We start from the raw sequence: 57,462 nt of genomic DNA on the forward strand, positions 1-57,462 counted from the left end.
GGAGAGTAATACCATGGCAATCCCTGTTTATCTTTGGCTGAAAGACGACGGCGGCGCAGACATCAAAGGGTCTGTGGATGTTCAGGATCGTGAAGGCAGCATCGAAGTGGTCGCTCAGGAGCACAACCTGTACATCCCAACCGACAACAACACCGGCAAATTGACCGGCACCCGTATTCACACCCCGTTCTTTTTTACTAAGGAGATCGACTCATCCAGCCCGTACTTGTACAAGGCGGTGACGACCGGCCAGACCCTGAAGTCGGCGGAATTCAAGTGGTACAAAATCAACGACGCGGGCCAGGAGGTGGAGTACTTCAACACCACGCTGGAAAACGTGAAAGTGGTGAAAGTGAATCCGCTGATGCACGACATCAAGGATCCTGCTTACGAGAAGCACAACCATCTTGAGCGGATCGAACTGCGTTACGAAAAAATCACCTGGACCTACAAAGACGGCAACATCATTCATTCCGATTCGTGGAACGAACGCGCCACGGCATAAGACTGATGCGGGCAGGGTTGCCTGTCCGCTATTTGTATCAGGCCGCTTTGTGGTGGCGGCCGGATGTTGATACGCAACTGCGCGTAATCATCGAAATAACAGACAGGTATGTCTGCTGAAGGTGGCTTATTACATGGAATCACTATGAAAACGCAAAATATTCCCGTCTCACCCGCATTTATTGTGATCTCCTGGCTGGCGATGTTGGGGGGTGCACTGGTTTACCTGGTTGGTCTCTGGCGTGCGGATATGGAGCTCAATGAAAAAGGTTACTACGTGGCAGTGCTGGCTTTGGGGCTATTCGCTGCAGTCTCTTTGCAAAAAACGGTACGCGATCGACTGGAAAGCATCCCCACCACTCAGTTGTATCACATGGTATGTCTGCTGGCTTTCGCTATAGCGGTAATCCTGCTGGTAAGTGGTCTGTGGAATGCCAGCCTGATGCCAAGCGAAAAAGGGTTTTATGGCGTCTCATTTTTTATGGCGTTGTTTGGGGCGGTAGCTGTGCAGAAAAATACACGCGACAGCGCTCATAGCGTTTTGCAAGCGGTCCCGGTTGTTGAGGAACAGGAACCTTAGCCCAAAATCCTATGCGGGCAGGGCTTCCTGTCCGCAGTTTCTTTTCTGAGTACCTGCCTGGCGGGTACTCAAAAAAGAACATATCCCGGAAATCTGACCTGATGCGCTTTGGTTACAGCGATGGGCGGTAGCGTGCCCGAAGGTCTCTGATAGCGAGTTAAATAACATGGAAAACCCGGCAATCCTCCTGCGTCGTCTTAATCCCTACTGTGCCCGTGCGCTGGAAGGTGCGGCTTCCCTGTGCCAGACCCGCGCACACGCGGAAATCGCACCAGAACACTGGTTGTTGAAACTGTTGGAGCAGGGCGAAGGCGATCTGACGGTGCTGGCGCGCCGTTACGAATGGGATATGGATGCGATCTGGCAGGATTTGCTCGGCTGGCTGGACAAACAGCCGCGTGCGTTACGCAGCCGCCCACAGCTCTCTGATTTTATCCAAACGTTGTTGCAGCAAGCCTGGTTGCTGGCTTCGCTTGCTGATGAAACGCAAATCCGAAGCCAGCATCTGCTGATGGCGTTGATTGATAAACCGAAGCTGGTTCGCTGCGACGGTTTGTGGCCGCTGTTGACCCTGGGGCGGAGCCAACTGGAGCGCCTGCGTCCGCTGCTGGATGCACAGTCGGACGAGCGCCCGGACGTTCAGCAGGAAGCTGAACTGGCGCAAGAGCACGGTGGCGACGTGGCGTTTGTTGGCCGTCCGATTGGGGCGGAAGTGAAACCGGGGGAACTCGATCCGGCGTTACAAAATGCATTGGACAAATTTACCCTTGATGTCACCGCCAAAGCCCGCGAGGGTAAAATCGATCCGGTATTTGGCCGCGATAGCGAAATTCGCCAGATGGTGGACATTCTCTCTCGCCGCCGGAAGAACAACCCGATTCTGGTGGGGGAACCCGGCGTGGGCAAAACCGCGCTAGTGGAAGGGCTGGCGCTGCGCATTGCCGAGGGCAACGTACCGGAAAGCCTGAAACCCGTGAGTTTGCGGACTCTGGATCTCGGCCTGCTGCAAGCGGGAGCCGGTGTGAAAGGTGAATTTGAACAGCGCCTGAAAAATGTCATTGAAGCTGTACAGCAGTCGCCGGCCCCGGTTCTGTTGTTTATCGACGAAGCGCACACCATTATCGGCGCGGGCAACCAGGCGGGGGGCGCTGATGCCGCCAACCTGTTGAAGCCCGCGCTGGCGCGTGGCGAACTGCGCACTATCGCCGCGACCACCTGGAGCGAATACAAACAGTATTTTGAACGCGACGCTGCGCTGGAGCGCCGCTTTCAGATGGTGAAGGTGGATGAACCGGATGACAACACCGCCTGCCTGATGTTGCGCGGCCTGAAATCCCGCTATGCCGAACATCATAATGTGCATATCACCGATGACGCGGTCCGTGCCGCGGTCACGCTTTCCCGCCGCTACCTGACCGGTCGTCAGTTGCCGGACAAGGCCGTTGACCTGCTGGACACCGCTGCTGCGCGCGTGCGCATGAGCCTCGATACCGTTCCGGAAGCCATTGTGCGTCTGAAAGCGCAGTTGACTGCGCTGGCGCTGGAAGAGCAGGCGCTGTTGGAAGATATCGCCGCCGGCAGTAACCGTCATGGTGACCGCCTGGGTGTCATTGAGCAGCAGCGCATCCAACTGGCAACGACTCTGCAACGGCAGGAAGCGCATTTTGCAGCGGAAAAAACGCTGGCGATGCAGTTGATGGCCTGCCGCCAGGGCATTCAGCCTGGGGATGAGCATCAGGCGGATATCCATGATTTACAGAAGAAGCTCGAAGCGCTGCAACAAGATACGGCCCTGATTCAGATTGATGTGGATGCCCGCACCGTCGCCAACGTGATTGCCGATTGGACCGGCGTGCCGCTCTCCTCGCTGATGAAAGATCAACAGACCGAACTGCTGACGCTGGAACAGGAAATCGGTAAACGGGTAGTCGGCCAGGAAGTGGCCCTGGCCGCTGTTGCCCAGCGCCTGCGCGCCGCTAAAACCGGCCTGACCGCCGAGAACGGCCCGCAGGGCGTATTCCTGCTGGTGGGCCCAAGTGGGGTGGGCAAAACAGAGAGCGCGCTGGCGCTGGCGGATGCGTTGTACGGCGGTGAAAAGTCGCTGATTACCATTAACCTGTCTGAATACCAGGAACCGCACACTGTTTCCCAACTGAAAGGCTCGCCCCCAGGCTACGTGGGTTACGGCCAGGGCGGCATTCTTACCGAAGCGGTGCGCAAGCGGCCATACAGTGTGGTGCTGCTGGATGAAGTGGAAAAAGCGCATCGTGATGTGATGAACCTGTTCTATCAGGTGTTCGATCGCGGTTTTATGCGCGACGGCGAAGGCCGTGAAATCGACTTCCGTAACACCGTTATCCTGATGACCTCCAACCTCGGCAGCGATCATCTGATGCAGTTACTGGACGAACGGCCGGAAACCACCGAGGGGGATTTGCACGAACTACTACGCCCAATTCTGCGCGACCACTTCCAGCCAGCGCTGCTGGCTCGCTTTCAGACCGTGATTTATCGCCCGTTGAGTGAGCCGGCGATGCGTACCATCGTCGAAATGAAGCTTGACCAGGTGAGCAAACGCCTGCACCGCCACTACGGCCTGACCACGCAGATTGATGAGAGCCTGTATGACGCGCTGACGGCTGCCTGCCTGCTGCCGGACACCGGTGCACGCAACGTCGACAGCCTGCTCAACCAACAAATTCTGCCGGTACTGAGCCAGCAGTTGCTAAGCCATATGGCCGCAAAGCAAAAGCCACAATCTTTGACGCTTGGCTGGAGTGAGGAAGAGGGGATAGTGATGGCGTTTGACGAGGCGCACGGAGGTTGAGATGCAGATTTGCATGATGGATTACGGCAACCTGTCGGCGGATGGCAAAACAGCGTACCTGAAATGCTACGGCATCGGCACGTTTGAAGTGCTGTCCGGTATTGAGCGCTATATCAACAATCCCGACTGCGCTGACCATGAAAAAGTCGCTATACCGGTCGGGGCTTACTGGGTCACCGACCGCCCTGCCGGCAGCCTGTATAACCGGGTACGGGCGGAGGCGATAGATACCTGGAGCCATTACCGAAACCACCATTCCGACTGGTTTGCGCTGTTCAGCGATAAAACCCAAAAAGACAGACTGAACGTCAATGGATTAAACCGAACGGGTTTTCGTCTTCATCCACTTAACAGTGATGGCACTGGTGAATCCTGGGGCTGCATCACCCTGCGCCGTTACAGCGATTTTCAGCATCTGCGCCGTTTGCTGCTTCAACGCGGTACGTTTCCGGTTCCGGGCGGCAATGGCCTGATGGCCTACGCCCGTATCGATGTGCGTGGCACGCCTGATTTCAGCCAGTGCGAGGAAGAAGTTAAGAAAACTAAGGAAGAGGCTGAGAAGCGGCGGGCACAGCAGGCTCTGAAACGGAAGAAGGCGAGCGCGGAATGAAAATCCTGCTGGTGCTTGTCATCGCGCTACTCGGGTCGTTCTTCCTTCGCGATGGCAACCTTACCGATTTTGTCATCAACCACCTTCCGGTGCCGGGAGACGGTGAGGAGGGGATGGATAACCTTGCCATGACGGTGATCCTGATAAAGGCCCTGTTGAGCGGTGTCGGGGCATACCTCCTGCTGATGCTGACTGGCTGCGACAACGCCCGAAAAAATAACCCCTTTTCCACTTCTGTGACCGATGCTGGCCCGGGCCAGCCCTGACGGAAAAACCGATTACATAATGGAGTCAACGCCATGAGCCTGACGGATACCCTGAACACGATGGCGGCCACCGTCGCCGGAAAAACCCTGAACCGCTACCGCCTCGATATTCCTTCCTGTACGGCAGATATCGACGTGGAGGATTTCAGCGGCTCGGAGGCGATGAGTGCGCTGTACAGCTACACCATCAACTTCACCAGTGCGGACAAAACCATTGATGCCCGCCAGATGCTGAGCAAGCCGGCGACCCTGACCATGGGCTCGGGTAACCTGCTCTCCCTGACGGAGCGTAAGGTGGTTCACGGGGTGGTTACCCACTTCGAACGGACTGGCGGTTCAGCGGATGAAGCGCAGTACTGCATCGTGCTGGAGCCGTTTCTGGCGCTGCTGGGTAACCAGTTCCGTACCCACCGCTTTTTCGTCAACAAATCGGTGCCGGAGGTGGTCGCAGAGGTGCTCACGGAGCATGGACTGAAAGGCTGGGAGTACGCGTTCACCCTCAAAGCCGACTATCCGAAGCGTGAACAGATTAACCAGTATCAGGAAAATGACCTGGCGTTCATTGAACGCTTGCTGGCGGAGGTGGGGATTTTTTACTTCTTCACCCTGCAGCCCGACACCCAGACCGAAGTGGTGCACTTCGCGGACAAGCAGAGTGCCTGGACGTTCGGGAAAACTTTGCCGCTCAACAGCCCGTCAGGGGCGAATGACAATGCGGTTGACTCGGTATGGGGTATCCACGTCTGGCACAACGTGGTTGAGCGCTCTGTCACCGCCAGCGATTACAATCACCGTGAAGCTCAGAATATCCTGACCTCTGTACCGACGGACATGACCTGTGGCGACGGTGACGGTATCACTTACGGTGATGTGTATCACTACCGCCCGCGTCACCTTGAGCGTGGCGACAAAATCACACCTTCAGCGGAAACCGGTAACTTCTGGGCGCGCCTGGAGCATGAACGCTTCCTGTCCGCGCAGACTACGGTGACTGGCAGCAGCACAGACCACACCCTGGGGCCGGCACAGGTACTGACTATCACCGAAACGGCTATCCCGCCGACGCTGCCCCGTGAAACCGCAAACGGCCTCGTCATCATCAGCGCCGGTTACTCTGCCAGCCGTCAGAATGCGCTGAAGGTGGAATGGGCGGCAATGCCGTACTACGAGAACCGTTGCTGGCGCCCGGCCGCTAAAAAGCGCCCGGTTATCAGCGGCACACTGACGGCTCGTATCACCAGTGCTAAAAACAACGATATCTACGCCTGGCAGGATGAAGCCGGTCTTTATCGGGTGAAATTTGATGCCGACCGGGATGACAAAAGCCAGGGTATGGAAAGTATGCCGGTGCGTTTCGCCAAACCTTACGGCGGCGACAAATACGGCTTCCACTTCCCGTTGATACAGGGCACTGAAGTCGCCATTGCGTTCCACGAGGGTGACCCGGACCGCCCGTATATCGCCCACGCCCTGCACGATTCCCGCCACGTGGATCATGTCACGGAGGCCAACAGTACCCGCAATGTTATCCGCACAGCGGGCCTGAACAAGCTGCGGATGGAAGACAAGCGCGGTGAGGAGCACATCAAGCTCAGTACGGAGTACGGGGGTAAGACACAGCTTAATTTAGGGCATAACGTCAACGCGAGCAGGGTTCTTCGCGGTGAAGGCGCTGAATTACGCACCGACAAGTGGGTGGCAGTTCGTGGCGGAGCCGGTGTATTCATTAGTGCGGACAACCAGCCATCCGCCAGTGACAAAATGCTCTCCATGAAAGAGGCTGTGGCACAGCTTGAAAATGCGTTAAGTATTGCCAGAAGTCTGTCAGATGCAGCAGAAGGTGCCCAGGCTTATCCGGCGGACATCCAGAGCCAGAAATTGCTGACGGATGCACTGACGGAACTGGCACAGCCGGGGATAGTATTAAATGCCCCGCAAGGGGTAAGCATCAGCAGTCCGGAAGGCGTACGCGTTTCCTCGGGAAGTGCCAGCGTGGGGATCGTGGCGCAAAACAATGCAGATATCAGCGCAATGAAGCGCTTCACGGTGGCGGCAGGTGAAGCTATCAGTATGCTGGCCCGCCAGGCGGGTATGAAGCTGTTTGCGGCTAAGGGTAAAGTCGAAATCCAGGCACAGGACGATGCGCTGGATGCCATCGCGAAAAAAGACGTTACGGTAACGAGCGCCGAAGGCAAAATTGAAATTACAGCAGCAACGGAACTGGTAATTAACTGCGGTGGTGCCTATATCAAGTTGAGTGGCGGGAATATTGAGCTGGGTTGCCCTGGGAATATTTTACTGAAATGTGCCAATGCTCAGAAAATGGGAGCCGCTTCGCTGAACACGCCAGCACCTGAATTTCCAAAAGGGTATGGTGGTGTTTACTCCCTGACTGACGAAGAAGGGAAAATTATCCCACGGACTGAATATAAAGTGACAACTGCTGACGGGCAGGTATTTCATGGAATTTCAGATGACAATGGCAAAACACTGCCGATTTATACATCAATGCCCGGAAAATTAAACATTGAGATCCTTGGGACCGGCAATTCAGTTACAGGGAGTAAAGAAGCATGAGTGATTACCATGCATGGGAAGCCAGTGAGTGTGAGCATTTTACTGATGTTAATGTGTCAGAAAAAACAGTCGTCTGTAGGCGTAAGCCTGTACCAGGAATTACGATTACTATCGGGATGTTTTTTGATGGTACAGGGAATAACGCGTTCAATACCCAGAACCGCATCTTGGAATCCTGTACTCACCTTGATGTTGGAATGAAGCCAGAAGACGCCGAAGCCTGTGCGAAAAAAATAGGGAAAAAAATTGATAATGCAGGAAGTTATATTGGATATTATTCTAACATTCACTGGCTTAATACACTTTATGTAACCAATGATCAATTAATTGAAGGGCAAGCAGTTTATCAACGAGCAGTCTATATACAGGGGATTGGTACCGATAAAGGTAATAACGATAGCACGATAAGTATGGGGACGGGCGGTTGGTTTTATGGTGTAGTTGATAAATCTGATGAAGGCGTTGGTCTTATTGCTGAACAAATTTCGCAATTCCTGGGTCTTAACCAGGGGATAAATTTTGCAATCGAAAAAATTCAGTTCGATGTTTTTGGATTTAGTCGCGGAGCGGCAGCGGCTCGCCACTTTGTTAACCGTGTAAGAAACAACGATAAAGCCATACAGCAGGCCATAACGAAAGGGCTTGGTGGACGAAATCAACATGGTAAACCTGCAGGTGAAACCCGCTTTTTGGGGTTATTTGATACGGTGTGTGCGGTAGGTACAGTAAGTAATCTATTTGATGTTCATAGTGGTGTGAACCCTGGCGTTGAGCTGGATCTGCCTCCAGATATTGCACAGAAAGTCTTTCAGATCACGGCAATGCATGAGTACCGATATAACTTTAGCCTTAACAGCATCAAGGAAGCCTGGCCGGAACTGGCTCTACCGGGAGCACATTCCGATATCGGTGGTGGCTATAATCCGAAGGAAAAGGAGTATCTATTCCTGACTCAGCCCCAAAACGAAACTGTTAGTGAAAGTATTCCTTCTGAAGTGACTGATATCTACCGGCGTTCAGCGGCCGAAATACCTGACCTAAAGAGTCTGCCAGCGTTAAGTGCGATAATTCCGAGCGGTGAAGTAAAGACAGAAACCTGGTATGACTATCTGGTTAACGAGGATAAAAAACGTGGTGGCATCACACAAAAACGTGTTGGGGCGGCAGTTACTTTTGAGAGAGTAGTGACTAATGACTGGAGCAAAGTTAGTTTACGGGTAATGCTGGATGCAGCTCTTGAGGCTGGAGGTGTTTTTGAAGCTTACGACCCTTTGTCACCAGACATGAAGCTTCCTGCTGAACTTGAGCCGTTGTGTCAAAAAGCGATTGACCAGGGAAAGGCTGTAAGAAATGGTGGTGTGCCGACGCCTTTTATTTCGCCGGAATTACAGTTGATTGGTCAATATATTCACTGTTCTGCTCATTGGAATCCTGTGGTTATTAAAGATGTCTGGCTGGATGGGAATAAAGTGAAAACTATCTATGGGGCTGTCAAATCATCTGATTTGCTTTGTTTTATCAATCGCCCCAATCTCGGTTGGGTTCGTGCCGTTTGGAATATGCAAGGAGGGAAACCATGAAATTAAAGATAAGAATAATTTCGTTTTTATTACTTGCGAGTTCTACCTGTGTCTGGGCCAGTGAACAACCAAATAGTATCAAAACTCCCTGGGATAAGTGGTATTTCGCCTTTACTACCCCCAAAGCCTTACCGGCACAGGTTACATTGTTAAAACTGTTGGATGTTGATGGTTATGCATCGACATATCGAACTATTGACCAGCCGCGTGGCATCAGTGTCGGAAAATGGAGTGAGCGAAACTCTGCTGGGAACACGCAGTTTAATAAAGCCGATAGATTGCCGAAAATAATGATGTTTTGCTGGGATTCAATTATTGATAAAAAAACATACCAATCCACTTTGTTTTTCTCTCAAAATGCATGGGATAAAATGATTGCTCCTTATCCTGATGTCTTAGAGTCTGGGAAAAGTGCATATCGGCAAACGATGTTAATAGGATTAGCGCCGGAAGGAAAAGTACGAGTCTGGCTTAGGCAGTATGGCCATTCGGATATCCCATTAAATGATACAAAAATAACAACTGTTTCAGGTAAAGACCTTGATATGTGTAAAGGGGTCACAGGGCATCCTGACGGCTATGTTTACTATGGAGGTACTCCTGATTTTATTAAAGGTAAAAAGTATCCTTATGGAACCTGGTAAATGTGCAGTAATGTTTAGTTTTTCAATCTATTGCATTCGCGCAGCCTGGAATATGCAGGGAGGAAAATCATGGAAACAATCACCAGAGTAATCTCGTTTTTATTACTTGCGGGTTCTACCTGTGTCTGGGCCAGTGAACAACCAAATAGTATCAAAGCTCCCTGGGACAAGTGGTATTTCGCCTTTACTACCCCCAAAGCCTTACCGGCACAGGTTACATTGCTAAAACTGTTGGATGTAGATGGTTATGGATCGATATATCAGACTATTGATCAACCACAAGGCATAAGTGTAGGGCGATGGAGTGAACGGAACTCAGCAGGGAATACACAGTTTAATAAAGCCGACAGGTTGCCACAGATAATGATATTTTGCTGGGACTCAATCATTGATAAAAAAATTTATCAATCCACTTTATTCTTCACTCAAGATACATGGAATAAGATGATTAGCCCTTACCCTGATGTCTTAGAACCTGCAAAAAATGCATACCGACAGACGATGCTGATAGGTTTGGCTCCTGAGGGAAAAGTACGAGTCTGGCTAAGACAATATGGCCATTCAGATATTCCATTAAATGATACAAAAATAACGACAGTTTCAGGTAAAGATCTTGATGTGTGTAAAGGTGAAACGAATTTTCCTAATGGATATGAATATAGTGAGGGGATGAAAAAGTTTATAAAGGACAAAAAATACCCTTATGGAACTTGGTAAGTTATCTTATTTAAAAAGAAAATCGGTTGCCAACAAATCTCCGGTTTTTTTGTGATTGTTCTGCAATAGAGGCTTTTATGAAATCGCTTTTCTACTTATTTTTGCTGTCTATTCCTACCCCTTGTTTTTCTCAGTCAATCGTTATCGATTCTACGTCAATAACTAAAGCGGACGATGCAAACACAATAGCCAATATGTATCGTATAGGTATGGGTGTTCCGAAGGATATGAAAAAAGCATTTGAACTCTATCAGGTCGCTGCTGAACTCGGAAACACGGATGCTCAGGTCGATTTAGGTGATATGTATTATTCTGGCGAAGAAACCCCTCAGAGTTACGAAAAGGCCAATTATTGGTATGAGAAGGCTGCGAAAAACAACAACGCTAAAGCTCAGATGTATTTAGGTTACGCATATCTTAATGGTAAGGGCGTCGCTGTGGATTATGCTAAAGCCAAAAATTTTCTTGAGCTTGCCGTTAAACAAGGCGAACCTTCAGCCATGAATCATTTGGGAACGATGTACTTCGATGGTAAAGGGGTAACTAAAGATCAAAATAAGGCTATTCCGCTATTCCAAAAAAGCTGCTCTGAAGGTGATTCGAATGCATGTGATAAGTTAAAAGAAATTAAAACAGAGAAATAATGTTTTATCTGCATAAAGATATGAATATGTGGAAGTCAAAAAATGGAGTTTCGGATGTCTAAAGGTTTTGTATTGATTGGTGATAAAACCACGCATGGCGGCCAGGTTATTTCTGCCTCATCAACAATGGTAGTAAATGGCAAGAAGGTTGCCCTCGTAGGCGATAAAGTCAGCTGCCCAAAAGAGGGGCATGGCATTAATGCCATTATTGAAGGATCGCCTGAATGGACCTCTGACGGTAAAGCCGTGGTTGTGGATGGTTGCCACTGTGAGTGCGGTTGTCAGGTGATCTCCAGTGCACCGGATTGTGTAATAGGATAAGTAATGAGCTGGGAGCGTCAGAAATCAACAATATCGACTAAGCCTGAAGAACCTTCATTCCTCCTGTGGATGATGCTGGGGGTTTTCGCGCTGGTCGGTTGTGTACTGCTGTTTGTCCTGCATGCCAATAAACTGGCAGGCCCACTTCAAACATTTAATCTTTGGGTTGTCACGGCGTGCCCTGCAGTTGTCTGGTTTTTCTTTCTGTGTCTGCGTGGCTGGCTCTATAACAATGCATTTGACAGACACGAATTTGAAGCCAATGAGGCAGAGTATGCGCAACAACAGTGGATGGAGTGGTCTGGACGCAATATCGCAGTATTACATAGTGGTGTAATGCTGCCTGCAAATCTGACACCTCAAAATTTAATTACTGCTCCGCCAACGCTTGAGCAGAGCACATCTCTGACCCAACGAGTTTGTCTGCAAGATCATGAGACTCATTTTTCAGTTCTGTTGACCGGGTTAAGTCCTGTACTGGCAAAGTTGCCTTTAGATTTAGTACCAGCTGTCACGCTACTGACAGATTCTCACGATGACATACTGGTATTGCAGGATGCATTCGCGCAGGCCTGGCAGACAGCCATTCTGGATCTCCCGGTTCCACAGTTGACGATTCTTACGTCAAAGACCTTCCTCTCACTGGATGAGCGAATTAAATCACCTACTCTGGAAGTGGATTTAATCCTGATTCACCAGACACAGGGCCGGGATGTGTACAGTGATGCGCTCGTAGCCCTGCTGTTGACCTCCGACGATGTCGCCACAAAATATGATCTTTCGCTTAACGCGTGTCTTTTGCGTCCAATGGCTCTTGATATGGCGATTTCAGAAAAATCGCTGGATACATTTTTCTCGACACAAACTCAGGCCTGTGCCACCGCCAGTATTGTCGGCGACAAAGTGGAATGGGGTAATGCATTTTCTGATTTGCTCGAAGCGGCACAAGATTATGGTGGTCACTGGAAACCTGAACAGCTCCACTGGCTGGAAAAATATGCCGGGCTCAGCGGCCCCTTTTCTCCATGGATAATGACCGCAGTAGTCAGCGATATCGTGAATATACAAAAAGCAGACTGTCTGATGCTTTCTACAGATGGTGAGCAGAAATTTATTAATACAGTGCACACAGGGAACCGAAACGATGACCACGGGTGATTCAGCATGGCGCGGAGGGTGGGGCAGGCTGGGGTTCTCTGCCCTCATTGCAGGGGGGATTGCCTGGTTAATCTGGCACTTTGGCGACCAAATTGGGCTGCACACTACGCTTCTGAAAAGCCTGGTGCTTGCCGGTGCGTTATTTCTGTTACTGATGCTTCGTCATGGCAAAACAATTAGCCTTGCCATCAAGCAGGGCTGGCATCGTTTTCAGGCTAAGGGAAAGAATGTCCTGCCTGCCGATGAGAGGCGCGTTAAACAGACGGCGCCACGCAACGTCACCGTCACGGCCATTCGTGAAGCAATGCGTAGCCTCTACGGTCGTCGCTGGGGCCGTAAAACGCGCATCCTGCTGATAACCGGTACCGCCACTGATGTGGAGCAACTGACTCCTGGTCTCACCGGCCAACTCTGGCAGGAAGATCGTGGCACGCTGCTGTTGTGGGGCGGTGACCTCAACACGCCAGCCGACAACGCCTGGCTGATCGCACTGCGTAAGCTGCGTCGCCGGCCGGTCGATGGCCTGGTGTGGGTAACCTCGGCTTTCGACCAACTGTCCGCCCCCGGCCAGGAACGCCCATTGCCGGTGCCTTCTGAAAGCACCATGGATTCCCTATCCCATGCCATCAGCGAACGCATGGATGCGCTGGGCTGGAAACTCCCGCTGTATATCTGGTCCCTACACCCCCGAGCCGGTAAGCAGGAAGGGCGGATTGCGCAGGCAACAGGCTGTCTGTTGCCTGCCGGCTGTCGTACAGAGGGGCTAACAGAGCAGTTGTCTGCCCTGGCGCCTGAACTGACCTCTCAGGGTCTGCAACAGACCTGTAATGATGTGAAACACAACTTTTTGCTTGCCCTGGCTGACCAGCTCATCCGCGAACCGGAGAGCGTGACCGCACCGCTGTCGGTGATGCTCAATCCGTACCGCCCGCTGCCGCTGGCCGGTGTGGTGTTCAGTCAGCCTTCTACCGGTGCTGAACGTGTCGTGCAACATCACTGGGGCATGGATAAGCGCTGGGATATTCTGCCTGAGTCTGTCCGGATGCTTCCTGCCGGACTGCGCCCGCACAAACCGGGTATTCCGTGGCGCAAGGTGATGGCTTTTGTTGTCGCCCTGGCGATGGTGGGATGGGCTGCGTGGATGGGCATCGCGTATGTGAACAACCGCAGCCAGATTGACAGCGCGAATGCCCAGGCAGCGATGGCTGCCCGGCAAAATCAGCCACTGGAACAGCGCCTGCATGCGCTGTCTGAACTGCAGAAAACCCTGGCCCGCCTGCAGTATCGTTCAGAGCATGGTGTGCCATGGTATGCGCAGGCCGGGTTGAGCCAGAATAACGCTCTACTGGCCGCACTCTGGCCACGTTATCAGGACAGTGCGCTGCCTCTGTTGCGTGATGCGGCCGCGGATCATCTGCAGAGGCAGGTCAGCGCCTTTAATGCGCTGCCGCCGGGCAGCCCGCTGCGTGAGCAGATAGCAAAAACCACCTATGACCAGCTCAAGCTCTACCTGATGCTGGCTCGCCCAGAACATATGGACGCCGCCTGGTTCAGTTCTGCGCTGCTGCATAACTGGCCGAAGCGCGACGGTGTGAAAGACGGTGTTTGGCAGGGCATAGCACCGTCACTGCTGTCGTTTTACGGTGCGCAGCTGGCGGCCCATCCGCAGTGGATGTTACCTGCAGATGAGAGCATGGTCAGCCAGGCGCGTTCCCTGTTGGTTCGCCTGATGGGGATGCGTAACAGCGAATCGACCCTGTATCAGAAGATGCTCTCTCAGGTGGCACAGCTGTATGTTGATATGCGCCTCGAAGACATGACCGGCGATACCGACGTGTCCCGTCTGTTCAGCACCACCGAAATTGTGCCGGGGATGTTCACCCGCCAGGCCTGGGAGCAGGCGGTACAGCCAGCCATCGAGAAAGTGGTGAAGGCGCGTCGGGACGAACTCGACTGGGTGCTCACAGACAGTAAGCGTCAGGCAAAAATACAGGATGAAACCTCCCCGGAAGCGTTGAAAAAGCGGCTGACGGAGCGCTACTTTGCCGATTTCGGTGGGGCGTGGCTGGCGTTTCTTAACAGCCTGCGCTGGCACCGTGCCGCCACCTTGTCGGATTCTATTGACCAGTTAACCCTAATGGCCGATGTGCGTCAGTCACCACTGGTCGCGCTGATGAACACCCTGAACGTTCAAGGCAGTACCGGCCAGACCGGGGGGGCGATATCCGACTCGCTGGTGAAATCGGCGAAAAACCTGCTGAGCGGAGAAAACAAAGACGCCATAGACCAGCAAGTGGGAGCTCATGGCCCGCTGGATGCGACCTTCAGTCCGGTACTGGCATTGATGGACAGGAACAAAACCGCAGGGCAGGCACAAAATCTGCAGGCATATCTGACTCGTGTCACCCAGGTGCGTCTTCGCCTGCAACAGGTCACCAACGCGGCTGACCCGCAGGCGATGGCCCAAGTGCTGGCCCAGACGGTGTTCCAGGGTAAAACTGTGGATCTGACCGAAACCCGCGATTATGGCAGCCTGATAGCCGCTGGCCTTGGCCAGGAATGGAGTGGTTTTGGCCGGACGGTGTTTGTACAGCCGATGGAGCAGGCCTGGCAGCAGGTGCTGACTCCGGCGGCGGACAGTCTTAATGCCCAGTGGCAGCAGGCGGTAGTCAGTGAGTGGAACAGCGCCTTTGGCGGGCGCTATCCGTTCAGTGACTCCAGCAGTGATGTCTCCCTACCTTTACTGGCGAAATACCTGAATGCCGATTCGGGCCGTATTGCACAATTCCTGCAGACGCGGCTCAAAGGCGTGCTGCACCGGGAAGGTAGTCATTGGGTGCCGGACAGCATTAATTCACAGGGGTTGACCTTTAATCCAGCCTTCCTGAAGGCCATTAACATTCTGAGCCAGCTCTCTGACGTTGCATTTACGCAAGGCAACGCTGGGATGCATTTCGAACTGCGCCCGGGCACTGCTGCCGGTGTGATTCAGACCGACATGATTATTGACAGCCAGAAGCTGACCTACGTCAATCAGATGCCGGCGTGGAAGCGCTTTACGTGGCCTGCGGATACCGAAGCGCCGGGTGCCTACTTAAGTTGGATTAGCACTCAGGCGGGTACCCGTCAGTATGCGGATATTCCCGGCGCCTGGGGCTGGATACGCCTGCTTGATAAGGCTACGGTGAGAGCCTACCCGGGTGTCGGCAGCAGTTACAGTCTGAGCTGGAAAGCGCAGGACGGGCGTAATCTCAATTATACGCTGCGCACTGAGGCCGGTGAGGGGCCACTGGCACTGCTGAAGTTGCGTAATTTCCACCTGCCGGAGACCATCTTCAGCACGACTGGGGCGACACCATCAGACCAGGTAGCCAGCGCGGGCAATGATGAAGAGGATGTGTATTGATGAATACCCCGAATGGCTTACTCAGTGCTTGCCAGGTCGAACAGGAATCACTGCTTGCCGCCACCCGTGAACGTGTGGCGCAGTGGGACAACTGGCTGCAGCCTCTTTCCGGTTCATCGCCCGCCGGTGAGGACCCTGTTTATGACGATGATTTCCAGCAGATGCGCGAAGAGGTCAACAAACTCTCCGGAGCCGATACGGAGATCATCTGCCGGCTGGCAGAGAAGTTACTGACCACCACCGCCAAAGATATCCGTGTGGCAACTTACTACTGCTGGGCAAAGCTGCACCGCGAAGGTGAGCAGGGGCTGGCCGAAGGGCTCGAACTGCTGGCAGGCCTTCTTGAGCGTTTTGGCGTACAGTTGCATCCGCAACGTGACCGCAGCCGAAAGGCGGCGCTGGAGTGGTTGGCCGGCTCGCGTATGACCGACAGCCTGTCCCTGTACCCGGAGGTGGTCAGGATCGATGCGATGCGTACCACCGGCGCACTGTTGCTGATAGCACAACTCACCGAGAGCGAGCCGGAGGAAACCCGCCCTCAGCTCAGTGCGCTGTACGGTGCGCTGGAAAGCCGGCTACAGAAAGCCGGCGGCGTGGATGCCGTGGTGCCGCAGAACGCCAGCAGCAGCGAACCGCAATCCACGATTGGCCACAGTGATGCACCGTCAATTGGACGTATCACGTCCGGTCAGGATTTATTGGCACAGGCCCGCACGCTCACCGAATACCTGCGTGAACAGCCCGATGGCTGGCTATCAGCACACCACCTGATGAAAAGTCTGCGCCACGATACCCTGCGGGCTATTCCGGCCCCGGATGCTCAGGGGCGAACACGTATCGAGCCGCCAAGGGCGGACCAGCGTGCGCTGCTTAAGCGCCTGTACCTGCAACAGAATTGGGCTGAAATGCTGGAGACGGCGGACAGCACCTTTTCCCGCGGCGCTAACCATCTGTGGCTGGATTTGCAATGGTATATCCACCAGGCTCTGACGAAATCCGGCCAGGAGACACTGGCCGATATTGTTGCCGCTGACCTGAAGGGACTGTTGTCCCGCCTGTCCGGGCTGGAGGCGCTGGCGTTCAGTGACGGTACGCCGTTTGCGGATGAAGTAACGCTTAACTGGATCCAGCAGAGTGTGCTGGATACGACGGGCGGGTGGGGCAATGACACGCCATCCACCCCGATGGCTGCCGGTAACGATGACATTCTGGCACTGGAGCCAGAAGCCCTGCAGGTCGCAGACAGTAAGGGAGTTGAGGCAGCCCTCTCCTGGCTGCAGAACCAGCCGGGGAGCGTCACTGAACGCCAGAAATGGCTATTACGTTTACTGATGGCTCGTATTGCCGACCAGTATGGCAAGAATGAACTGGCCACACATCTGCTTAGCGAGTTGAACGGCCAAGCTAGCGGCCTCACCCTGGCCCAGTGGGAGCCAGAACTGTTATTCGAAGTACGGGCGCGTCATCTGAAACTATTGCGTACGAAAGCCGGGCGCAGCGAGGTGGACAAAGCCCGCCTCAGTCCGTTGATGGATCAATTGCTTGCCGGGCTGATTGCTATCGATCCGGCTCGGGCGGTTGTGTTGTGTATTTAAGGAGAGTGTTTATGTCTGAGGGAACTAATATTGAAATTGTTAAAGGAATACTGATCCCGCTTGCCTTGTATTTGGTGAAAAAAGGAATTGACTGGGTTGGTAAAATTCTAGGAAATCAACGACCTGAGAGAAAATACAGATTTGATAAAATATCCTCTGATAAGAAGGTGGATGTCCTTTCTAAAATTGATGGGTTAAAGGAAAAACCGCTAACACCACATATTATTGTACAAATGAAGCTTCTGTATGAACAGATCGGTATTTATCTTCCAGTGTGGCACTGCCATCAGTTAATTTCCTGTATGGCTTCTGAAAATATAAGCTCACTAGATATACGTCTAGGGTGCTTTCTAAAGAATACTATTATCGGTAAATATTCTGATGATGATTTTAGTGTTGATGATAAAGAAGTGAGTAAATCGTACGGGGTAGTTATATTATTTGGTGTGGTTTCTTTGCTTGTTTTTATTTACGCAGGAGTGACTACGGTGTATTCATTATGGAAACAGCAGGAAATAGGTTTGTTTATGGGGTTTTTATTGGCCTATTTTTTACTTGTTTTTATTGTTTTCATTAAGCTAGTAAGCCAAGTTGAAGATATATGGCAGGCTGTAAAATTTGGCCGTTTGTTTGACGATTGGCTCCATAGGAGTATTCAGAGCGATAATATTGATACATCCAACGAAATAACGTCTGACCCACCTGCATAATCCTGAGGATATCATGGAAGATTTAACCCTGCGTTATTACGACGCGGAAATGCGCTACCTGCGCGAAGCCGCCAAAGAATTTGCCCAGATCCACCCTGACCGAGCCGCTATGCTGGATCTGGATAAAGCAGGTATACCCGATCCGTATGTCGAACGTCTGTTCGAAGGCTTCGCCTTCTCGATGGGGCGGCTGCGGGAAAAGATTGACGACGACCTGCCGGAGTTGACTGAAGGGCTGGTCAGTATGCTCTGGCCACACTACCTGCGCACCATTCCGTCGCTCTCTGTAGTAGCGCTCACGCCGGCTCTCCATACCATGAAAATGGCGGAAGTCGTGCCTGCGGGTCTGGAAGTGTATTCCCGCCCGGTGGGGCCGAAGAACACCGTTTGCCGCTACTGCACCACTCAGGATGTGATGCTCAATCCGCTAAGCATCTCAGGCATCACCATGACCACTGAGCCTGATGGCCGCTCGTTGTTGCGGATGCGCTTTGCTTGCAGCAGTCAGGCTGACTGGTCGCATGCCGACCTCAGCCGTCTGAGCCTGTATCTCGGCGCAGATGAACCGGTCAGTAGTCATCTGCACCTGATGCTGACGAAACGCCAGGCGGCACTGTACATGCGCCTGCCCGGGCAGACCGACCGTATTCGCCTTGATGGGTATTTCTCGCCGGGCGGCTTTCGTGAAGAAGACGGTCTGTGGCCTAAAGGGGACACCGCGTTCAGTGGCTACCAACTGCTGCTGGAGTATTTCACCTTCCGGGACAAGTTTATGTTTGTCCACCTCAACGGGCTGGATGGCATTACGATCCCCTCAGGTGTGGCGTACTTTGATATTGAAGTGGTACTGAGCCAGCCATGGCCGTCAGATCTGCCGGTAACGGATGACGCCATTCGCTTGCATTGTGTACCCGTCATCAATCTGTTCACGCTGGAGGCAGATCCGCTCACCATTACGGGGCTTGAAAGCGAATACTTATTGCGCCCCAAACGGCTGCAGGACGGGCATACCGAAATTTACTCCGTCGACGCCGTGATGGGCTCTGGCCGTACCGGCGATGCCGAATATGTGCCGTTCAGCAGTTTCCGTCACAAAGGTGGGATGATGCGTCGCCAGGCGCCACCGCGTTACTACCACACCCGTGTTAAGCGCAGTGTCACCGGCCTGCATGATACCTGGCTGATCCTCGGAGGGCATCAGTGGGAGGACGAACGCGCTTTTGCCCGAGAAACGGTGTCATTGCGTATCACCGGCACTAATGGTCAGTTGCCGCGCCGGGCGCTGCAAAGCACACTGCTGGACCGCTGCGAACAGGTGGTGCAGACACCGCTGTCAGTGAAAAATCTCTGCAAGCCCACGCTGCCGGTTTACCCGCCTGCCGAAGACCGTTTTCACTGGCGGGTGCTGAGCCATCTGGGTTCCGGTTTCCTCAATATGATGAGCAGCGCGGAAGTGCTGCGTGGAACGCTGGCGCTTTATAACTGGCAGGATGATGAACTAAACACCCGTCGGCTGGATGCTATCCAGCGTGTTGCGCATCATCGTATTCAGCGCTTCGAGGGTGGTTTCCTGCTCCGGGGCCTGGATATAGAGGTGGCCCTTGACAGCAACGGCTTCACCGGTGAAGGCGATATTCATTTATTCGGGGAAATGCTCAACCGTTTCTTCGCGCTTTATGCCGACATGAACCAGTTTAATCAGCTCACCCTCATCGTTCAGCCAGAAGGAAAATGCATCCGGTGGAAAGAGAACCACAGTCAGCGCCTGCCCGGCTGATCGCGCAACTGGGTGACAGGTTGCCGTACATTAACTTTTATCGCTTCTGCCAGTTGCTGGAGCAAAGCCAGCCGGATAAACCGGTGGCCGGCAGCACCTGGCAGGTACGTCATGAGCCGGTGCGCTTCCGTCCGCATCCTGGAATGGGATTTCCGGCGTCCGAAATCAAAGCATTCGAGCCCGCTGAATACCCGCACCTGTCGCCTACGGTACGTATTACCTTTATGGGGCTCTACGGCGTGGAGTCGCCGCTGCCGACGCACTATATCGATGACATCACCCAGCGGCGGGAAGGCGTTGAGGCGACCGCTGATTTTCTCGATATTTTCAATCATCGCCTGATTACCCAGTATTACAGGATCTGGCGTAAATACTCTTACCCGGCGACGTTCAAGGCCGGAGGAAAGGACAAAACCTCACAGTATCTGCTGGGGTTGGCGGGGCTGGGGATTGATGGCTGTGCGGAAAATATCGCCACCCCTGCATCCCGCTTTCTGGCCCTGTTGCCGGTCATGCTGTTACCTGGTCGTACTGCGGAAGGCATGGCGTCACTGGTCAGCCTGCTGGCGCCGTATACCCGAGCGCAGATCTGGCACCATGATCGGCGAAGGGTGCCGTTGAAAAAACAGTTGGCTATGAGCGTGCGGCAGCCGGTTAGTCTGAAGGGGCGCCCGGTGATGGGGGCTTACGCAACCGATGTTAACAGCCAGGTGCTGATGCGCCTCACCACGACCAGCCGGCAAGAAGTGCAGGGCTGGCTGCCGGGAGGGAATTTGCACACGGACCTGTTGGCGTTGCTGCATGTTTATCTGGGCGCTCGTCTGGATGTACGCCTGCAACTGTGTGTCGGCAGAAGCCTGCTTCCCGATGCCCAGATGCGCAGTGCTTCGGGGGCATCGGGCGGGCAATTGGGCCGTACGGCGGTGATGAGGCCGCTTAAGGCTGCCGAAACGCAAGCAGACAAGGCAATCATTATCAATCTGGGGCGTTACGAGCGCGTTCAGGAGAATATTCACCGAAGGGAGATCGATGAACATGGCGATTACCGCTGGTAGGGCCCCATTACTTATTCTGGTATCCGGGTTCACTCTGCTGCTTGCTGGCTGTGGGCTAACGCAGAAGGTCACCGAGGGTACCGTGGCCGTGACCAAATCCATATTCTACAAGCAGGTGAAGACTCTGCATCTTGATATTCAGGCCCGCGAGGCCGTCAACAGCAATGCTGGTGGTGTTGCGCTCTCCACGGTGATTCGTATCTATCAGTTAAAGGATCGGAAGGCCTTTGACAGTACAGATTATCCGTCACTGTTTGCTAGTGATAGCCAGGCCATTAAAGCGGATTGGCTGGCGGAAAAAGATGTTCGCCTTACCCCCGGCGGGGCCGTGACGGTAGATATGCCGATGGAAGAGGGCGCTCGGTATGTGGCTGTGGCGGGCATGTTTATCTCGCCAGACCTGGTGAATAATACCTGGCGCATCGTGCTGGCCCGCGATGAGCTCGATCCGGATAAGGCCAGGATTATCGAGGCCGCTAATAACAGCCTGGCGCTGAAACCTGTGAAGGATGAGTAAAATGCCGCGTCCTTCACTCTACGAAATACTCTACGGCAATTTCTCCGGCGGCCTGGATCTTCATCAGGTCAGCGAACAAAACCAGGTGATCCTGTCGGTGCTGGACAATATGCAGCGTATTCTTAATTGCCGTGCCGGCACGCTGGCGCATCTGCCGGATTATGGTCTGCCGGATATGACCAAAATTCTGCAGGGGATGCCTGGCACCAGCCATCAACTGATGAGCACGCTGTCCGCCGTTTTGCTGAAATACGAGCCGCGGCTAAAAGAAATCAGCGTAGTGCTGCTGGAGCAAACACAACCCGGCGAGCTGCGCTATGCCATTGAGGCCGAACTGAAAGGTTTGGGCCTGGTCCGCTACGGCACCGAATTTATGCCCGAGGGCAAGATATTGCTGCGCTACCTGAAACAGCAACACTATCTGGCCCCGCGAGCTGCGCTGTAACGGTCTTTTTTCTCACCTTAATCATCACTCATAATCATCATGACACACATATCCGAACGCCATCTCAGAACCGGCGGGGATCCGCGCACGTTTGCGGATTACGTCCTCCTGCGCGACGAGCTGAACAAACTGGTGCATCCTGCGCGCCCCGATGTAAATTGGCATTATGCCGAAAAGCTCTGCCTCAGCCTGTTTGAACATAATGGCATTGAGCTTCAAACTGCCGCCTGGTATACGCTGGCGCGCACTCAGATTGCCGGGCTGACGGGGCTGAACGAAGGGTTGTCCATTCTGGAAGCACTGATTACCCGGCAATGGGGAAGCCTGTGGCCGCAGCAGGTACATGCCCGTATCGAGATCCTGTTTTCGCTAAATAAACGCCTGCAGCAACAGCTGCGTACCATGACGCTGATTTACGCCGATCTGGGCGCGCTGTACCAGGCGGAAAAACATCTTGCTAACGTTGGCGAAGCCCTGCAGCGCCTGGAATTGCGGCATCAGGCGGGGCTTGATGTGTTGCGTCAGTTGCTTCACACCGCCGCCGTTCGTCTGGAAAATAGCGATGCTGGCACCGCGGCTTCACCGCCCGTCGTTCTGGCGCCAACCGCGGTGATGCCTGGGGAAAATGCCCAGGCCGCGTCGCCCAGGTGGGTATACGTGGTGCAGCCGGCGCCGGAACCGCGGATTAACGTGGCGCCCGCCCGGCCGGTAAAACCCTGGAAACCGTTTGCGGCTGGCGTGTTGGTCACGTTGATAGTTGGGGCTACAGCCCTATGGGGCGCACACCGCCTGGCCGAAAACCCGGTGCAGAAAGTGCTGATGGCCACAGTGGCGCCATTGCCTGCCGTCTTACCTGATGACGCCCTGAAAGCGATGCAGAAGACCGCGCCGGGTTTTGATCCGGTATGGTTGGCGCAGGCGCAACGGCAACTGGAACTGCTTCCCACGCTGTCGCCGGCCTGGCTCTGGGATTACGGGAGCGGGCTGGTTCACCAGGCTCAGCGCCTTTGGCCGAACCAACCGGAAACGGCCGCTCTCACCCGGCAGTGGCAACAGCAACTGGCCGCTGCGGCGGCGTTACCCGCCAGCCTGGACGGTTGGCATCAGGGTATGGCGCAGTTGCAACAACTGGCCCATCGTCTCAACGGCCTGGATGAAAAGAAAGGGAAATACATGACGGTCAGCGAACTCAAATCGCAGGTTTTTTCCATCACTCAGGCCCTGAACCGGACGGTGCCGGTAGAGGAGCAACTGCGCCAGTTGGCCGCACAGCCGGCGAACAGCCCGGCATCGGCAGCCCTGCGCGCGCAGACGGAACTGCACTTGAAACAGCTGATGGCCGGTTTTACCCAGCAGACTCAGGAAGTGCAACAGTCCGCGCCGTTGCCATGAAAACCGGCAGCGATTGCTGGCAGATAATGTGTGTGATGCGTGAGGGTTAACTTCGGAATCAGGATGAGCAATAACAGAAAGGTGTGGGGATTAATCGTGCTCATGGGTATTGATTTTGCTGTGGTGAGCGGCCTTCGCCACAAGGTAGCGGCAGCAAAATGGTGTCCCCGACTGGAATCGAACCAGTAACTAGCCCTTAGGAGGGGCTTGTTATATCCGTTTAACTACGGGGACGCGCCAGCAGAAAAAGCGTGCTGGCGGGCATTATACCTTTTTTTACCGGCATAATAAGCGTTTAGCAGTGCGTTTGCTTATTCCCTCGCCAATCGGCCCGGATTTGGCGGCTGAAAGCGTATAGGGTTACGGTTTTTGCGCTTTGCCGGCCTGCTTTTTCGCCGCCCTGGCCGCGTGGCGCAGATCGTTACGGATCTGCACATGGCTCAGCAGGGCGAAAATAAAGGTGCCGCCGATGATATTGCCTGCCAGCGTTGGGATGGCGAACGGGTAGAAAAAGGCTTGCCAGGGCAGTGCGCCGGTAAACACCAGATACAGGATCTCGGCCGAACCCGCCACAATGTGGGTAAGGTTGCAAATCCCCATCAGATAAACCATCAGCACGATCACCCAAATTTTCGCCGCGCCGGCGGCGGGCAGCATCCACACCATGGTCGCGATGATCCAGCCGGCAAGAATACCGTCGGCGAACATTTGCGTCGGTGAGTTATGCATCACCTCTTCCGCCAGGGCGACAAACGCCTTGCGCACCCCGTCATCCAGAATCGGCATATGGATAAACGCCAGCGCCGCCAGGGCGGTGCCGAACAGGTTGCCCACCAGCACCAGCCCCCAAAGCCGTGAGAGAATCAACACATTGCGTGGCGTCGGCCGGTGCATCACCGGCAAAACTGCAGTCACCGTGTTCTCGGTAAATAGCTGTTGGCGCGCCATGATGACGATAACAAATCCAAAGGTGTAGCCGATGTTTTCAATAAAGAAACGGCTTGGGTCATCGGGCAGGCGGGCGTGAAAAATGCCTTTTCCCATCAGCGAAGCCGCCATCGAAATCCCGGCGGCGACGGCAGACCACAACAGTGCCTGCCAGTCGCGCTCCAACTCTTTTTCACCTTCCATGCGGATTTGTTCATGCACTGCGGCGGCGCGGGAAGGCAGGTTCTCTTCTTTTACTTCGATATCCGTTTTGCCTTCGTCATGCTCTTTGCTTTCAACTTTTAGCGCATCGATGCCCTTGCCCGTGCGTGGCTCGTTATCATTCATACTTCTCTCCCTAAACATCTCGCCCCATTCAGCAATCAGCCATGGGCATTCATTTATTAATCACGCAGTAACAGCCAATACAGGCTAAGCATAGTTGCTGACCGGCGTTGTGCTAAACTTTATGAAAAGTAACAAAATTTTAATTTGCGTGTTTTTCCCGTGCAGAATTGATCTGAATCGTAATATTACCCCCAACGGAGTAGCGCTTGGCTGTACCGCAGGCTACGTCGGCCAAATTGCTTATGCTATGATTCCTTCTCCCTGAAATTAACGTTGAGTTTTCCCCATGCTGGAAGCCAAAAACCTGAGTTGTGTGCGTGACGAACGCACGTTATTTAGCGGGTTAAGCTTTTCAGTTAACCCTGGCGACATTGTTCAGGTGGAAGGGGCGAATGGCGCTGGCAAAACCAGCCTGCTGCGCATCCTGGCCGGGCTGGCGCGGCCAGAGCAGGGCGAGGTTCACTGGCGCGGGAAAAACACGTTGCGCAACCGCGCGGCCTATTATCAGGAACTGCTGTTTATCGGCCACCAGCCGGGCATCAAGGCCACGCTCACCGCGTTTGAAAACCTGCAGTTTTATCAGGCGGTGCATCAGCGGCCCGATACCCCACGCATTTGGCAAGCCCTGGCGCAAGTAGGGCTGGTGGGCTACGAAGATATACCGGTGGCGCAGCTTTCTGCTGGCCAGCAACGGCGCGTCGCGCTGGCGCGGCTGTGGTTGAGCGCCTGCCCGCTGTGGATTTTGGACGAGCCGCTAACGGCGATTGATAAACAGGGCGTTACCGAATTGATTGCGCTTTTTGAGCAACATGCCCGGCAGGGCGGGATGGTAGTGTTAACCACTCATCAGGCATTGATGGGCGTTACACAAACGGTGGGTAAAATCCGGCTGGCGGCAACGTTCGCGGAGTCAGTCTGATGTTCTTGCTGGTGTTGCGCCGTGAGTTGAAAATCGCCTTCCGTAAAGGCGCAGAGATTGTTAACCCGCTGTGGTTCTTTCTGATTGTCATCACGCTGTTCCCCTTAGGGATCGGCCCTGAGCCACAGCTGTTGGCGCGGATCGCGCCGGGCATTATCTGGGTTGCCGCGCTCCTGGCAGCGCTGTTGTCGCTGGAGCGCCTGTTCCGCGATGATTTTCTCGACGGCTCCCTGGAGCAGTTGCTGCTGTTGCCGGCGCCGCTGCCGCTAACGGCATTGGGCAAAGTATGCGCTCACTGGGTGGTAACTGGGTTACCGTTGTTGGTGCTTTCCCCGTTGGTGGCGCTGTTGTTGTCGCTGGATATGCATACCTGGCTGGCGGTGGCGTTAACCCTGCTGTTAGGCACGCCAACGTTAAGCCTGGTTGGCGCGATCGGCGTGGCGCTGACGGTCGGGCTGCGCAAGGGCGGAGTGCTGCTGAGCCTGCTGGTGCTGCCGCTGTTCATCCCCGTGTTGATCTTCGCGACCGCGGCGATCGATGCCGCGGCCACTGGGATGGCGATTGATGGCTACCTGGCGTTACTGGGCGCGATGCTGGCAGGCAGCGCCACCCTGGCACCGTTCGCTATTGCGGCGGCCTTGCGCGTAAGCGTGCACTGACAGACTGATTCAATTATGGATTAACGCCACCAAGAGCGTATTCCGTCGCATATGAAGGTTGCACGCTCCGGCTGGCGGGGCGGCCTACCGTATTAATGTTAATGTGAGCAATGACGACAATGTGGAAATGGTTACATCAATTTGCCCGGCCAGAGCGGCTTTACCACATCTGTGGCCGCTGGGTTCCCTGGCTGGGGCTGGCAGGGGCGGCATGTCTGCTGCTGGGCTGGGCATGGGGCTTTGGCTTTGCCCCCAGGGATTATCAGCAGGGCGACAGTTTCCGCATCATGTATATCCATGTGCCGGCGGCAATGTGGTCAATGGGCGTCTATGCCGCCATGGCGGTTGCGGCGTTCATCGGCCTGGTGTGGCAGATGAAAATGTCCGATACCCTGGTGGCGGCGATGGCCCCGGTGGGCGCGGTGTTTACCTTTATCGCGTTGGTTACCGGCTCGGCATGGGGCAAACCGATGTGGGGCACTTGGTGGGTGTGGGATGCCCGCCTCACCTCGGAACTGGTGCTGCTGTTCCTCTATATGGGCATCATTGCGTTGTATAACGCCTTTGACGATCGTCGCCTGGCCGGGCGCGCAGCCGGTATTTTGGTGCTGGTTGGGGTGGTCAACATTCCCATTATCCATTTCTCCGTCGAATGGTGGAATACGCTCCACCAGGGCTCCACCAACATGCAGCAGAGCATTGCGCCGAGTATGCGCACGCCGCTGCGCTGGGCGATCCTCGGTTACCTGCTGTTTTTTATTACGCTGACGCTGATGCGCTTGCGTAACCTGATTTTATCGCAAGAAAGCCGCCGCCCGTGGGTTGCCGCGTTGGTTAACAAGGAGCGCCGATCATGAGTGCCGCATTCGATTCCTGGGCGGCGTTTTTCGCCATGGGCGGTTATGCCTTCTACGTTTGGCTGGCGGTCGCCGCCACCTTAATCCCACTGCTGGGCCTGGTTTGCCACACCCTGTGGCAACGCCGGCAACTGCTGGCCGAAGTTCGCCGCCGCCAGGCGCGTGAACAACGTATCCGCCAATCCGCGCCGCAGGCCGCCAATCAGCCGGAGAAATCATTGTGAACCCACGCCGCAAAAGCCGCCTGTATTTGGTGCTGGTGGTCTTGATCGGCGTTGCGCTGACGGCAACGCTGGTGCTGTATGCGCTGCGCAGTAATATCGATCTGTTCTACACCCCCGGCGAGATCCTGCAGGGCAAAGGCGAAAGCCATCAAAAACCCTATGTTGGCCAGCGCTTACGTATCGGCGGGATGGTGATGCCGGGATCGGTGAAGCGCGATCCGCAAAGCCTGAAGGTCACGTTCAAAATCTACGATGCCCGCGGCGCCATCGATGTTACCTATGAAGGCATTCTGCCGGATCTGTTCCGCGAAGGGCAGGGTGTGGTGGCCCAGGGCGTGCTGGGCGAAGGTAACGTGGTCAATGCGCGTGAAGTGCTGGCTAAACACGATGAAAACTACACCCCGCCGGAGGTGGCCGACGCCATGAAAGAAAATCACCAGGGCCCGGCCGCCGCCTATCGCAGCCCGCAACAGGGGAACACGCCATGATGCCTGAGCTGGGCAGTTTTCTGCTGTGTCTGGCGTTGGCGCTGGCACTCCTACTGAGCATTTACCCGCAGTGGGGCGCGGTGCGTCAGGACGTGCGCATGATGAACGTTGCGCGCCCGCTCACTTACGGCATGTTTGCGGCCATTGCACTGGCCTTTCTCTGTCTGGTGTATGCGTTTGTCGCCAATGATTTCACCGTGGCGTATGTGGCGGCCAACTCCAACAGCCAGTTGCCGGTGTATTACCGCATTGCCGCCACCTGGGGGGCGCATGAAGGTTCGCTGCTGCTGTGGGTGCTGCTGCTGAGCGGCTGGTCGCTGGCCGTGGCGCTGTGCAGCCGCCGCATGCCGCAGGATGCGGTGGCGCGCGTGCTGGCGGTGATGGGGATGATCAGCGTCGGTTTTTTGCTGTTCATCATCCTGACTTCCAACCCTTTCACCCGCACGCTGCCGGCATTCCCGATTGACGGGCGCGATCTGAATCCGCTGCTGCAGGATATCGGCCTAATCTTCCATCCGCCGCTGCTGTATATGGGCTACGTGGGGTTCTCGGTCGCCTTTGCCTTCGCCATCGCCTCCCTGATGGCCGGCCGGCTGGATACCGCCTGGGCCCGTTGGTCGCGCCCCTGGACCACCGCCGCCTGGGTGTTCCTGACGCTGGGCATCGTGTTGGGTTCGGCCTGGGCCTATTATGAGCTGGGCTGGGGCGGCTGGTGGTTCTGGGATCCAGTGGAAAACGCCTCGTTTATGCCGTGGCTGGTCGGCACCGCACTGATCCACTCGTTGGCGGTAACCGAAAAGCGCGGCACTTTTAAGGCCTGGACGGTGTTACTGGCGATCACGGCTTTCTCGCTGTGCCTGCTTGGCACCTTCCTGGTGCGCTCCGGGGTGCTGGTTTCCGTGCACTCGTTCGCCTCCGATCCGGCGCGCGGCATGTTTATTCTGGCTTATCTGGTGATCGTCATCGGGGGCTCGCTGCTGCTGTATGCGATAAAAGGCGGCCAGGTGCGCAGCCGGGTGCAGCATGAAACCTTCTCGCGTGAAACCTTCCTGTTGGGCAACAATGTGCTGCTGGTTGCCGCCATGCTGGTGGTGCTGCTTGGCACGCTGTTGCCGCTGGTGCATAAACAACTTGGCCTGGGCAGCATTTCTGTCGGCGAACCTTTCTTTAATACCATGTTCACCTGGCTGATGGCGCCGTTGGCGCTGTTGCTGGGCATTGGGCCGCTGGTGCGATGGCGCCGTGACGATCCGGCCACGCTCTGGCGCCGTCTGGGTGCGGCGCTGGTGGTGACGCTGGCGTTATCGATCCTGTTGCCGTGGCTGTTGCAAGACAGCATCGCTGGCATGACGGTGGTGGGCCTGGTGATGGCGTTTTGGGTGATCGTTCTGTCGCTGGTGGAACTGCACGAGCGCGCTACCCACCGCCATAGCTTCTGGCGCGGCCTGTGCCACCTATCGCGCAGCCACTGGGGCATGGTGCTGGGGCACCTTGGCGTGGCGGTCACGGTGATCGGCATCGCCTTCAGCCAGAACTATAGCGTTGAACGCGACGTGCGCATGAAGGCCGGCGATAGCGTGGATATTCATGATTATCACTTTATCTTCCGCGACGTGCATGAGATCCGCGGGCCGAACTATACCGGCGGCGTCGGCATTATCGATGTAACGCGCAACGGCAAGCCGGAAGCCACCTTGCATGCTGAAAAACGCTATTACAACGTGGCGCGCAGTATGATGACCGAAGCGGCCATCGACGGCAATCTGGCGCGCGATCTGTACGCAGCGTTGGGCGAAGAGCTGGGTGACGGCGCCTGGGCCGTTCGCCTGTATTACAAACCCTTTGTACGTTGGATCTGGTACGGCGGGGTGTTGATGGCGCTTGGCGGCCTGCTGTGTATTTTAGATCCGCGCTACCGCATGAGCCGCAAACAGCAACGCCGGAGCGCATCAGGGGAGCAGGCATGAAGCGTAAACTGTTATTCATTCCATTGATGCTGTTTTTGCTGCTGGTGGCGGCGTTTCTAGTGCAACTGGCGCGTAATGCCAGCGGGGAGGATCCCACTCTGCTGGAATCGGCATTGATCGGCAAACCGGTGCCGGTGTTCACGCTGGAATCGCTCGATCAACCAGGAAAGACCTATAGCCAGGCGGTGTTGCGCAACGGCAAGCCGATACTGCTTAATGTCTGGGCGACCTGGTGCCCAACCTGCCGGGCGGAACATGAGTATTTAAATAGCCTGGCGGTTAAAGGCGTGCGCGTGGTGGGCCTTAACTACAAGGACGATCGCGCCAAAGCGATTGCCTGGCTGAACACCTTGGGCAATCCGTATGCGATCAGCCTGTACGACGGCGACGGTATGTTGGGGCTGGATCTGGGCGTCTACGGCGCGCCGGAAACCTTCCTGATCGACGGCCAGGGTATTATCCGCTATCGCCACGCCGGCGATCTGAACGAGCGCGTCTGGCAGCAGGAAGTGCTGCCGCTGTACCGTAAATACGGGGGTGATGCATGAGGCTGGTCGTGCTGATGTGTGCCGCGCTGTTGAGTTGGAACGCCGCCGCCGCGATTGACACCTATAAGTTCAAATCGGTGGAGCAAGAGCAGCAGTACCGTGAGCTGACGGAGCAGTTGCGTTGCCCGAAATGCCAAAACAACAGCATTGCCGATTCCAACGCCATCATCGCCGCGGATATGCGCACCAAGGTTTATGAGCTGATGATGCAAGGGCAGAGCAAACAGCAGATCATTGATTACATGGTGGCTCGCTACGGCAACTTTGTGACCTATCAGCCGCCGCTGACGCCGGCGACGCTGGTTTTGTGGCTCGGGCCGCTGCTGTTTGTGCTGATCGGCGGCGCGGTGGTGATAACACGCAGCCGCCGCCGCGCCGCTAGCGATAACGATGATATCTCCGAGCAGGAGCGGCAGCGTTTGGCGGCGCTGCTGGACGACACTGACAGGAAGAAACCCTAATGGCTTTTTGGCTGATAATGATCGCGCTGCTGGTAGGCGCCGCGCTGTTGCTGGTGGTGCCGGCGCTGCGGCAGGCACCGCGGGATGGCGCCGCCAGCCGTGACGCACTCAACAAGGCGTTTTATCAGGATCGCCTGCAAGAGCTGGCGCAGGACGAAGAACAGGGCGTGGTCGCCGAGCGCCCGGCGCTGATCAAAGAATTACAGCAAAATCTGCTGAATGACATTCCCAATCAACAGGCGGAGCAGGCGCGGCCGATCAACCGCTGGGCGCTGGCGCCGGGCGTGCTGCTGCTGGTGGTGGTTACGGTGGGGCTGTACCTTAAAACCGGCGGTCTGGCGCAGGTGCTGGCCTGGCAGCAGGTGAGCGCCGAGCTGCCGGCGCTGCGTGAACGCCTGACCGATGAGCATGCCGCCCCGTTGAATATGGAAGAGATCGCCCGGCTGGGGTTGGGGCTGCGTACCGCATTGCAGCATGACGATCGCAATATCAACGACTGGATGATGTTGGGGCGGATCGGCGTGGCGCTGAACAATGCGACAACGGCGACCCAGGCGTTTGCTCATGCTTATCGACTGGATCCGAATAATCCGGAAGTGAGTCTGGGCTATGCTGAAGTCTTGACGCGTTCCAACGATCCAGAGGATAACAGGCAGGCTGCCGTTTTACTGCGCAAACGGGTCGCAGAGGATAGTAGCGATCTGCGAGCGCGCAGCCTGCTGGCGTTTAATGCCTTTGAGCAGGGCGACTACCCGCAGGCAATAGCGGCCTGGCAGCAAATGCTGCCGCTGTTGCCGGCTGGCGATCGCCGTATCGACATGGTCAAGCGCAGTATTGAACAAGCAAAAATACAGGCAGGCGGAGAAACTGTTAAACTTGTCGTCAATGTGGCGCTGTCGCCGCAGGCTGAAAAGGCACTGCCGCAGCAAGGCGTGCTGGTTATTTCGGTCACTGATGGTAATAATTCGTTACCGGTTGCGGTAAAACAGTTACCTTTAAGCCGTTTCCCGCTGTCATTTTCATTGGATGACAGTAACGCCATGATGCCGGAACGGCTGCTTTCCGCCCTGCATCAGGTGCAGGTGCGCGTCCGTATTTCACAGGCCGGCCTTGCCACCCCGCAGCTAGGGGAGTGGTTTGGCGAAAGCGCCGTGCAGGGCTTTAATGGTAAAGGGCAGATTAACGTTCAGATAGATAAGCAACTTCCCTGAAAGAGAAACTGAACGTGCGTTTTTATGGAGAAAAATATGAATTTTCGCCTGACAGGGCTGGTTTTTGCCTCGGTGCTGCTTGTGGGGTGCGCCAGCACTCCCAATGATCCACAAGGGCGTTCTGATCCTCTGGAAGGGTTCAACCGCACGATGTTTAATTTCAACTACAACGTGTTGGATCCTTATGTTCTGCGGCCGGTTGCGGTGGCGTGGCGCGATTATGTGCCGATGCCGGCGCGCAACGGTTTAAGTAATTTCACCTCTAACCTGGAAGAACCGGCCAGTATGGTCAACGCCTTCCTTAAAGGCGATCCCTATCGCGGGATGATCCACTTCAACCGTTTCTTCCTGAACACCATTCTGGGGATGGGTGGCCTGATTGACGTGGCCGGCATGGCGAACCCAAAACTGGCGCGGGAAGAGCCCAACCGTTTCGGCAGTACGCTTGGCCACTACGGCGTGGGTTACGGCCCCTACGTGATGTTGCCGGGCTACGGCAGCTTTACCCTGCGTGAAGACGCCGGCGACTATGCCGATACCGTCTATCCGGTGTTGAGCTATCTGACCTTCTGGATGTCGGCGGGTAAATGGGTGGTCGAAGGTATCGAAAGCCGCGCTCAGTTGCTGGATTCCGATGGGCTGCTGCGCAATTCGTCCGATCCTTACCTGATGGTGCGCGAAGCCTATTTCCAACGTCATGACTTTATTGCCAACGGCGGCGTGCTGAAGCCGGAAGAAAACCCGAACGCCAAGGCGATTCAGGGCGATCTGGACGATATCGATTCAGCCAACTAATGCCATTCTGGCCGGCGGTAGGGACAAAAAGGGCGCTGTCACAGCGCCCTTTTTTTGGCTTAAGCCCCAGACAGCAGGGCGGCAGGCATTGGCGATCAGAAACTGTAGTTGAAGTTGGCGCCGTACAGCCAGGCCCGGCCTTTGGACTGGAAGGTATAAGGGCCTTCCGTGATGGAGACTTTCTGGCCGCGCATATAGGATACGCCCACGTCTACCGAGGCATCCTTACTGATGGCATAGGTGGTGCCTGCGCTCAGCCAGAGGCGATCCTGATCCGGGATTGAAATGGAACGGTTTTCTGCCGGCACCGGGCTGTCATCGAAGGCGATACCGGTACGGAAGGTCCAGGTATCGTCGTAGTAGTAGGTGGTGCCGAGAGCAATGCGGTAGGCATCGCGGAAGCCTTCATGTTTCTGGAACAGCGTCTGGCCGTTACTGCCGGTGGCCTTCAACTCCTGGAATTGGCTCCAACTGGTGTAGGCCAGGCTATAGTGCACCGCCCATTTGGGCGCCACTTTGTTATAACCCGACACTTCCCACATTTCCGGCAAATTCAGCGTCAGCGAGCCGGGGATCGTGTTACCGCCGGTACCGTACGGCAGCCCCATGGCCTGGGTGATCTGGTTCAGCGCCGGCGGCAGGTTGCTGCTGTAATCGCCGTCGAAGTCAATTTTCACTTCCGAACGGTAGGTGAAGCCGTAGCGGTTGTTATCGTCCACTTCGTACAGAATGCCGGCGTTCCAGCCGTAGCCCCATTTATCGCCTTTCAAATGGGCGATCTGGGTATCTGCCGGCAGGCTGCCCACTGCGCCGGCGTAGGCCGCCGGCACCTGGCCGGAGGCCACCGCCAACTGAGGCAGATCGCCGGCGTAGCGCTCGATTTTGGCGCGGGCATACACCGCATCAAAGCCCAGGCCAAAACTAAGGTGTTGGTTCAGGCGGTAGGCGGCGCTCAGGTTCAGGTTCAGGGTTTCCAGATCGGTCGTGCCGCCGTAGGCGCCGGCGGCATAGCCGCTGTTAAACTCGGTGGCCAGGCCGTAGTTGCTGGTGATCGAACCGCCCACCGCCCATTGATCGTTGATCGGGTGAATGTAATGCAGGTTTGGTACCCAGGCGGTGGGGGCGATATTTTTTGCATCCAGGCTGGCGCCTGAAGGTGAACGCCCGGAGATATCCACGTCCGGATCGATGAATATCGCGCCGATGGAGAACACCGGGCGATCGAACATCATCATGGTGGCCGGGTTACGGCTGGCCGAGGCGGCGGTATCCGCCATTGCGCCTTCGCCAGAATACGCGCGCCCCAAACCAACGGCGGAAAACTCGTTCAGCTGGAACCCAGCGGCATATACGTTTGAAGTCATCATCGCCACTGCAGCTGCGAGCGCTGATTTAGTGAACAGGTTTTTCTGGCTCATGACCAAAACCTCATTGTGTTTATTATGATAGCTATTGTTACACCGGGTAACAAAGGAGCGCGGATTGTAGGGTTCGTAAGCATCCCAACAAATCTGACCAGTTGCTGAATTATAGGGTTGGCTTCCGGTGATGTTGCAAATTTGTTTATAGAAAATTAATGATTTGATCTTAGAAAGGAGATCCGCCTAACAAAAAACTGCGCAAAATAACAAAATTCTTACCCTCTGATAGCAACTGCTGATTTTTATTTGTGATATCCATCACTTAAAACACCCAAAAAAAGTAAGTGCTAGTGATTAGTCGGCAGTGAGGGTAAAATAATCAGCAGATTTTTGTGTTTTTGCGCCAGATCATTATTGGCAATCGGGGCCCGGCGCCCCGCGTGAGGAGATAGCCCTATGTCAGATGCAATTAACAAATGCAGTGCACAGGAAACCGCAGCATGCTGCTGTGTGGATGTCGGCACCGTAATGGACAACACCGATTGCACCGCTTCCTACAGCCGCGTGTTCACCAACCAGCAGGAGGCGGAAACCACCCTGGCGGCGCTGTCTGAAAAAGCGCGCGCCGTGGAATCAGAACCCTGCGCGATTAACAGCAGCGTCAAGCCGGTTGACGGCGGCGTGCAGCTCGACGTCGATTTCACCTTTGCCTGCCAGGCAGAAACCTTGATTTTCCAACTCGGCCTGCGTTAAGCGCGACACGTACTGCCATGCGCGGGCTGCCCGCGCATCTTCCTTCCCGCTCCCCCTCTCCCGGTTAGAAAGTTGCTCCCGCTCGCAGTTTTCACTTTTGCCGGTTTGCCAAATGTAAATATTTGGTTAACAATGACCTTCGATCAGGTCAGACCTCTTCTCGTTACCCATGGTGCTGACGTTCTCTTTTTCAGGAGCTTCACCGATGAGTAAGGCATTGCCGCTGCTGACCCGCCAGGGTGACCGCATTGCGATTGTAAACGGCCTGCGCACGCCCTTTGCCAAACAGGCGACGGCCTATCACGGCATTCCCGCGATGGATCTGGGCAAGATGGCTGTCAGTGAACTGCTGGCGCGCAGCGGGATTGATCCGCGGCTTATTGAACAACTGGTGTTTGGCCAGGTGGTGCAAATGCCAGAGGCGCCCAACATAGCGCGTGAAATCGTGCTCGGCACCGGGATGAGCGTGCATACCGATGCATACAGCGTTTCACGCGCCTGCGCCACCAGCTTCCAGGCGATTGCCAACGTGGCCGAAAGCATCATCGCCGGCAATATCAGCATTGGCATCGCCGGCGGTGCGGATTCGTCCTCGGTGTTGCCTATCGGCGTCAGTAAAGCGTTGGCGCGCACGCTGGTGGATGCCAGCAAGGCGCGAACGTTGGCGGGGCGCCTGAAGCTATTTAGCAAACTGAAACTGCGCGATCTGCTGCCGGTGCCGCCTGCGGTGGCGGAATACTCCACCGGTTTGCGCATGGGCGATACCGCGGAGCAAATGGCCAAAACCTATGCGATCGGCCGCGAAGAGCAAGACGCGTTGGCGCACCGTTCCCACACGCTGGCCGCCCACGCCTGGGCGCAGGGGCTGCTGCTTGATGAAGTGATGACCGCCTATGTGCCGCCTTACAACACCGCGCTTGCCGAAGACAACAACATCCGCAAAGACTCCAGCCTTGCGGCCTACGCCAGGCTAAAACCAGCGTTCGATCGTCAGCATGGCAGCGTGACTGCCGCTAACAGCACGCCGCTGACCGACGGCGCGGCGGCCGTGCTGATGATGAGTGAGACGCGTGCCAGGGAACTGGGGCTGGCGCCGCTGGGTTATCTGCGCAGCTATGCATTCACGGCGATCGACGTCCGGCAGGATATGCTGCTGGGCCCGTCCTATGCCACACCGCTGGCGTTGGCGCGTGCCGGTATCACGCTGGCAGATCTGGCTCTGATTGACATGCATGAAGCCTTTGCCGCCCAGACGCTGGCCAACCTGAAAATGTTCGCCAGCCCCACGTTTGCCCGTGAGAAACTGGGTCTGGCGCAGGCAATAGGCGAGGTGGATATGGATAAATTCAACGTGCTGGGTGGTTCGATCGCCTATGGTCATCCGTTCGCCGCCACCGGCGCGCGCATGGTGACGCAAACGCTGCATGAGCTGAAACGCCGTGGCGGTGGGCTGGGGCTGGCAACGGCCTGCGCCGCGGGCGGGCTAGGGGCGGCAATGGTGGTGGAGGCGGCATGATGCGCACGGAAAACGCACTGCACGAACAGCGCGCCAAACCTTCGGCGTTCCAATTCACGCTGCGCCCAGACAACATTGGGGTGATCACCATCGATGTGCCGGATGAAAAGGTGAATACCCTCAAGGCGGAGTTTGCCGAGCAGATAAATGCCGTGCTGCTGAAGGCGCAGCAGATTGCCGCGCTGGAAGGGCTGGTGATTATCTCCGGCAAGCCGGATTCGTTTATCGCCGGCGCGGATATCAGCATGATTGCCGCCTGCGCCAGCCGCGAGGCGGCACAAACGCTGGCGAAAAAAGGCCAGAGCACCCTGGCGCAAATTGCGGCGTTCCCGGTGCCGGTGGTGGCAGCTATCCACGGTGCCTGTCTGGGCGGCGGGTTGGAACTGGCGCTCGCCTGCCATAGCCGCGTTTGTTCGCTGGATGATAAAACCGTGTTGGGGTTGCCGGAAGTGCAACTGGGGTTGCTGCCCGGTTCTGGCGGCACCCAACGGTTGCCGCGTCTGGTGGGCGCCAGCCGGGCGCTGGATATGATGTTGACCGGCAAACACCTGCGTGCCCGCCAGGCGTTGCGCAGCGGGCTGGTGGACGATGCCGTGCCGCAGGCGATCCTGCTGCAGACGGCGGTGGAACAGGTTAAACAAGGCTGGCGCGCGCAGCGGCGGCTGCCATGGCGCGAGCGGTTGTTGAACGGGCCGCTGGGCCGCAGCTTGCTGTTCAGCATCGTGCGGCGCAAAACGCGGGAAAAAACGCGCGGCAACTACCCGGCGGCGGAACGTATCATCCAGGTGGTCAGAACCGGGCTTGATAGCGGCTGCCGCAGCGGTTACGAAGCGGAAGCCCTGGCGTTTGGTGAGCTGGCGATGTCGCCGCAGTCGGCGGCGTTGCGTAGCCTGTTCTTTGCCGCGACGGCGCTGAAAAAGGCGCGCGGCAGCGAAGCGCAACCGCATCCGCTGCGCCGTGTCGGCATCCTTGGCGGCGGCCTGATGGGCGGCGGCATTGCCTGCGTTACAGCCACCCGCGGCGAACTGCCGGTGCGCATTAAAGACGTTGATACGCAGGGGATTAATCGCGCTTTGCAATATACCTGGAACGTGCTGGGTAAACGGGTGCACAGTAAACGCCTGCGCCCGGCGCAGCGGCAAAAACAGATGATGCTGATTTCCGGCGCAACCAACTGGTGCGGCTTTGAACAGGTGGATATCGTTATTGAAGCGGTGTTTGAGGAACTGGCGCTCAAGCAGCGGATGGTGGCCGAAGTTGAACAGCATGCGGCGCCGCACACGGTCTTCGCGTCTAATACCTCATCGCTGCCGATTGCCCAGATCGCTGCCAACGCGGTGCGGCCGCAGCAGGTGATCGGCCTGCATTACTTCAGCCCGGTGGAAAAAATGCCGCTGGTGGAGGTGATCCCCCATGCCGGCACCAGCGATGAAACGATCGCCACCGCGGTGGCGCTGGCGCACAAACAAGGGAAAACCGCGATCGTGGTGGCCGATCGCGCCGGTTTCTACGTCAACCGTATTTTGGCGCCCTATATCAATGAAGCGGCGCGTTGCCTGCTGGCGGGGGAGCCGATCGAATCGCTGGATCGGGCGCTGGTGGATTTTGGTTTCCCGGTTGGCCCGATAACGCTGCTGGACGAAGTGGGCATTGACGTGGGCACCAAGATTATCCCGGTGCTGGAGGCTGAACTTGGGCCGCGCTTTGCCGCGCCGGCGGCATTTGATGCGCTGCATAAAGACGGGCGCAAAGGGCGCAAGAACGGCCGCGGCTTTTATCTTTACCCCACGGGGAAAGCGCGCTGGCGGTGGCGCAAGCGGGTTGACGAGCGCGTTTATACCCTTCTGGGCATCACGCCGAAGGCGCATATCCCCCATGCGTTGATCGCCCAGCGCTGCGTGATGATGATGCTCAATGAGGCGGTTCGCTGCCTGGATGAAGGCGTGGTGCGCAGTGCGCGCGACGGGGATATCGGCGCGGTGTTCGGCATTGGTTTCCCGCCGTTCCTCGGTGGTCCGTTCCGCTACATCGATCGCTTAGGGGCGGCGAAGGTGGTGAAAATTCTGGCCCATCTGCAGCAACAGTACGGTGAGCATTTCGCGCCCTGCGAACGCTTGCAGCAGATGGCGCAGCAGGGCACGCGCTTCTATCCGTAAAAGGCCGCATGCGGCCGGCAGTGCGTCGGCGGTGCGTGCAATGATCAACGGTGGGGCGTGGCGCTGTGGTTATCAATAAAATTCATCTCGTTGAAGATTAAATATTAAGCTGTTGAATGAGGAGCATATACGCCGGAAATTCTGCGGCCGTTGCCGCTGATGTAAAAAACAGCGTTTTCTTTTACCGGAACTTTCAGGCAAAATGCCCGGTCATCACAAGAGACGGTGCGTTATCGTTGGGGGAAATCCTGCGATGCGGTAAGTGCGCGCGGCGTTTCTGTTATACCCTAATAGCCCAAGTGCAGCCCACACGCCTGTAACTTACACGATGGCGGGTATAGCGTTTTTTGGCTAACAACAGCGGTGCAATATGCAAGTTTTGATCATGCGTCACGGAGCGGCAGAACTCGATGCCGCCAGCGATTCGGTAAGGCCTTTAACTACCGGCGGTCGTGATGATTCACGCCAAATGGCGGCCTGGTTAAGCACCAAGCCGGTGGATATTGAACGGGTGCTGGTCAGCCCTTACCTGCGGGCACAGCAAACTCTGGAAGCGGTGCGTGAAGCGTTGCCTCTGCCTGAAGGCGCTGAAGTGCTGCCGGAACTGACTCCCGGCGGCGACGCGGGCCTGGTGAGCTGTTATCTGCAGGCTCTGGCAAAAGAAGGGGTAGGAGCCGTGTTGGTTATCTCTCACCTGCCGCTGGTGGGTTACCTGGTGGCGGAACTGTGCCCGGGTGAATCCGCGCCTATGTTCGCCACTTCGGCCATTGCGGATGTTGAACTGGCCGCCGATGGCAGCGCCGGAAGCTTTGAATGGCAGGTTGCGCCGTCGCAATTGACGGTAAAAGCCTAGGCTGTGTCCTGCAATAGGTCGTGGTGCCGTCGTTGCGTCCAAAGCCCGTCATCACCCGGTCAACCGCAAGGGCGATGCATGGCATCGCCCTTGGTGTTTTTTAATCGGCCAGATCGACCAAAATCAGAATGGCTGCATTGCCGCCCCATTCTTTCGGTGCCTGATGGAACGCCAGCACGGCCGGATGCTGTGCCAGCCACAGTGGCGTTTGCTGTTTGAGAATATGCTTGCCGTGGCCGTGCATCACGCAGGCGCAGTGCACATGTTCGCGCTGGCAGGCCGCCAGCAGCGCCCCCAGCTCCTGCTTGGCTTGTTTTTGCGTCAGCCCATGCAGATCCAGGAACAAATCCGGCACATAATCCCCGCGGCGCAGCTTTTTCAGCTCAAAATGGCTGTAACCCGGGCGCACATAGCGTGCCGGGCCGTCTTCATCAAGCAGCGGCTGAAATTCATCGGAAAAATAAAAGCTGGCATCAACCTGCTCCTGCAGCAGGCGCTGCGGGGCCGCCTGCCGGAACCTGGCCTTTGGCTTGGGGTGGACAATGGTATCCTGCCGCAGTGTTCTTGCGCCGGCCACCGATTCCCTGAAAAGCTGTACTTCATCTTTGCTCAGAGAGGGTTTATTTTTCATTATTTCTTCACCGGATATCGTCGTTTAAGCGGATAGTTTACCGTCTTGCCATGTTCTGTCGACGCAAAACTGCCGGCTTCCCCCCGCAGCAACGGCAGCGTGCGACTATTGCTGCTGATTTGTCGCCGGCTTCATGGCAAACTATGCGGCTATAGAGTGATTATCATGCCTGCCGGAGGGCAAATTGGACAAAATTTTCGTCGATGAAGCAGTCAGTGAACTGCACACCATCCAGGATATGCTGCGCTGGACCGTAAGCCGCTTTAACGCCGCCGCTATCTATTATGGGCATGGCACCGACAATCCATGGGACGAAGCGGTGCAGCTGGTGTTGCCCAGCCTGTACCTGCCGCTTGATATTCCGGAAGACATGCATACCGCCCGCCTGACCTCCAGCGAGCGCCACCGTATCGTTGAGCGTGTGATTCGCCGCGTCAACGAGCGTATCCCGGTCGCCTACCTGACCAATAAAGCCTGGTTCTGCGGCATGGAGTTCTACGTGGATGAACGCGTGCTGGTGCCGCGTTCACCGATCGGCGAATTGATCAACGCGCGTTTCAGCGGCCTGGTGCCGCATGCTCCGCGGCATATTCTGGATATGTGCACCGGCAGCGGCTGCATCGCCATCGCCTGCAGCTACGCGTTCCCGGAAGCCGAAGTGGACGCGGTGGACATTTCCAGCGACGCGCTGGCGGTGACCGAACGCAACATACAGGCGCATGGCGTTGAACAGCAGGTGATCCCGATTCGATCCGATCTGTTCCGCGATGTGCCGGCGATCCAATACGATCTGATCGTCACCAACCCGCCGTACGTCGACGCTGAAGATATGTCCGATCTGCCGCAGGAATTCCGCTTTGAGCCGGAACTGGGCCTGGCCGCCGGCCACGATGGCCTGGATCTGGTGCGCCGCATTCTGGCCTGCGCGCCGGATTTCCTCAGCGACGACGGCGTGCTGATTTGTGAAGTCGGCAACAGCATGGTACATGTTATGGAACAGTATCCGGATATTCCGTTCACCTGGCTGGAGTTCGAAAACGGCGGTGACGGTGTGTTCATGCTGACCAAACAGCAACTGGTCGGCTGTGAAGCGCATTTTAGCGCGTACCGCAACTAATGTACTCACCAGGCCCGCAGCGCCGGGCCTGATAACGATAATAATCAACGGTAAAAGGAGCCGTGATGGCAGGGAACAGTATTGGGCAAATCTTCCGCGTCACCACTTTTGGTGAATCCCACGGTGTGGCGCTGGGATGTATCGTCGATGGCGTGCCGCCGGGCATCCCATTGACGGAAGCCGACTTACAACACGATTTGGATCGCCGCCGCCCAGGCACTTCCCGCTATACCACCCAACGCCGCGAGCCGGACCAGGTGCGTATTCTTTCCGGGGTGTTCGAGGGGGTAACGACCGGCACCAGCATTGGCCTGATCATTGAAAACACCGATCAGCGCTCGCAGGATTACGGCGCGATTAAGGATCTGTTCCGCCCGGGGCATGCCGATTATACCTATGAGCAAAAATACGGCGTGCGCGATTACCGCGGCGGCGGCCGTTCCTCGGCGCGTGAAACCGCGATGCGTGTGGCCGCAGGGGCGATCGCCAAAAAATACCTGGCGCAGAAGTTTGGCGTGTCCGTGCGCGGCTACCTGGCGCAGATGGGGGACGTTCACTGTGAACTGAAAGACTGGGAACAGGTTGAGCAGAACCCCTTCTTTTGCCCGGATCCCGCCAAGCTGGAAGCGCTGGATGAACTGATGCGCGCCCTGAAGAAAGAAGGGGATTCGATTGGCGCGAAGGTCAGCGTGGTGGCTGAAAACGTGCCGGTCGGGCTTGGCGAGCCGGTGTTCGATCGCCTTGATGCCGATCTGGCCCATGCGCTGATGAGCATCAATGCGGTGAAAGGCGTAGAAATCGGCGATGGTTTTGCCGTGGTCACCAAGCGTGGCAGTGAAAACCGCGATGAAATCACCCCGCAGGGCTTCCAGAGCAACCATGCAGGCGGCATTCTGGGCGGTATCAGCAGCGGCCAGCCGGTGATCGCCCATCTGGCGCTGAAACCGACCTCCAGCATTACGGTGCCCGGGCGCACGATCAATCGCCAGGGCGAAGCGGTGGAAATGATCACCCGCGGCCGCCACGATCCCTGCGTTGGCATCCGCGCGGTGCCGATCGCCGAGGCGATGATGGCGATCGTGCTGATGGATCACCTGCTGCGCCAGCGTGCGCAAAACGGTGATGTGGCTTCCCCGGTTCCGCGTTGGTAGCCGCCATGAAAAACATCATGTTCGGCCTTGCTGCGCTGCTGGCCTCGGCGTCTGCGATGGCGCTCACGCCGTGGCAGAAGATCGATCACCCGGTCGCCGGTGCGCCGCAGGCCATCGGTGGCTTCTCTAATGGCTGCCTGATTGGCGCGCAGCCGCTGCCGCTGGAAGCGGCGGATTATCAGGTGATGCGTACCGACCAACGCCGTTATTTCGGCCACCCGGATCTGCTGGCGTTTATTCAACGCCTGGGCAGCGAGGCCGGGCAGAATGCGCTGGGCACCGTCCTGATCGGCGACATGGCGATGCCGGCCGGCGGGCGCTTTAGCAGCGGCCACGCCAGCCACCAGTCGGGGCTGGACGTGGATATCTGGCTGCAATTGCCGCGCCAGCGCTGGTCGCAGCAGCAACTGCTGAAGCCGCAGCCGATCGATCTGGTTTCCGCCGACGGCAAGCGCGTAGTGGAGCGCCAGTGGCAGCCGCAGGTGGGCCAATTGATCAAGCTGGCGGCGCAGGATCACGAGGTCACGCGTATTTTTGTCAATCCGGCGATCAAGCAGCGCCTGTGTGAAGATGCCGGCAGCGATCGCGCCTGGCTGCAAAAGGTGCGGCCGTGGTTTGGCCATCGTGCGCACATGCACGTGCGCTTGCGCTGCCCGGCGGGCAGCCTGGAGTGCAAGGAGCAGGATGCGCCGCCGGCAGGCGATGGCTGTGGCGCTGAATTGGCCAGCTGGTTTAAACCGCATCTGCCGAGCGCAAAGCCCGGTAAACCCGTACCGCCGCCTTTGCCGCCTGCTTGCCAGGCGTTGTTGGATAATCATTTCACTGCGGAATAATTCATGGATTGGCTTATTGCAGGTCCCGGGCTGCTCGGGATCTTGTTTGCTGTGGCGTTATTGGCTGGGTTTATCGATTCGATTGCGGGCGGCGGCGGTTTGCTGACCGTGCCGGCGTTGCTGGCCGTCGGCGTGCCGCCGGCGCAGGCGTTGGCCACCAACAAGCTGCAATCGGTTGGCGGCTCCCTTTCCGCCAGCCTGTATTTTATCCGCCGCCGCGCGGTGGATCTGCACGATCAGAAGCTGACGATTGCGCTGACGTTGCTGGGTTCGGTTATTGGTGCGCTGCTGGTGCAGCATATGCGAGCCGATCTGCTGCGCCAGATGCTGCCGCTGCTGATTATCGGTATCGGCCTGTACTTCCTGTTCACCCCGCGGCTGGGGGAGAGCGATCGTCAGCGGCGCCTGAGCGCGCTGCCGTTCGGGCTGGTTGCCGGCGGCTGCGTCGGTTTCTACGACGGTTTCTTCGGCCCCGGCGCCGGCTCGTTTTATGCCCTGGCCTACGTTACGCTGTGCGGTTTTAACCTGGCGAAATCCACCGCGTATGCCAAAGTGCTGAACTTCACCTCCAACTTTGGCGGCCTGATGTTGTTTATCATCGGCGGAAAGGTGGTGTGGAGCATGGGCCTGGTGATGTTGGTGGGGCAGGTGTTGGGCGCGCGCCTTGGCGCACACATGGTATTGACCCGCGGCCAAAAGCTGATCCGGCCGATGATCGTGGTGGTTTCGCTGCTGATGAGCCTGAAGTTGCTTTACGATAACCACGGCGCAGAAATCATGCAGTGGCTGGCCGTGCATTTTTAATAGGCGAAACGGGCGGCAAGATGAAATAATTGCCGCCTTATTTTTAGGGTTATTCAGGTTTTTCTATGGCCGAAAAGCATCATTACACCCAACTGATCGACATCTTCAATCAGTGTTTCAGCGGTGATTACAATACGCGCCTGGTAAAAGGCGATGATGAGCCGATCTACCTGCCGGCGGACGACGTGGTGCCCTATAACCGCATCGTCTTCGCCCACGGTTTTTACGCCAGCGGTATGCATGAGATTTCCCACTGGTGCATCGCCGGCGAACAACGCCGGACGCTGGTGGATTTTGGTTACTGGTACTGCCCGGACGGGCGCGACGCCCAGACGCAAAGCGAATTTGAAGCGGTGGAGATCAAGCCGCAGGCGCTGGAGTGGATGTTCTGCGTGGCGGCGGGCTTTCCGTTCAACGTCAGCTGCGACAACCTGAACGGGGATTGCGAGCCGGATCGCATCGCTTTCCAGCGTAAAGTGCGCGCCAGGGTGCTGGAACTGCTGGAGCAGGGGATACCCACACGGCCTGCGCGCTTTATTCAGGCGCTACAATCGTTTTACAATACGCCCCCGTTAACGGCGGAGCACTTCCCCTATCCGGAAGATCTCAACTGAATGAGTTTAAGAGGAAACTTGATGATCGCAGAATTTGAAGCGTGCATTCTGGCGCTGATTGATGACATGGTAGAACACGCCAGCGATGATGAACTGTTTGCCGGTGGCTACCTGCGCGGTCATTTGACGCTGGCGGTGGCGGAAGTGGAAGAAAGCGGTGAGCATACGGCCGAAGCACTGAAGGCCCGTGTGCAGCACAGCCTGGATAAAGCCATCCGCGCCGGTGAGCTTTCCCCGCCGGATCAGATCTTGGTGCTGGGGATGTGGGAGAATTTGTACCAAAAGGCACTGCCCACCGCCTGATTTTTTTCGCCCTCACCCTAACCCTCTCCCGCCGGGAGAGGGGATCGTCCGCCGCCGTTTGCCGTTTCCGTTATCCCTTCACCCACACCGGTGCACATACTGCTCCCTCTCCCTCGGGGAGAGGGGGGGGGTGAGGGGCGTTTTATCACCGGTGCACGTACTGCTCCCTCTCCCTCGGGGAGAGGGCCGGGGTGAGGGGAGAAGTTAAACCGCTTTCCCCTTCAGCAGTTTGCGTACCCACATTCGGTTGGGGTTCAGCGCCGCCAGCATTTCGGCATCGGCGGGCAAGGGCTCACCGAAGATCTGCGCCGCCAGCATTTCCGCGGCCAGTGGGGCAGAGCAAAGCCCGCGGGCGCCCAACGCGCCCAGAATAAACAGATTCGGATAAACCGGCGCATCGGCTACCGTTTCACCACGTTGGTGTTGCCGCGGCAAATCTTGATAAACATCCAGCGTAGCGGCATAGTCCGGTACGGCGCCGATCATCGGCAAATGGTCGCGCGTTGCGCTGCGCACCCCGCAGCGCGCCTGGCCGCTGCTGACATCCACCTGCTGCGGCCAATCCTGCTCCGGCAGGCAACGCAACAAACGCTGCCGGTTTTCCTGCTGTTCCTCTTCCCGATAGTCGGTGGCGGTATCGCTGCGCTGGTAGCTGGCGCCGATACAGTGCTGTTGATTCGCAGGGTTTACAGGCGTTAGATAGCCGTCGTAACACAGCACCTGTTTCAGCTTGCCCAGCGCTGGCGTCGTGGGGATATGGGAAACCTGGCCGCGGACGGCATACACCGGCAACGCGGCGCTTTGCGCCAGCGCCGCCAAGGCGTGGCCACAGGCCAGAACCACCGTGGCGTGCCGCTGGGGGGCGCCATCGGCAAACCCCAACCGCCAGCCCTGCGCGTCCTGTTCCAGCGTAGTGAGGCGGTGTTGATAGCGGCAGACCAGCCCCTGGCTTTGCGCCAGCGTGACGGCGCTGCGCGTCAACTCGGCCGGGCACAGCCAACCGCCCAGTGGGTAGTGGGCGCCGCCAAAGCCGCTGTCGACGCCGCAAAGTGCACTTAGTGCGTGCCGATCGGCCGCCTGCGCCAGTTCCGGCGGCCAGAGGGCGGCCAGTATTCGCTCGATTTTACCGGCGCTTTTTTCGTCATAGGCCAGTTGGCTGACGCCGCACCACTGGTGAGCGAACGCGACGCCCTGCTGCTCTAACGCATCATATAGCCGGCGGGCAAAGGGGAAGGCGGCGCAAAAGAAACGCTCCAGGGCATCATTGCGGCCGTTCAACAAAGGGTACAACGCCCCCTGGCGGTTGCCGGATGCGCCTTCTGCGGGTTGCCCGTCGGCGCAGTAGAGCGTGACGTGGGCGCCGCGCCGCTGTAATGCCAGGGCGATGAGGGCGCTGGCGATGCCGCCGCCGACAATGGCAACGTCTTCAGGCGTGTGCGCCGCCGGGCGATGGAACCAGGGCGTGGGATTGGCGGCGGGCTGCGCATCGGCCGGCATCCAGCCGGTGAGCATTTCCCGCTTTTGGCCGAACCCTTTGCATTTTTCTACCGTGAATCCGGCCTGCTGCAGGTCCCGGCGCACAAAGCCGGCGGCGGTGAAGGTGGCGAAGCTCCCCTGCGGGCGTGCCAGACGCGCCATGGCGCTAAACAGTGCCGGGCTCCACATGTCGGGGTTTTTCGCCGGGGCGAAACCGTCGAGGAACCAGGCGTCAATCTGTTGGTTCATGCTGTGATCGAGCGTGGGCAGCAGGGCGTTGACGTCGCCAAACCATAAATCCAGCGTGACGCGCCCACCATCCAGCAGCAGCCGATGGCAGCCGGGCAGCGGCAACGGCCAGTTGGCGCGCAGCGCCTCGGCGAAGGGCGCCAGCTCCGGCCAGCGCGCATGCGCCGCCGCCAGATCGGCCAACTGCAGTGGGAATTTTTCAAAGCTGACAAAATGCAGGCGTTGCAGCCGGGCTTGCGGGCTTTGCGCCCGAAAGGCGTCGAACGCCTGCCACAAGGTTAAAAAATTTAGCCCGGTGCCGAATCCGGTCTCCGCCACCACAAACAGTGGGCGCGGGTGCTCTGCAAAACGCTGCGGCAACCGGTTGCCGCCTAAAAAAACGTAGCGGGTTTCCTCCAGCCCATCCTGATTGGAAAAATAGACGTCATCGAACTGTTGCGAAACAGGTGTACCCTGTTCATTCCAGGTTAATGCGGCGGTTTGGATGGGGGCGTGATTCACGGCGGTTGCTCATAGCTCAAGGGGTGACGGGATTCTAGCTGCAGCGCCCTCCCGGTGCAAATCAGACAAGAATCACGCTGATCGGACTTGTTCGGCTTACAACTGTACGCTAAAGTGCGTGACGAAATCCCGAATGTAATAATTGTGGAAGAGGTATTGAATGAAACGTGCAGTGATTACTGGCCTGGGCATCGTCTCCAGCATTGGTAACAACCAGCAGGAGGTCCTGGCGAGCCTGCAGGAAGGACGTTCTGGGATCACTTTCTCCCAGGAACTGAAAGATTCCGGCATGCGTAGTCACGTATGGGGCAACGTAAAACTGGATACGACCGGCCTCATCGACCGCAAGGTGGTGCGTTTCATGAGCGACGCATCCATTTACGCATACCTGTCCATGCAAGAAGCCATCGCTTCTGCCGGCCTGACGGAAGACGTTTACCAAAATAATCCGCGCGTTGGCCTGATCGCCGGTTCTGGCGGTTCTGCCCGTTTTCAGGTGTTCGGCGCTGACGCCATGCGCAGCCCGCGCGGTCTGAAAGCCGTTGGCCCTTACGTGGTGACCAAAGCGATGGCTTCCAGCGTTTCCGCCTGCCTGGCCACGCCGTTTAAAATCAACGGCGTTAACTACTCCATCAGTTCCGCCTGTGCGACTTCCGCACACTGCATCGGCAACGCGGTTGAACAAATCCAGATGGGCAAACAGGACATCGTATTTGCCGGCGGCGGCGAAGAGCTGACCTGGGAAATGGCCTGTGAGTTCGATGCGATGGGCGCGCTGTCCACCAAATACAACGATACGCCGGAAAAAGCGTCCCGTACCTATGACGCCAACCGTGACGGCTTCGTCATCGCCGGCGGCGGCGGTATGGTGGTCGTGGAAGAGCTGGAACATGCGCTGGCGCGCGGCGCGCACATCTTTGCCGAAGTGGTTGGCTACGGCGCCACCTCTGACGGTGCCGACATGGTTGCGCCGTCGGGCGAAGGCGCAGTGCGCTGCATGAAGATGGCGATGCAAGGCGTTGATACGCCGATCGATTACATCAATACGCACGGCACCTCTACGCCGGTTGGCGATGTGAAAGAACTGGGCGCGATCCGTGAAGTGTTCGGCGACAACGTGCCGGCGCTCTCTGCCACCAAGGCGATGACCGGCCACTCGCTGGGCGCCGCTGGCGTGCAGGAAACCATCTACACCCTGTTGATGCTGGAGCACGGCTTTATTGCCCCGAGCATCAATATTGAAACGCTGGATGAGCGTGCGGAAGGGATGAACATCATCACTGAACCGACCAAACGTGAACTGACCACCGTGATGACCAACGGCTTCGGCTTCGGCGGCACCAACGCGACGCTGACGCTGCGTAAATACCAGGCATAATCCTGCCGGGTATGCGATCAATCGGGTGCGGCTTGCCGCGCCCGTTTTTTTACCTTTCTTCTATTTTTTTGATTTAAATCAACATGGTTACCGCATATTGCTGAATGCCGGGCTGGCTTTGTCAGTTGATGTAAATCCCGTTTCTGCACCACAATCCCACCGTTATACTCGCGCTGTTACGTTGAGCGGAATATCAGCATGTCAGCCAGGATCAGCAGATTATTATCCACGCATTACGCCGGCCTGGTGAAGAAGCCGGCCGCCTGGCTGTGGGTGGCCGTTTGGCTGCTGCTGAATACGCAATTGGCGCTCGCCAGCCACGCTTGCCACCTGCAGGTGACGCTGGATGCGCCGGCGATGCAGCATATGCAGCACGCAGGTATGGCCGAGGCTGAACGGCATGCGGCCGCAGAGCCGGTGTGCGGCAAACACTGCGTGCCGGACAACGCCCAGCAGGATCACTCTGGCCCGGTGTTGGCGGCGCTTCCTGCCGGTACCGAACGGGTGGTGGTGATCCCGCCGGTGCAATACCACGGCGCCCGCCCGGTCTGGCAGATGCCGCCGATCGTCGGCCCACCGGCAGAGATTGCTTTTTGTTGCTTCCGTGAATAGCCCAACACCCCTGTGCTCGCCCGCATTGCCGGGCGGTTTTGGTGTTTGTTGACTATTTTACGGAGTCTGTACTATGCGTAACCTGATGGCCGCTATGGCCCTTTTCCTGTTGTTCCCTGTCGCGGCCCCAGCCGCCCCGGCGCTTGCGCCATCCTCATCCGCTGAAATTCATGCCCAGGGGGTTATCAAAGCCTGGCGCCCGCAGGCGGTGTCGATTGCTCACCAGGCGATCCCGGCGCTGAATTGGCCGCCGATGACCATGAGCTTCCTGTTGCCGCAGCCGCCGGTTAGCCCCTTGCCGGCCGGCACACCGGTGGATTTCAGCTTCCGCCAGGTCGCCGGCGGTTATCAATTGACGGCGATCCACGCCAGCCAGCGGTAACGGGAGCCACCATGAACAAACATCTTTCTTACCCGCTGCGGGTGGGCGGGCTGCTGCTGGCCTGCTGGGCCAGCGGCGCACTGGCCGCCGAGTTAACGCTGGCGCAGGCGCTGGCGGCCGCGGAGCGCCATTCGGCGGCGCTTTCGGCCAATCAACATCAAATCAACGCCCTGAATAACCAGGCCGATGCGGCCATGCAACTGCCCGACCCCAAATTGAAGTTCGGTATCGAGAACGTGCCGGTACAGGGCGGCAACGGCCGCCGTTTTACCCGTGAAGGTATGACGATGGAGCGGGTCGGCATCATGCAGGATTACGTCAGCAGCAGCAAACGCCAGCGCAAGGCCGCAACCCTGCGCGCCGAGGCCAGCCAGGCCGGTGCCGGCAGTGTGGTGATCCTCAGCCAACTGCGCCAGCAAACCGCGCAGGCCTGGCTTGATTTGGCGCTTAGCCAACAGACATGGCAAGACGCCAGGGCCTTGGTGCAGGAAAGCGAACGCCAGATCGCCGCCCAGCGCGCAGGGGTGGCAAGCGGCAGCGCCCCAGCCAGCGGGCTTATCGAGGCGCGCCTGTCGTTGCTGACGATGCAGGATCGCCTCAGCGAAGCCCAACGCGATACCGCCGTGGCGCAGGCCAGATTGACTCAGCTTACCGGCGATGCGGCGGTGCGCGTCACAGGCCCGTTGCCGCGCTTTGAGCGCCTGCCGGCGGAAAGCCGCGTGTTGCAGCAGGCCATTGCCCAACACCCGGAAGTGCTGCAGGCCCGCCGCGAAGCGGATGTGGCCCGGGCGCGTTCGGCGCAGTCGCAGGCGGCGGCGATTCCAGACGTAGGCATCGAGGTGTATTACGGCAAGCGCGCCGATGGCTATGAAGACATGGCTGGGGTGATGTTCACCGTCGATCTGCCGTTGTTCACCGCCCAACGCCAGGATAAAGACTACGCGGCGGACATTTCCCGCACGCTGGAAGCCAACGATCGTCTGGCGCAGTTGATCCGCGATCACCAGGCGCAGCTCGATACGCTGCTGGCGCAGTATCAGGCCACGCTGGCGCAGTGGCAGCGCCAGCAACAGCAGGTGATACCGCTGCAGCAACAGCGGGTTGCGCTGCAGTTGGCGCAGTACCGCAGCGGCCAGAGTGCGTTGGCCGGCCCGCTGGAAGCCCGTCTGGCGTTGCTGGAAAGCCGTCTGGAAGCAGGGCGCACGGCGCGTGAACTGGCGCAAATCTGGGCGGCGATCCGCTATCTCACGCTACAGGAGGCCGCGCAATGAACCTACGCTTAAGTCTTACATTATTGTCGGCCGCAGTGGCCAGTGGCGGTCTGGCCGGCTATTGGCTGGCCGCTGAGCACGCGCCGGCTCCAGCCGGGGAAGTGCAGCGCCAGGTGTTGTACTGGTACGATCCGATGGTGCCCGGCCAACGCTTCGATCGCCCGGGGAAATCGCCGTTTATGGATATGCAACTGGTGCCGCGCTATGCCGATGGGGCCGCGCAGGAAGAGGGCGTGACTATCAGCGCGCGCCAGCAGCAAAATCTGGGGGTGCGCACCGAGCAGGCGCAGATGCGCGTGCTTGAAGCGCCGTTGAACGCCGTTGGCAGCATTGCGACCGATGAGCGCGGTGTGCAGATGATCGCCGCCCGCGCCAACGCCCAGATCGAGAAACTGTACGTGCGCGCCAACCAGCAGCGGGTGCAACAGGGGCAGCCGTTAGCGCAACTGTGGATCCCGGAATGGAGCGCCGCGCAGCAGGAGTACCTGGCGGTTCGCCAACTGGGGGATCGCCCATTAACCGCCGCCGCCCGCCAACGGCTGCAGTTGGTGTTTATGCCGGAAGCGGTGATCCGCCAGGTGGAACGTAGCGGCAAACCGCAGCCCCGGGTGACGCTTAACGCGCCGGCCAGCGGTTTTATTAATCAACTGTCGGTACGGGAAGGACAGCAGGTGGCCGTGGGCCAGGCGCTGTTCGAGCTTGCCGCGCTGGATCCGGTTTGGCTGGTGATCGACTACCCGCAGGGCGCGCAGGTGCGGCCGGGCGATGCGGTGCAGGCCAGTGCGGCCAGTTGGCCGGGCGAGCGTTTTAACGGGCGGATAAGCGAACTGTTGCCGAACGTAGATCCGCAGACCCGTACGGCGCAGGCGCGTGTGGAATTGGCGAACCCGCAGCAAAAACTGCAGCCGGGCATGTTTCTACAGGCCACGCTATCGCCCGCGGGGCAGCGGCAACCGGTACTCGCCGTGCCGCAGGAAGCGTTAATCAGCCGCAGCGATCGCACCACGGTGCTGCTGGCCGAAAGCGACGGACATTTTACGCCGGCCGACGTGGTGGCCGGGCGTGTGCAGGGCGGATGGGCCGAGATAAAACAGGGCCTGCAGGCCGGGCAGCGGGTGGTGACCTCCGGCCAATTCCTGATTGACTCCGAAGCCAGCATGCGCAGCGTATTGCCGCAGTTGGCCGGGGAAACCGCGCCCGCCGCCCAATACCAGGCCGAAGCTACTATTGTGGCACTGGCGGACGGCGCCATCACTCTGGCGCACGGCCCGGTGCCGGCGCTGCAATGGCCGGCGATGACCATGGACTTTGCTTTGCCGCCCGGCGGGTTGCCGGCCGGTTTGGCGGTGGGCAGCAAGGTGAGGTTCTTTTTCAGCGTGGATGACAACGGCCCGCATATCAGCCGGATAATGCCGCAAGCTGCAGAGCATGGAGGCCACCTATGATCGCCTCAGTGATTCGTTGGTCGTTGCGTAACCGGCTGCTGGTGTTGTTGGCTTCACTGATGCTGGCCGGCTGGGGGATATGGGCATTGCAGAAAGCGCCGCTGGATGCGCTGCCGGATTTATCCGATGTGCAGGTGATCGTGCGCGCCAGCTACCCCGGCAAAGCGCCGCAGGTGATTGAGGATCAGGTGACGTATCCGTTGACCACCACGCTGCTGACGGTACCGGGCGCGAAAACGGTGCGGGGTTTTTCCATGTTCGGCGACGCCTATATCTACATCTTGTTTGAAGACGGCACCGATCCTTACTGGGCCCGTTCACGCGTGCTGGAATCCCTTAGCCAGGTGCAGGCCGCATTGCCGGATCAGGTGAAGGTGGAACTGGGGCCGGATGCCACCGGCGTGGGGTGGATCTATACCTATGCGCTGGTGGATCGCAGCGGGAAACTCAGCCTGGCCGATCTGCGCGCGCTGCAGGACTGGACGCTGAAGTTTGAACTGAAAACCGTGCCGGACGTGGCGGAAGTGGCCAGCGTTGGCGGCATGGTGCGGCAGTTCCAGGTGGTGCTTAATCCGCAAAGCCTGCGCGCGCTGAACATTACCCAGCAGCAGGTGGTTGAGGCGTTGCAGCGCGCCAATCAGGCCGGCGGCGGCGCGCTGTTGGAAATGGGCGAGGCCGAATATATGGTGCGCACCACCGGCTATCTGCGGCAATTAGCGGATTTTGACCAGGTGCTGGTGGCTGAGCGCGACGGTGTGCCGATTATGCTGCCGCAAGTGGCGGAAGTGCGTCTCGGGCCGGAACTGCGCCGGGGCGTGGCGGAGCTGAACGGCGAGGGGGAAGTGGCCGGCGGCATCATCGTGATGCGCTACGGCAAAAATGCGTTGGCGACCATCCAGGCGCTGAAGGCCAAGCTGGCGCAGATCCAGCATACGCTGCCTGCGGGGGTGGAGATCGTGCCGGTATACGATCGTTCGCAGCTGATTGAGCACGCGATAGAAACGCTGTCGCACAAGCTGCTGGAAGAGTTCCTAGTGGTGGCGGTGGTCTGTTCTTTGTTTCTGTTCCACCTGCGCTCGGCGCTGGTGGCGCTCGTCACTTTGCCGCTGGGCATCCTGGGCGCCTTTGTGGTGATGCACTACCAGGGGGTGAACGCCAATATCATGTCGCTGGGCGGTATTGCCATCGCCATTGGCGCGATGGTGGATGCGGCGATTGTGATGATCGAAAACATGCACAAGGTGTTGGAACAGTGGCGGCACGATCATCCCGGCCGGCAGCCGGCCGGCGGCGATTATTGGCGCATTTCCGAGCAGGCGGCGGTGGAGGTGGGGCCAGCGCTGTTTTGCAGCCTGCTGATCATCACGCTGTCGTTTATTCCGGTCTTTACACTGCAGGCGCAGGAAGGGCGCATGTTTGCGCCGCTGGCCTTTACCAAGACCTATGCCATGGCGGTGGCCGCCGGGCTTGGCATTACGCTGGTGCCGGTGCTGATGGGCTATTTTATCCGTGGGCGTATTCCTGATGAACATGCCAACCCGATCAACCGTTGGCTGATTCGGCTGTATCAGCCGCTGCTGGCGGTGGTATTGGCGCGGCCGAAAACCACGTTGGGGATTTCCGCGCTGCTGTTGGCGCTGACGTTTTATCCTCTTAGCCAACTGGGCAGCGAATTTATGCCGCCGCTGGATGAGGGCGATCTGCTGTACATGCCTTCCACGCTGCCGGGCATCTCGGCACGCGAGGCCGGGCGCTTGCTGCAGATTACCGATCGGCTGATCAAAACGGTGCCGGAGGTGGACACCGTGTTCGGCAAGGCCGGGCGTGCGGAAACCGCTACCGATCCGGCACCGCTGACCATGCTGGAAACCACCATTCGTTTCAAGCCGCGCGAGCAGTGGCGGCCGGGGATGACCATGGACAAGCTGGTGGCGGAGCTGGATCGTGTGGTGAAGGTCCCTGGCATCGCCAATGTGTGGGTGCCGCCAATCCGCAACCGGCTGGACATGCTGGCCACCGGCATCAAAAGCCCGGTGGGCATCAAGGTTAACGGCAACAATCTGGCGGATATTGAACGCGTGGCTGGGCAGATCGAACAAATCGTCCAGCAGGTGCCCGGGGTGACCTCGGCGCTGGCCGAGCGTGTTACCGGCGGGCGCTACGTGGATATCGACATCGATCGCCAGCGCGCCGCGCGCTATGGCGTGACGGTGCAGGAACTGCAGGCGATGGTGGCAACCTTGATCGGCGGGGAAAACGTTGGCGAAGTGTTTGACGGCCGGGCGCGTTACCCGATCAACGTGCGTTATCCGCGTGAGATCCGCGATTCGTTCGCCGCGCTGGGGGAGATGCCAGTGGTGACCGCCAGCGGTGCACAGTTGCCGCTTTCGGCGCTGGCGGATATCCGCATCAGCGAAGGGCCGCCGATGCTCAAGAGTGAGAACGCGCGGCTGTCTAACTGGATCTATGTCGATCTGCGCGGGCGCGATTTGCGCTCGGCGGTGGAAGAGATGCAACAGCGGGTGGCGCAGCAGGTGCAACTGCCGGCGGGCGTTTCACTGAGTTGGTCCGGGCAGTTTGAATACCTGGAACGCGCCAGTGCCCAATTGAAGGTGGTGCTGCCGGTCACGTTGATGATTATTTTTGTGCTGCTGTTTATCACTTTCAGCAACGTGCGCGACGCGCTGCTGATTATCGCCACGTTGCCGTTTGCATTGATTGGCGGCGTGTGGCTGCTGTATCTACTCAACTATAATCTTTCGGTGGCGGGTGCGGTTGGGTTTATTGCGCTGGCCGGGGTGGCCGCCGAATTCGGCGTGATTATGGTGCTGTATCTGAACCAGGCGTTGGCGCGTCAGCGCTTGTCGGGGCAGCCGTTAACGCGTGAACAGGTGCTAGCCGGTATCCGTGAAGGCGCGGTATTGCGCGTGCGGCCGAAGGTGATGACGGTGGCCACCATTATGGCCGGCCTGTTGCCGATCATGTGGGGGGATGGGGCCGGCTCCGAGGTGATGCGTCGCATCGCCGCGCCGATGATTGGCGGCATGATCAGTGCGCCGTTGTTGTCGATGCTGGTGATCCCGGCGGTGTATCTGTTGTTGCATCGCCAGGGGTAACGGAGTGAGGGCGTGGCACGGGTTATCACGCTCTAACTGGCAGGGTTAAATTTAACCATCCTCATCACCGCGCAGGATATCCGCGAACTGTGTTCATGTTGCCGGGGCTGAGCAAGGCCCCGTTCGACGAGCGCGCGCCGCCGAGTGGCTGAGCGCCTTTCCCTGTGGGTTGGATCTGGCGGGGATTACGGGCAGTGACTGACCGGTAATTAAAAAGCCGGAAGGATCGTTAAGATCGCTTCCGGCTTTTATTTAATGTTATCTATGACATTCGCATCCATACATTCTACCCAGATATCCCGTTTTTAAAATCTTTCAGCCGGAGCGCTATCAGCGTGTCGGCTACCGACTCAACAGGGGCGACACCTCTATGCCCGCCATCAATGTCAGCGGCAAGTGGCTGAACGAGGCCGGATTCACCACCGGGCAGCCGCTCAAGCTGGGCATCATGCCGTGCTGCATCGTCATCACCGTGCAGGATTTATGGGAGCTGTGGCGCTATCTGGAAGGATTAAGCCGGGAACCGTTCGATGAACGCGCCGCCGCCGACTGACTTAACCGCTTTCCCGGCGGGTTGGATTTGACGGGGATAATGAATCAGTAAGTAACATCGACAGAGCAACATATAAAATGAAGCCGGAAGGTTATTAATATTTTCCGGCTTTTATTTTACTGGCTAATATATACAGAAGGCCCCATGAATTGTATATGACTGCACATTAGATATAAATTAAAACCACTCCCTTTAATCGATACTTCATTATGAGAATTACTCTTGTCTATAAATATACTAGACAACATGTTTTTATCAACACCGTCTATCTTTAGTGACTTGATTCCGATGCAATTTATCCCACATCTGCATCTATTATAACCTTTTACCCATTTAACTGGTGGGTTATCTGGAAGTTGATTAACTAAATCAAAAGTAATTATAACTGACGGACCTTCTCTATCTATTTTAATATCAAAAACATCTATCTCTGAGATTTCTACTGGCTTTGAAAAAACCTTGTTTAAGATAATAGCACCTTCAAGATCATTCCAATACATAATCAACCCCTTTAGAAACTATAATGATCTAGTGTGCCAGGGACGGAACCAGTTCGAATGTTCTCAATAGGCCTAACATTCAGATGAGCACCTTGATTTCCTACCCCATTCGGATAAAAATGACCGACTGAGTGATCTTGGATAATAATTTCACTACCATCAGCTTTAGTGAATTGATACTCTGTCGTCCAAATTTTATTTCCATTTACATCAAAAATAAAATCCTTATTAGAGTCAGTCATTGGAATATTTCTATGATCGCCATAAAATCCTGTTTTAGGGTTGTATATTTTATCTGGTTGCTGATTCATTGGTATTCCAGCATCTCTCTTTGCTGCTCTAAATGCCGCCTTCCTCAAAGGGAATTGTGTACTACACTTCGCCAACCCTAGCGGATCAACCCATCCCAGCGGATTTGGCGCATACTGATAGAGGTTCAGTCCCCCCACCAACCCTATCGGATCCGGCTGCGTAAACCTGCCGCACTGCGGGTCGTAGTACCTGAACAGGTTATAATGCAGTCCGGTTTCCCGGTCAAGGTATTGCCCCTGATAACGCAGGTTCTGTGGGGGGGCCAACGGCTGTGGGGTGCTCTCGCGGCGGGTTTCGCCTCAGGCGGAAAACTGCCCTTGCCACACCAGGTTGCCGTGCTCATCGGTCATGCGTGTCGGTAGGCCGTTCAGCTCGGTATGGTACCAGTAGTAGACTTCGCTGCTGTCGCCGATGCTGTCGACGCGCGCCAGCGGCTCCCAACTGTTTTCCTGATAAAGGTAACGTGTGGCTGCCCAGGGCGCCGGCTGCTTTGTTCACCCACCACCCGCAGGCCGTTCCAGTGGAGCGTCACGGTTTCCGCGGGTTATCGCGCTCTAACTGGCAGGGTTAAATTTAACCATCCTCCCTAACAGGCTGATCTAACTGTCTGCGTGCATGGTTTTTGTCACGTGCTTTATGGATAGTTTTCCGCATCAAGCGTCGTTCAGTGCAGGGGTGCATGTGCGGCAATGTATTGTAGCCAACTGTGGCCGGTTCGCACTGTCCGGCATATCTGTTTTATGGTTGCGTTGCCGCGCACTTTTTCCGGCAAAGTGGTGCCCAAGCAATTGGCTAATAGGGGATGAGGGAGAGCATTAGGATGGCGAAGCTGGACATGACGGCTTG

Annotated in this window: 55 protein-coding genes, 1 tRNA gene and 1 pseudogene (1 of these 57 only partly in view); 48 read left to right on the forward strand and 9 right to left on the reverse strand. The window is 57.1% G+C overall.

Annotated features, from left to right (window positions below; genetic code table 11):
* The 21 genes from AC559G_RS02935 to AC559G_RS03035 all read left to right on the forward strand — a co-directional run.
* Positions 1-9 carry the 3' portion of an OmpA family protein gene (locus AC559G_RS02935; RefSeq protein ID WP_498911162.1) on the forward strand. 1,716 nt of this gene lie to the left of the window's left edge, so only the last 9 of its 1,725 coding nucleotides appear in the window; its start codon lies beyond the left edge, outside the window; its stop codon occupies positions 7-9.
* 4 nt (positions 10-13) lie between these two features.
* Positions 14-505, forward strand: a complete 492-nt coding sequence (gene hcp, locus AC559G_RS02940; protein ID WP_498911164.1) for an Hcp family type VI secretion system effector — start codon at positions 14-16, stop codon at positions 503-505.
* A 144-nt stretch (positions 506-649) separates the two neighbouring features.
* A complete protein-coding gene (yiaA, locus tag AC559G_RS02945; protein WP_498911166.1) occupies positions 650-1,084 on the forward strand; it encodes a YiaA/YiaB family protein in 435 nt (144 codons plus the stop codon).
* Positions 1,085-1,250: 166 nt separating this feature from the next.
* Positions 1,251-3,911 (forward strand): ATP-dependent Clp protease ATP-binding subunit, encoded by a 2,661-nt coding sequence (tssH, locus tag AC559G_RS02950; RefSeq protein ID WP_498911168.1) that lies wholly within the window; start codon positions 1,251-1,253, stop codon positions 3,909-3,911.
* A 13-nt stretch (positions 3,912-3,924) separates the two neighbouring features.
* On the forward strand, positions 3,925-4,521 hold the full coding sequence (locus AC559G_RS02955; RefSeq protein WP_341464477.1) for a DUF2778 domain-containing protein: 597 nt from the start codon (positions 3,925-3,927) through the stop codon (positions 4,519-4,521).
* Positions 4,518-4,787 carry a hypothetical protein gene (locus tag AC559G_RS02960; RefSeq protein ID WP_498911170.1) on the forward strand — a complete coding sequence of 90 codons (270 nt, stop codon included), beginning with the start codon at positions 4,518-4,520 and terminating at the stop codon, positions 4,785-4,787. Before AC559G_RS02955 ends, AC559G_RS02960 begins: the two co-directional genes overlap by 4 nt.
* A 33-nt stretch (positions 4,788-4,820) precedes the next feature.
* Positions 4,821-7,364, forward strand: a complete 2,544-nt coding sequence (locus tag AC559G_RS02965; protein ID WP_498911172.1) for a type VI secretion system Vgr family protein — start codon at positions 4,821-4,823, stop codon at positions 7,362-7,364.
* Entirely contained in the window at positions 7,361-8,944 is a 1,584-nt protein-coding gene (locus AC559G_RS02970) for a T6SS phospholipase effector Tle1-like catalytic domain-containing protein (protein WP_498911174.1), read from the forward strand. The genes AC559G_RS02965 and AC559G_RS02970 overlap by 4 nt, the downstream gene beginning before the upstream one ends.
* A complete protein-coding gene (locus AC559G_RS02975) occupies positions 8,941-9,588 on the forward strand; it encodes a DUF2931 family protein (RefSeq protein WP_498911176.1) in 648 nt (215 codons plus the stop codon). The genes AC559G_RS02970 and AC559G_RS02975 overlap by 4 nt, the downstream gene beginning before the upstream one ends.
* Before the next feature lie 69 nt (positions 9,589-9,657).
* The gene (locus AC559G_RS02980; RefSeq protein WP_498911178.1) at positions 9,658-10,305 is read left to right on the forward strand and encodes a DUF2931 family protein; all 648 of its coding nucleotides are present in this window, start codon (positions 9,658-9,660) and stop codon (positions 10,303-10,305) included.
* Positions 10,306-10,382: 77 nt separating this feature from the next.
* Positions 10,383-10,949: a tetratricopeptide repeat protein gene (locus tag AC559G_RS02985; RefSeq protein WP_498911180.1), complete on the forward strand. Its 567-nt coding sequence runs from the start codon at positions 10,383-10,385 to the stop codon at positions 10,947-10,949.
* Between the two features lie 54 nt (positions 10,950-11,003).
* Positions 11,004-11,270, forward strand: coding sequence for a PAAR domain-containing protein (locus tag AC559G_RS02990; protein WP_072263142.1), 267 nt, complete (start codon positions 11,004-11,006; stop codon positions 11,268-11,270).
* A 3-nt stretch (positions 11,271-11,273) separates the two neighbouring features.
* Positions 11,274-12,428, forward strand: coding sequence for a KPHS_23130 family T6SS system protein (locus tag AC559G_RS02995; RefSeq protein WP_498911183.1), 1,155 nt, complete (start codon positions 11,274-11,276; stop codon positions 12,426-12,428).
* Positions 12,415-15,834, forward strand: coding sequence for an ImcF-related family protein (locus AC559G_RS03000; RefSeq protein ID WP_498911185.1), 3,420 nt, complete (start codon positions 12,415-12,417; stop codon positions 15,832-15,834). The genes AC559G_RS02995 and AC559G_RS03000 overlap by 14 nt, the downstream gene beginning before the upstream one ends.
* Positions 15,834-17,429, forward strand: a complete 1,596-nt coding sequence (gene tssA / locus AC559G_RS03005; RefSeq protein ID WP_498911187.1) for a TssA family type VI secretion system protein — start codon at positions 15,834-15,836, stop codon at positions 17,427-17,429. Before AC559G_RS03000 ends, tssA begins: the two co-directional genes overlap by 1 nt.
* A gap of 11 nt (positions 17,430-17,440) precedes the next feature.
* Positions 17,441-18,139 (forward strand): hypothetical protein, encoded by a 699-nt coding sequence (locus AC559G_RS03010; protein ID WP_498911189.1) that lies wholly within the window; start codon positions 17,441-17,443, stop codon positions 18,137-18,139.
* 13 nt (positions 18,140-18,152) lie between these two features.
* On the forward strand, positions 18,153-19,916 hold the full coding sequence (tssF, locus tag AC559G_RS03015; protein WP_498911191.1) for a type VI secretion system baseplate subunit TssF: 1,764 nt from the start codon (positions 18,153-18,155) through the stop codon (positions 19,914-19,916).
* The gene (gene tssG, locus AC559G_RS03020) at positions 19,871-20,971 is read left to right on the forward strand and encodes a type VI secretion system baseplate subunit TssG (RefSeq protein WP_498911193.1); all 1,101 of its coding nucleotides are present in this window, start codon (positions 19,871-19,873) and stop codon (positions 20,969-20,971) included. Before tssF ends, tssG begins: the two co-directional genes overlap by 46 nt.
* Entirely contained in the window at positions 20,952-21,488 is a 537-nt protein-coding gene (gene tssJ, locus AC559G_RS03025; RefSeq protein ID WP_121525498.1) for a type VI secretion system lipoprotein TssJ, read from the forward strand. The genes tssG and tssJ overlap by 20 nt, the downstream gene beginning before the upstream one ends.
* 1 nt (position 21,489) lies before the next feature.
* Positions 21,490-21,933, forward strand: a complete 444-nt coding sequence (tssE, locus tag AC559G_RS03030; RefSeq protein WP_498911195.1) for a type VI secretion system baseplate subunit TssE — start codon at positions 21,490-21,492, stop codon at positions 21,931-21,933.
* Positions 21,934-21,972: 39 nt separating this feature from the next.
* Entirely contained in the window at positions 21,973-23,325 is a 1,353-nt protein-coding gene (locus AC559G_RS03035; protein ID WP_498911197.1) for a VasL domain-containing protein, read from the forward strand.
* 159 nt (positions 23,326-23,484) lie between these two features.
* Here AC559G_RS03035 and AC559G_RS03040 read toward each other — a convergent pair.
* Positions 23,485-23,559: transfer RNA gene (locus AC559G_RS03040), tRNA-Arg, on the reverse strand.
* Positions 23,560-23,685: 126 nt separating this feature from the next.
* Complete coding sequence (locus tag AC559G_RS03045) at positions 23,686-24,600, reverse strand: formate/nitrite transporter family protein (protein ID WP_498911199.1); 915 nt, start codon at positions 24,598-24,600, stop codon at positions 23,686-23,688.
* A 286-nt stretch (positions 24,601-24,886) separates the two neighbouring features.
* On the opposite strand from AC559G_RS03045, the gene ccmA reads away from it, so the two are divergent.
* The 10 genes from ccmA to mlaA all read left to right on the forward strand — a co-directional run bounded on the left by ccmA (position 24,887) and on the right by mlaA (position 32,729).
* Positions 24,887-25,519, forward strand: a complete 633-nt coding sequence (ccmA, locus tag AC559G_RS03050) for a cytochrome c biogenesis heme-transporting ATPase CcmA (RefSeq protein WP_498911201.1) — start codon at positions 24,887-24,889, stop codon at positions 25,517-25,519.
* Positions 25,519-26,178, forward strand: a complete 660-nt coding sequence (ccmB, locus tag AC559G_RS03055) for a heme exporter protein CcmB (protein WP_121555835.1) — start codon at positions 25,519-25,521, stop codon at positions 26,176-26,178. Before ccmA ends, ccmB begins: the two co-directional genes overlap by 1 nt.
* 119 nt (positions 26,179-26,297) lie before the next feature.
* Positions 26,298-27,035 carry a heme ABC transporter permease gene (locus AC559G_RS03060; RefSeq protein WP_498911202.1) on the forward strand — a complete coding sequence of 246 codons (738 nt, stop codon included), beginning with the start codon at positions 26,298-26,300 and terminating at the stop codon, positions 27,033-27,035.
* The gene (gene ccmD / locus AC559G_RS03065) at positions 27,032-27,259 is read left to right on the forward strand and encodes a heme exporter protein CcmD (RefSeq protein WP_498911204.1); all 228 of its coding nucleotides are present in this window, start codon (positions 27,032-27,034) and stop codon (positions 27,257-27,259) included. Before AC559G_RS03060 ends, ccmD begins: the two co-directional genes overlap by 4 nt.
* Entirely contained in the window at positions 27,256-27,747 is a 492-nt protein-coding gene (gene ccmE / locus AC559G_RS03070; protein ID WP_498911206.1) for a cytochrome c maturation protein CcmE, read from the forward strand. Before ccmD ends, ccmE begins: the two co-directional genes overlap by 4 nt.
* On the forward strand, positions 27,744-29,714 hold the full coding sequence (locus AC559G_RS03075; RefSeq protein ID WP_498911208.1) for a heme lyase CcmF/NrfE family subunit: 1,971 nt from the start codon (positions 27,744-27,746) through the stop codon (positions 29,712-29,714). The genes ccmE and AC559G_RS03075 overlap by 4 nt, the downstream gene beginning before the upstream one ends.
* On the forward strand, positions 29,711-30,262 hold the full coding sequence (locus tag AC559G_RS03080) for a thioredoxin domain-containing protein (RefSeq protein ID WP_498911210.1): 552 nt from the start codon (positions 29,711-29,713) through the stop codon (positions 30,260-30,262). Before AC559G_RS03075 ends, AC559G_RS03080 begins: the two co-directional genes overlap by 4 nt.
* Positions 30,259-30,723 carry a cytochrome c-type biogenesis protein gene (locus tag AC559G_RS03085; RefSeq protein WP_121555832.1) on the forward strand — a complete coding sequence of 155 codons (465 nt, stop codon included), beginning with the start codon at positions 30,259-30,261 and terminating at the stop codon, positions 30,721-30,723. Before AC559G_RS03080 ends, AC559G_RS03085 begins: the two co-directional genes overlap by 4 nt.
* A complete protein-coding gene (ccmI, locus tag AC559G_RS03090) occupies positions 30,723-31,934 on the forward strand; it encodes a c-type cytochrome biogenesis protein CcmI (RefSeq protein ID WP_498911212.1) in 1,212 nt (403 codons plus the stop codon). Before AC559G_RS03085 ends, ccmI begins: the two co-directional genes overlap by 1 nt.
* 36 nt (positions 31,935-31,970) lie before the next feature.
* A complete protein-coding gene (gene mlaA / locus AC559G_RS03095; protein ID WP_279022614.1) occupies positions 31,971-32,729 on the forward strand; it encodes a phospholipid-binding lipoprotein MlaA in 759 nt (252 codons plus the stop codon).
* A gap of 95 nt (positions 32,730-32,824) precedes the next feature.
* Here the strand turns inward: mlaA and fadL are convergent, their stop codons facing one another.
* Positions 32,825-34,153, reverse strand: a complete 1,329-nt coding sequence (gene fadL / locus AC559G_RS03100) for a long-chain fatty acid transporter FadL (RefSeq protein WP_498911215.1) — start codon at positions 34,151-34,153, stop codon at positions 32,825-32,827.
* Between the two features lie 393 nt (positions 34,154-34,546).
* Here fadL and AC559G_RS03105 point away from each other — a divergent pair, with 393 nt between their 5' ends.
* From AC559G_RS03105 to sixA, 4 genes are all read left to right on the forward strand, one after another.
* Complete coding sequence (locus AC559G_RS03105; RefSeq protein ID WP_498911217.1) at positions 34,547-34,843, forward strand: YfcZ/YiiS family protein; 297 nt, start codon at positions 34,547-34,549, stop codon at positions 34,841-34,843.
* Between the two features lie 205 nt (positions 34,844-35,048).
* On the forward strand, positions 35,049-36,359 hold the full coding sequence (fadI, locus tag AC559G_RS03110) for an acetyl-CoA C-acyltransferase FadI (RefSeq protein ID WP_498911219.1): 1,311 nt from the start codon (positions 35,049-35,051) through the stop codon (positions 36,357-36,359).
* Positions 36,359-38,515 (forward strand): fatty acid oxidation complex subunit alpha FadJ, encoded by a 2,157-nt coding sequence (gene fadJ / locus AC559G_RS03115; protein ID WP_498911280.1) that lies wholly within the window; start codon positions 36,359-36,361, stop codon positions 38,513-38,515. Before fadI ends, fadJ begins: the two co-directional genes overlap by 1 nt.
* Before the next feature lie 370 nt (positions 38,516-38,885).
* Positions 38,886-39,368, forward strand: a complete 483-nt coding sequence (gene sixA / locus AC559G_RS03120) for a phosphohistidine phosphatase SixA (RefSeq protein WP_095847925.1) — start codon at positions 38,886-38,888, stop codon at positions 39,366-39,368.
* 100 nt (positions 39,369-39,468) lie between these two features.
* Here sixA and smrB read toward each other — a convergent pair whose 3' ends face one another.
* Entirely contained in the window at positions 39,469-39,999 is a 531-nt protein-coding gene (gene smrB / locus AC559G_RS03125) for an endonuclease SmrB (RefSeq protein ID WP_095847926.1), read from the reverse strand.
* Positions 40,000-40,183: 184 nt separating this feature from the next.
* Between smrB and prmB the strand changes: the two genes are divergently transcribed.
* The 6 genes from prmB (at position 40,184) to AC559G_RS03155 (ending at position 44,821) form a co-directional block, all read left to right on the forward strand.
* Positions 40,184-41,116 carry a 50S ribosomal protein L3 N(5)-glutamine methyltransferase gene (prmB, locus tag AC559G_RS03130; protein ID WP_346082134.1) on the forward strand — a complete coding sequence of 311 codons (933 nt, stop codon included), beginning with the start codon at positions 40,184-40,186 and terminating at the stop codon, positions 41,114-41,116.
* 65 nt (positions 41,117-41,181) lie between these two features.
* Positions 41,182-42,267, forward strand: a complete 1,086-nt coding sequence (gene aroC / locus AC559G_RS03135) for a chorismate synthase (protein WP_462613997.1) — start codon at positions 41,182-41,184, stop codon at positions 42,265-42,267.
* A 5-nt stretch (positions 42,268-42,272) separates the two neighbouring features.
* Positions 42,273-43,100 (forward strand): penicillin-insensitive murein endopeptidase, encoded by an 828-nt coding sequence (mepA, locus tag AC559G_RS03140; protein WP_498911222.1) that lies wholly within the window; start codon positions 42,273-42,275, stop codon positions 43,098-43,100.
* Positions 43,101-43,103: 3 nt separating this feature from the next.
* Positions 43,104-43,904 carry a sulfite exporter TauE/SafE family protein gene (locus tag AC559G_RS03145; RefSeq protein ID WP_498911224.1) on the forward strand — a complete coding sequence of 267 codons (801 nt, stop codon included), beginning with the start codon at positions 43,104-43,106 and terminating at the stop codon, positions 43,902-43,904.
* A 65-nt stretch (positions 43,905-43,969) separates the two neighbouring features.
* Positions 43,970-44,518: an elongation factor P hydroxylase gene (locus AC559G_RS03150; RefSeq protein ID WP_498911226.1), complete on the forward strand. Its 549-nt coding sequence runs from the start codon at positions 43,970-43,972 to the stop codon at positions 44,516-44,518.
* A gap of 21 nt (positions 44,519-44,539) precedes the next feature.
* Positions 44,540-44,821 carry a YfcL family protein gene (locus AC559G_RS03155; RefSeq protein WP_498911228.1) on the forward strand — a complete coding sequence of 94 codons (282 nt, stop codon included), beginning with the start codon at positions 44,540-44,542 and terminating at the stop codon, positions 44,819-44,821.
* Between the two features lie 204 nt (positions 44,822-45,025).
* Here the strand turns inward: AC559G_RS03155 and mnmC are convergent, their stop codons facing one another.
* Positions 45,026-47,047 (reverse strand): bifunctional tRNA (5-methylaminomethyl-2-thiouridine)(34)-methyltransferase MnmD/FAD-dependent 5-carboxymethylaminomethyl-2-thiouridine(34) oxidoreductase MnmC, encoded by a 2,022-nt coding sequence (mnmC, locus tag AC559G_RS03160; RefSeq protein WP_498911230.1) that lies wholly within the window; start codon positions 47,045-47,047, stop codon positions 45,026-45,028.
* 160 nt (positions 47,048-47,207) lie between these two features.
* Here mnmC and fabB point away from each other — a divergent pair, with 160 nt between their 5' ends.
* From fabB to AC559G_RS03195, 7 genes are all read left to right on the forward strand, one after another.
* The gene (gene fabB / locus AC559G_RS03165) at positions 47,208-48,425 is read left to right on the forward strand and encodes a beta-ketoacyl-ACP synthase I (protein WP_279022628.1); all 1,218 of its coding nucleotides are present in this window, start codon (positions 47,208-47,210) and stop codon (positions 48,423-48,425) included.
* A gap of 198 nt (positions 48,426-48,623) precedes the next feature.
* Positions 48,624-49,037: a hypothetical protein gene (locus tag AC559G_RS03170; RefSeq protein WP_498911233.1), complete on the forward strand. Its 414-nt coding sequence runs from the start codon at positions 48,624-48,626 to the stop codon at positions 49,035-49,037.
* A 73-nt stretch (positions 49,038-49,110) separates the two neighbouring features.
* Positions 49,111-49,419: a copper-binding protein gene (locus AC559G_RS03175; RefSeq protein WP_462613991.1), complete on the forward strand. Its 309-nt coding sequence runs from the start codon at positions 49,111-49,113 to the stop codon at positions 49,417-49,419.
* 11 nt (positions 49,420-49,430) lie between these two features.
* Entirely contained in the window at positions 49,431-50,690 is a 1,260-nt protein-coding gene (locus AC559G_RS03180) for a TolC family protein (protein ID WP_498911235.1), read from the forward strand.
* Complete coding sequence (locus AC559G_RS03185; RefSeq protein WP_498911237.1) at positions 50,687-52,135, forward strand: efflux RND transporter periplasmic adaptor subunit; 1,449 nt, start codon at positions 50,687-50,689, stop codon at positions 52,133-52,135. The genes AC559G_RS03180 and AC559G_RS03185 overlap by 4 nt, the downstream gene beginning before the upstream one ends.
* Entirely contained in the window at positions 52,132-55,251 is a 3,120-nt protein-coding gene (locus AC559G_RS03190; RefSeq protein ID WP_498911239.1) for an efflux RND transporter permease subunit, read from the forward strand. The genes AC559G_RS03185 and AC559G_RS03190 overlap by 4 nt, the downstream gene beginning before the upstream one ends.
* Before the next feature lie 310 nt (positions 55,252-55,561).
* Positions 55,562-55,804: a SymE family type I addiction module toxin gene (locus AC559G_RS03195; protein ID WP_498911282.1), complete on the forward strand. Its 243-nt coding sequence runs from the start codon at positions 55,562-55,564 to the stop codon at positions 55,802-55,804.
* 116 nt (positions 55,805-55,920) lie between these two features.
* On the opposite strand, the gene AC559G_RS03200 is transcribed toward AC559G_RS03195, so the two are convergent.
* The 4 genes and pseudogenes from AC559G_RS03200 to AC559G_RS03215 all read right to left on the reverse strand — a co-directional run bounded on the left by AC559G_RS03200 (position 55,921) and on the right by AC559G_RS03215 (position 57,047).
* Positions 55,921-56,304, reverse strand: coding sequence for an Imm50 family immunity protein (locus AC559G_RS03200; RefSeq protein WP_498911241.1), 384 nt, complete (start codon positions 56,302-56,304; stop codon positions 55,921-55,923).
* An 11-nt stretch (positions 56,305-56,315) separates the two neighbouring features.
* Entirely contained in the window at positions 56,316-56,615 is a 300-nt protein-coding gene (locus AC559G_RS03205; RefSeq protein ID WP_498911284.1) for an HNH/endonuclease VII fold putative polymorphic toxin, read from the reverse strand.
* A 132-nt stretch (positions 56,616-56,747) separates the two neighbouring features.
* Positions 56,748-56,882: pseudogene (locus tag AC559G_RS03210) on the reverse strand (RHS repeat-associated core domain-containing protein); the annotation flags it as partial.
* Between the two features lie 33 nt (positions 56,883-56,915).
* Positions 56,916-57,047, reverse strand: a complete 132-nt coding sequence (locus tag AC559G_RS03215; protein ID WP_498911286.1) for an RHS domain-containing protein — start codon at positions 57,045-57,047, stop codon at positions 56,916-56,918.
* Positions 57,048-57,462: the final 415 nt, after the last annotated feature.

Origin of the sequence: Gibbsiella greigii (genome assembly GCF_039540155.1) — a bacterium.
In the GTDB taxonomy this organism is placed as follows: domain Bacteria; phylum Pseudomonadota; class Gammaproteobacteria; order Enterobacterales; family Enterobacteriaceae; genus Gibbsiella; species Gibbsiella quercinecans.

Bases quoted from the DNA above. Each gene is read 5' to 3' on its own strand.
- AC559G_RS02980 (WP_498911178.1), top strand. From the start codon at position 9,658: ATGGAAACAATCACCAGAGTAATCTCGTTTTTATTACTTGCGGGTTCT.
- fabB (WP_279022628.1), top strand. From the start codon at position 47,208: ATGAAACGTGCAGTGATTACTGGCCTGGGCATCGTCTCCAGCATTGGT.
- mlaA (WP_279022614.1), top strand. From the start codon at position 31,971: ATGAATTTTCGCCTGACAGGGCTGGTTTTTGCCTCGGTGCTGCTTGTG.
- AC559G_RS02955 (WP_341464477.1), top strand. From the start codon at position 3,925: ATGATGGATTACGGCAACCTGTCGGCGGATGGCAAAACAGCGTACCTG.
- AC559G_RS03045 (WP_498911199.1), bottom strand. From the start codon at position 24,600: ATGAATGATAACGAGCCACGCACGGGCAAGGGCATCGATGCGCTAAAA.
- AC559G_RS02970 (WP_498911174.1), top strand. From the start codon at position 7,361: ATGAGTGATTACCATGCATGGGAAGCCAGTGAGTGTGAGCATTTTACT.
- tssJ (WP_121525498.1), top strand. From the start codon at position 20,952: ATGGCGATTACCGCTGGTAGGGCCCCATTACTTATTCTGGTATCCGGG.
- AC559G_RS02975 (WP_498911176.1), top strand. From the start codon at position 8,941: ATGAAATTAAAGATAAGAATAATTTCGTTTTTATTACTTGCGAGTTCT.
- AC559G_RS03155 (WP_498911228.1), top strand. From the start codon at position 44,540: ATGATCGCAGAATTTGAAGCGTGCATTCTGGCGCTGATTGATGACATG.
- ccmA (WP_498911201.1), top strand. From the start codon at position 24,887: ATGCTGGAAGCCAAAAACCTGAGTTGTGTGCGTGACGAACGCACGTTA.
- sixA (WP_095847925.1), top strand. From the start codon at position 38,886: ATGCAAGTTTTGATCATGCGTCACGGAGCGGCAGAACTCGATGCCGCC.
- AC559G_RS03085 (WP_121555832.1), top strand. From the start codon at position 30,259: ATGAGGCTGGTCGTGCTGATGTGTGCCGCGCTGTTGAGTTGGAACGCC.
- fadJ (WP_498911280.1), top strand. From the start codon at position 36,359: ATGCGCACGGAAAACGCACTGCACGAACAGCGCGCCAAACCTTCGGCG.
- AC559G_RS03075 (WP_498911208.1), top strand. From the start codon at position 27,744: ATGATGCCTGAGCTGGGCAGTTTTCTGCTGTGTCTGGCGTTGGCGCTG.
- AC559G_RS03185 (WP_498911237.1), top strand. From the start codon at position 50,687: ATGAACCTACGCTTAAGTCTTACATTATTGTCGGCCGCAGTGGCCAGT.
- ccmD (WP_498911204.1), top strand. From the start codon at position 27,032: ATGAGTGCCGCATTCGATTCCTGGGCGGCGTTTTTCGCCATGGGCGGT.
- AC559G_RS03010 (WP_498911189.1), top strand. From the start codon at position 17,441: ATGTCTGAGGGAACTAATATTGAAATTGTTAAAGGAATACTGATCCCG.
- AC559G_RS03035 (WP_498911197.1), top strand. From the start codon at position 21,973: ATGACACACATATCCGAACGCCATCTCAGAACCGGCGGGGATCCGCGC.
- fadI (WP_498911219.1), top strand. From the start codon at position 35,049: ATGAGTAAGGCATTGCCGCTGCTGACCCGCCAGGGTGACCGCATTGCG.
- AC559G_RS03150 (WP_498911226.1), top strand. From the start codon at position 43,970: ATGGCCGAAAAGCATCATTACACCCAACTGATCGACATCTTCAATCAG.
- AC559G_RS03060 (WP_498911202.1), top strand. From the start codon at position 26,298: ATGTGGAAATGGTTACATCAATTTGCCCGGCCAGAGCGGCTTTACCAC.
- tssA (WP_498911187.1), top strand. From the start codon at position 15,834: ATGAATACCCCGAATGGCTTACTCAGTGCTTGCCAGGTCGAACAGGAA.
- AC559G_RS02965 (WP_498911172.1), top strand. From the start codon at position 4,821: ATGAGCCTGACGGATACCCTGAACACGATGGCGGCCACCGTCGCCGGA.
- tssF (WP_498911191.1), top strand. From the start codon at position 18,153: ATGGAAGATTTAACCCTGCGTTATTACGACGCGGAAATGCGCTACCTG.
- AC559G_RS03080 (WP_498911210.1), top strand. From the start codon at position 29,711: ATGAAGCGTAAACTGTTATTCATTCCATTGATGCTGTTTTTGCTGCTG.
- AC559G_RS03200 (WP_498911241.1), bottom strand. From the start codon at position 56,304: ATGTATTGGAATGATCTTGAAGGTGCTATTATCTTAAACAAGGTTTTT.
- smrB (WP_095847926.1), bottom strand. From the start codon at position 39,999: ATGAAAAATAAACCCTCTCTGAGCAAAGATGAAGTACAGCTTTTCAGG.
- aroC (WP_462613997.1), top strand. From the start codon at position 41,182: ATGGCAGGGAACAGTATTGGGCAAATCTTCCGCGTCACCACTTTTGGT.
- yiaA (WP_498911166.1), top strand. From the start codon at position 650: ATGAAAACGCAAAATATTCCCGTCTCACCCGCATTTATTGTGATCTCC.
- AC559G_RS03170 (WP_498911233.1), top strand. From the start codon at position 48,624: ATGTCAGCCAGGATCAGCAGATTATTATCCACGCATTACGCCGGCCTG.
- AC559G_RS03145 (WP_498911224.1), top strand. From the start codon at position 43,104: ATGGATTGGCTTATTGCAGGTCCCGGGCTGCTCGGGATCTTGTTTGCT.
- mepA (WP_498911222.1), top strand. From the start codon at position 42,273: ATGAAAAACATCATGTTCGGCCTTGCTGCGCTGCTGGCCTCGGCGTCT.
- AC559G_RS03000 (WP_498911185.1), top strand. From the start codon at position 12,415: ATGACCACGGGTGATTCAGCATGGCGCGGAGGGTGGGGCAGGCTGGGG.
- tssG (WP_498911193.1), top strand. From the start codon at position 19,871: ATGCATCCGGTGGAAAGAGAACCACAGTCAGCGCCTGCCCGGCTGATC.
- AC559G_RS03105 (WP_498911217.1), top strand. From the start codon at position 34,547: ATGTCAGATGCAATTAACAAATGCAGTGCACAGGAAACCGCAGCATGC.
- tssE (WP_498911195.1), top strand. From the start codon at position 21,490: ATGCCGCGTCCTTCACTCTACGAAATACTCTACGGCAATTTCTCCGGC.
- AC559G_RS02960 (WP_498911170.1), top strand. From the start codon at position 4,518: ATGAAAATCCTGCTGGTGCTTGTCATCGCGCTACTCGGGTCGTTCTTC.
- AC559G_RS02995 (WP_498911183.1), top strand. From the start codon at position 11,274: ATGAGCTGGGAGCGTCAGAAATCAACAATATCGACTAAGCCTGAAGAA.
- AC559G_RS02985 (WP_498911180.1), top strand. From the start codon at position 10,383: ATGAAATCGCTTTTCTACTTATTTTTGCTGTCTATTCCTACCCCTTGT.
- AC559G_RS03180 (WP_498911235.1), top strand. From the start codon at position 49,431: ATGAACAAACATCTTTCTTACCCGCTGCGGGTGGGCGGGCTGCTGCTG.
- AC559G_RS03205 (WP_498911284.1), bottom strand. From the start codon at position 56,615: ATGAATCAGCAACCAGATAAAATATACAACCCTAAAACAGGATTTTAT.
- ccmI (WP_498911212.1), top strand. From the start codon at position 30,723: ATGGCTTTTTGGCTGATAATGATCGCGCTGCTGGTAGGCGCCGCGCTG.
- AC559G_RS02990 (WP_072263142.1), top strand. From the start codon at position 11,004: ATGTCTAAAGGTTTTGTATTGATTGGTGATAAAACCACGCATGGCGGC.
- AC559G_RS03175 (WP_462613991.1), top strand. From the start codon at position 49,111: ATGCGTAACCTGATGGCCGCTATGGCCCTTTTCCTGTTGTTCCCTGTC.
- tssH (WP_498911168.1), top strand. From the start codon at position 1,251: ATGGAAAACCCGGCAATCCTCCTGCGTCGTCTTAATCCCTACTGTGCC.
- ccmB (WP_121555835.1), top strand. From the start codon at position 25,519: ATGTTCTTGCTGGTGTTGCGCCGTGAGTTGAAAATCGCCTTCCGTAAA.
- hcp (WP_498911164.1), top strand. From the start codon at position 14: ATGGCAATCCCTGTTTATCTTTGGCTGAAAGACGACGGCGGCGCAGAC.
- AC559G_RS03190 (WP_498911239.1), top strand. From the start codon at position 52,132: ATGATCGCCTCAGTGATTCGTTGGTCGTTGCGTAACCGGCTGCTGGTG.